Annotated in this window: 55 protein-coding genes (1 of these 55 running past the window's edge); 15 read left to right on the top strand and 40 right to left on the bottom strand. The window is 61.1% G+C overall.

The window, feature by feature from the left end:
- The 9 genes from rpoS to DBO86_RS11965 all read right to left on the bottom strand — a co-directional run.
- A protein-coding gene (gene rpoS / locus DBO86_RS12005; protein WP_004424060.1) for an RNA polymerase sigma factor RpoS crosses the window boundary here: on the bottom strand, window positions 1–113 show its 5' end (the start). It extends 895 nt beyond the left edge of the window; 113 of the gene's 1008 nt are visible here — the first part of the coding sequence; it begins with the start codon at window positions 111–113; its stop codon lies beyond the left edge, outside the window.
- Window positions 114–214: 101 nt separating this feature from the next.
- Complete coding sequence (locus DBO86_RS12000; RefSeq protein ID WP_004424059.1) at window positions 215–1093, bottom strand: peptidoglycan DD-metalloendopeptidase family protein; 879 nt, start codon at window positions 1091–1093, stop codon at window positions 215–217.
- A 48-nt stretch (window positions 1094–1141) separates the two neighbouring features.
- Window positions 1142–2080 (bottom strand): polyprenyl-phosphate transporter, encoded by a 939-nt coding sequence (locus DBO86_RS11995; protein ID WP_017674761.1) that lies wholly within the window; start codon window positions 2078–2080, stop codon window positions 1142–1144.
- Between the two features lie 25 nt (window positions 2081–2105).
- Window positions 2106–2780 carry a protein-L-isoaspartate(D-aspartate) O-methyltransferase gene (locus DBO86_RS11990; protein ID WP_017674762.1) on the bottom strand — a complete coding sequence of 225 codons (675 nt, stop codon included), beginning with the start codon at window positions 2778–2780 and terminating at the stop codon, window positions 2106–2108.
- Window positions 2780–3529: a 5'/3'-nucleotidase SurE gene (gene surE / locus DBO86_RS11985; protein ID WP_108233764.1), complete on the bottom strand. Its 750-nt coding sequence runs from the start codon at window positions 3527–3529 to the stop codon at window positions 2780–2782. The genes DBO86_RS11990 and surE overlap by 1 nt, the downstream gene beginning before the upstream one ends.
- Entirely contained in the window at window positions 3517–4575 is a 1059-nt protein-coding gene (truD, locus tag DBO86_RS11980; RefSeq protein ID WP_074855722.1) for a tRNA pseudouridine(13) synthase TruD, read from the bottom strand. The genes surE and truD overlap by 13 nt, the downstream gene beginning before the upstream one ends.
- Window positions 4572–5045, bottom strand: coding sequence for a 2-C-methyl-D-erythritol 2,4-cyclodiphosphate synthase (gene ispF / locus DBO86_RS11975; protein ID WP_004424049.1), 474 nt, complete (start codon window positions 5043–5045; stop codon window positions 4572–4574). The genes truD and ispF overlap by 4 nt, the downstream gene beginning before the upstream one ends.
- Before the next feature lie 105 nt (window positions 5046–5150).
- Window positions 5151–5993 carry an S-formylglutathione hydrolase gene (gene fghA, locus DBO86_RS11970; RefSeq protein WP_004424047.1) on the bottom strand — a complete coding sequence of 281 codons (843 nt, stop codon included), beginning with the start codon at window positions 5991–5993 and terminating at the stop codon, window positions 5151–5153.
- A 114-nt stretch (window positions 5994–6107) separates the two neighbouring features.
- Complete coding sequence (locus DBO86_RS11965) at window positions 6108–7220, bottom strand: S-(hydroxymethyl)glutathione dehydrogenase/class III alcohol dehydrogenase (protein ID WP_108233763.1); 1113 nt, start codon at window positions 7218–7220, stop codon at window positions 6108–6110.
- A gap of 187 nt (window positions 7221–7407) precedes the next feature.
- Here DBO86_RS11965 and DBO86_RS11960 point away from each other — a divergent pair, with 187 nt between their 5' ends.
- Window positions 7408–8304 carry a LysR family transcriptional regulator gene (locus DBO86_RS11960; RefSeq protein WP_004424045.1) on the top strand — a complete coding sequence of 299 codons (897 nt, stop codon included), beginning with the start codon at window positions 7408–7410 and terminating at the stop codon, window positions 8302–8304.
- A 142-nt stretch (window positions 8305–8446) separates the two neighbouring features.
- Entirely contained in the window at window positions 8447–8770 is a 324-nt protein-coding gene (locus tag DBO86_RS11955) for an HPF/RaiA family ribosome-associated protein (RefSeq protein ID WP_004424043.1), read from the top strand.
- A gap of 15 nt (window positions 8771–8785) precedes the next feature.
- Here the strand turns inward: DBO86_RS11955 and ispD are convergent, their stop codons facing one another.
- From ispD to rpsB, 23 genes are all read right to left on the bottom strand, one after another.
- Entirely contained in the window at window positions 8786–9484 is a 699-nt protein-coding gene (ispD, locus tag DBO86_RS11950; RefSeq protein WP_004424041.1) for a 2-C-methyl-D-erythritol 4-phosphate cytidylyltransferase, read from the bottom strand.
- Window positions 9481–9759: a septum formation initiator family protein gene (locus DBO86_RS11945; RefSeq protein ID WP_039964483.1), complete on the bottom strand. Its 279-nt coding sequence runs from the start codon at window positions 9757–9759 to the stop codon at window positions 9481–9483. Before DBO86_RS11945 ends, ispD begins: the two co-directional genes overlap by 4 nt.
- Before the next feature lie 476 nt (window positions 9760–10235).
- Window positions 10236–11525: a phosphopyruvate hydratase gene (gene eno, locus DBO86_RS11940; RefSeq protein ID WP_004424037.1), complete on the bottom strand. Its 1290-nt coding sequence runs from the start codon at window positions 11523–11525 to the stop codon at window positions 10236–10238.
- A 292-nt stretch (window positions 11526–11817) separates the two neighbouring features.
- Window positions 11818–12663, bottom strand: coding sequence for a 3-deoxy-8-phosphooctulonate synthase (kdsA, locus tag DBO86_RS11935; RefSeq protein WP_004424035.1), 846 nt, complete (start codon window positions 12661–12663; stop codon window positions 11818–11820).
- Window positions 12664–12666: 3 nt separating this feature from the next.
- Complete coding sequence (locus DBO86_RS11930) at window positions 12667–14298, bottom strand: CTP synthase (protein WP_004424033.1); 1632 nt, start codon at window positions 14296–14298, stop codon at window positions 12667–12669.
- 151 nt (window positions 14299–14449) lie between these two features.
- Entirely contained in the window at window positions 14450–15772 is a 1323-nt protein-coding gene (gene tilS, locus DBO86_RS11925; RefSeq protein WP_108233762.1) for a tRNA lysidine(34) synthetase TilS, read from the bottom strand.
- Between the two features lie 58 nt (window positions 15773–15830).
- On the bottom strand, window positions 15831–16781 hold the full coding sequence (locus DBO86_RS11920; protein ID WP_039964481.1) for an acetyl-CoA carboxylase carboxyltransferase subunit alpha: 951 nt from the start codon (window positions 16779–16781) through the stop codon (window positions 15831–15833).
- Between the two features lie 137 nt (window positions 16782–16918).
- Window positions 16919–20449: a DNA polymerase III subunit alpha gene (dnaE, locus tag DBO86_RS11915; protein ID WP_108233761.1), complete on the bottom strand. Its 3531-nt coding sequence runs from the start codon at window positions 20447–20449 to the stop codon at window positions 16919–16921.
- A gap of 71 nt (window positions 20450–20520) precedes the next feature.
- Window positions 20521–21147 (bottom strand): ribonuclease HII, encoded by a 627-nt coding sequence (gene rnhB / locus DBO86_RS11910; protein WP_074855707.1) that lies wholly within the window; start codon window positions 21145–21147, stop codon window positions 20521–20523.
- Complete coding sequence (lpxB, locus tag DBO86_RS11905; RefSeq protein ID WP_004424024.1) at window positions 21147–22280, bottom strand: lipid-A-disaccharide synthase; 1134 nt, start codon at window positions 22278–22280, stop codon at window positions 21147–21149. Before lpxB ends, rnhB begins: the two co-directional genes overlap by 1 nt.
- Before the next feature lie 5 nt (window positions 22281–22285).
- On the bottom strand, window positions 22286–23062 hold the full coding sequence (gene lpxA / locus DBO86_RS11900) for an acyl-ACP--UDP-N-acetylglucosamine O-acyltransferase (RefSeq protein WP_108233760.1): 777 nt from the start codon (window positions 23060–23062) through the stop codon (window positions 22286–22288).
- On the bottom strand, window positions 23059–23499 hold the full coding sequence (fabZ, locus tag DBO86_RS11895; protein ID WP_108233759.1) for a 3-hydroxyacyl-ACP dehydratase FabZ: 441 nt from the start codon (window positions 23497–23499) through the stop codon (window positions 23059–23061). The genes lpxA and fabZ overlap by 4 nt, the downstream gene beginning before the upstream one ends.
- 47 nt (window positions 23500–23546) lie before the next feature.
- A complete protein-coding gene (gene lpxD / locus DBO86_RS11890) occupies window positions 23547–24608 on the bottom strand; it encodes a UDP-3-O-(3-hydroxymyristoyl)glucosamine N-acyltransferase (protein WP_108233758.1) in 1062 nt (353 codons plus the stop codon).
- Window positions 24605–25108 (bottom strand): OmpH/Skp family outer membrane protein, encoded by a 504-nt coding sequence (locus tag DBO86_RS11885; RefSeq protein WP_074855701.1) that lies wholly within the window; start codon window positions 25106–25108, stop codon window positions 24605–24607. Before DBO86_RS11885 ends, lpxD begins: the two co-directional genes overlap by 4 nt.
- A 44-nt stretch (window positions 25109–25152) precedes the next feature.
- Complete coding sequence (gene bamA / locus DBO86_RS11880) at window positions 25153–27513, bottom strand: outer membrane protein assembly factor BamA (RefSeq protein ID WP_108233757.1); 2361 nt, start codon at window positions 27511–27513, stop codon at window positions 25153–25155.
- A gap of 86 nt (window positions 27514–27599) precedes the next feature.
- Window positions 27600–28952, bottom strand: a complete 1353-nt coding sequence (gene rseP, locus DBO86_RS11875) for a sigma E protease regulator RseP (RefSeq protein ID WP_108233756.1) — start codon at window positions 28950–28952, stop codon at window positions 27600–27602.
- Window positions 28953–29016: 64 nt separating this feature from the next.
- Window positions 29017–30201, bottom strand: coding sequence for a 1-deoxy-D-xylulose-5-phosphate reductoisomerase (gene ispC, locus DBO86_RS11870; RefSeq protein ID WP_108233755.1), 1185 nt, complete (start codon window positions 30199–30201; stop codon window positions 29017–29019).
- A complete protein-coding gene (locus tag DBO86_RS11865; protein ID WP_074855692.1) occupies window positions 30198–31013 on the bottom strand; it encodes a phosphatidate cytidylyltransferase in 816 nt (271 codons plus the stop codon). Before DBO86_RS11865 ends, ispC begins: the two co-directional genes overlap by 4 nt.
- Window positions 31013–31759, bottom strand: coding sequence for a polyprenyl diphosphate synthase (gene uppS, locus DBO86_RS11860; RefSeq protein ID WP_074855691.1), 747 nt, complete (start codon window positions 31757–31759; stop codon window positions 31013–31015). The genes DBO86_RS11865 and uppS overlap by 1 nt, the downstream gene beginning before the upstream one ends.
- A 17-nt stretch (window positions 31760–31776) precedes the next feature.
- Window positions 31777–32334, bottom strand: a complete 558-nt coding sequence (gene frr, locus DBO86_RS11855; RefSeq protein ID WP_004424013.1) for a ribosome recycling factor — start codon at window positions 32332–32334, stop codon at window positions 31777–31779.
- Window positions 32331–33074: a UMP kinase gene (pyrH, locus tag DBO86_RS11850; protein ID WP_004424012.1), complete on the bottom strand. Its 744-nt coding sequence runs from the start codon at window positions 33072–33074 to the stop codon at window positions 32331–32333. Before pyrH ends, frr begins: the two co-directional genes overlap by 4 nt.
- A gap of 188 nt (window positions 33075–33262) precedes the next feature.
- Window positions 33263–34126: a translation elongation factor Ts gene (gene tsf / locus DBO86_RS11845; protein ID WP_074855687.1), complete on the bottom strand. Its 864-nt coding sequence runs from the start codon at window positions 34124–34126 to the stop codon at window positions 33263–33265.
- A gap of 279 nt (window positions 34127–34405) precedes the next feature.
- A complete protein-coding gene (gene rpsB, locus DBO86_RS11840; RefSeq protein ID WP_004424008.1) occupies window positions 34406–35146 on the bottom strand; it encodes a 30S ribosomal protein S2 in 741 nt (246 codons plus the stop codon).
- Between the two features lie 700 nt (window positions 35147–35846).
- On the opposite strand from rpsB, the gene map reads away from it, so the two are divergent.
- The 7 genes from map (at window position 35847) to DBO86_RS11805 (ending at window position 44006) form a co-directional block, all read left to right on the top strand.
- Window positions 35847–36629 (top strand): type I methionyl aminopeptidase, encoded by a 783-nt coding sequence (map, locus tag DBO86_RS11835; RefSeq protein ID WP_074855685.1) that lies wholly within the window; start codon window positions 35847–35849, stop codon window positions 36627–36629.
- 85 nt (window positions 36630–36714) lie between these two features.
- Complete coding sequence (locus DBO86_RS11830) at window positions 36715–39408, top strand: [protein-PII] uridylyltransferase (RefSeq protein ID WP_004424004.1); 2694 nt, start codon at window positions 36715–36717, stop codon at window positions 39406–39408.
- Window positions 39409–39423: 15 nt separating this feature from the next.
- The gene (gene dapC / locus DBO86_RS11825) at window positions 39424–40620 is read left to right on the top strand and encodes a succinyldiaminopimelate transaminase (RefSeq protein ID WP_004424001.1); all 1197 of its coding nucleotides are present in this window, start codon (window positions 39424–39426) and stop codon (window positions 40618–40620) included.
- Between the two features lie 155 nt (window positions 40621–40775).
- Window positions 40776–41123, top strand: coding sequence for an ArsC family reductase (locus tag DBO86_RS11820; RefSeq protein WP_074855682.1), 348 nt, complete (start codon window positions 40776–40778; stop codon window positions 41121–41123).
- 38 nt (window positions 41124–41161) lie between these two features.
- A complete protein-coding gene (gene dapD, locus DBO86_RS11815; RefSeq protein WP_004423993.1) occupies window positions 41162–42196 on the top strand; it encodes a 2,3,4,5-tetrahydropyridine-2,6-dicarboxylate N-succinyltransferase in 1035 nt (344 codons plus the stop codon).
- 72 nt (window positions 42197–42268) lie between these two features.
- Window positions 42269–43474 carry an aminotransferase class V-fold PLP-dependent enzyme gene (locus DBO86_RS11810; RefSeq protein WP_108233754.1) on the top strand — a complete coding sequence of 402 codons (1206 nt, stop codon included), beginning with the start codon at window positions 42269–42271 and terminating at the stop codon, window positions 43472–43474.
- Window positions 43475–43592: 118 nt separating this feature from the next.
- Window positions 43593–44006 (top strand): SufE family protein, encoded by a 414-nt coding sequence (locus DBO86_RS11805; RefSeq protein ID WP_004423988.1) that lies wholly within the window; start codon window positions 43593–43595, stop codon window positions 44004–44006.
- Window positions 44007–44073: 67 nt separating this feature from the next.
- Here the strand turns inward: DBO86_RS11805 and DBO86_RS11800 are convergent, their stop codons facing one another.
- The 3 genes from DBO86_RS11800 to tcdA form a co-directional block, all read right to left on the bottom strand.
- The gene (locus DBO86_RS11800) at window positions 44074–44544 is read right to left on the bottom strand and encodes a YehS family protein (protein WP_004423985.1); all 471 of its coding nucleotides are present in this window, start codon (window positions 44542–44544) and stop codon (window positions 44074–44076) included.
- A 39-nt stretch (window positions 44545–44583) separates the two neighbouring features.
- Entirely contained in the window at window positions 44584–45378 is a 795-nt protein-coding gene (locus DBO86_RS11795) for a substrate-binding periplasmic protein (protein ID WP_074855677.1), read from the bottom strand.
- 148 nt (window positions 45379–45526) lie between these two features.
- Window positions 45527–46336 carry a tRNA cyclic N6-threonylcarbamoyladenosine(37) synthase TcdA gene (gene tcdA, locus DBO86_RS11790; protein ID WP_004423981.1) on the bottom strand — a complete coding sequence of 270 codons (810 nt, stop codon included), beginning with the start codon at window positions 46334–46336 and terminating at the stop codon, window positions 45527–45529.
- Between the two features lie 366 nt (window positions 46337–46702).
- Here tcdA and dapE point away from each other — a divergent pair, with 366 nt between their 5' ends.
- From dapE to DBO86_RS11770, 3 genes are read left to right on the top strand one after another with little or no spacing between them, the layout of a single operon-like run.
- Complete coding sequence (gene dapE / locus DBO86_RS11780) at window positions 46703–47845, top strand: succinyl-diaminopimelate desuccinylase (protein WP_084341456.1); 1143 nt, start codon at window positions 46703–46705, stop codon at window positions 47843–47845.
- Window positions 47842–48654, top strand: coding sequence for a putative RNA methyltransferase (locus DBO86_RS11775; RefSeq protein WP_004423978.1), 813 nt, complete (start codon window positions 47842–47844; stop codon window positions 48652–48654). The genes dapE and DBO86_RS11775 overlap by 4 nt, the downstream gene beginning before the upstream one ends.
- 5 nt (window positions 48655–48659) lie before the next feature.
- Window positions 48660–49031 (top strand): hypothetical protein, encoded by a 372-nt coding sequence (locus DBO86_RS11770; RefSeq protein ID WP_074855675.1) that lies wholly within the window; start codon window positions 48660–48662, stop codon window positions 49029–49031.
- Between the two features lie 712 nt (window positions 49032–49743).
- Here DBO86_RS11770 and DBO86_RS11765 read toward each other — a convergent pair.
- The 5 genes from DBO86_RS11765 to DBO86_RS11745 all read right to left on the bottom strand — a co-directional run bounded on the left by DBO86_RS11765 (window position 49744) and on the right by DBO86_RS11745 (window position 54849).
- Entirely contained in the window at window positions 49744–49953 is a 210-nt protein-coding gene (locus DBO86_RS11765) for a cold-shock protein (protein ID WP_004423973.1), read from the bottom strand.
- 229 nt (window positions 49954–50182) lie between these two features.
- Window positions 50183–51175 (bottom strand): DUF4340 domain-containing protein, encoded by a 993-nt coding sequence (locus tag DBO86_RS11760; protein WP_104727210.1) that lies wholly within the window; start codon window positions 51173–51175, stop codon window positions 50183–50185.
- A 183-nt stretch (window positions 51176–51358) separates the two neighbouring features.
- Window positions 51359–53185: a GldG family protein gene (locus DBO86_RS11755; RefSeq protein WP_108233753.1), complete on the bottom strand. Its 1827-nt coding sequence runs from the start codon at window positions 53183–53185 to the stop codon at window positions 51359–51361.
- Window positions 53186–53197: 12 nt separating this feature from the next.
- A complete protein-coding gene (locus DBO86_RS11750; RefSeq protein ID WP_003244158.1) occupies window positions 53198–53929 on the bottom strand; it encodes an ABC transporter permease subunit in 732 nt (243 codons plus the stop codon).
- Entirely contained in the window at window positions 53929–54849 is a 921-nt protein-coding gene (locus DBO86_RS11745) for an ABC transporter ATP-binding protein (RefSeq protein ID WP_108233752.1), read from the bottom strand. The genes DBO86_RS11750 and DBO86_RS11745 overlap by 1 nt, the downstream gene beginning before the upstream one ends.
- Before the next feature lie 514 nt (window positions 54850–55363).
- Between DBO86_RS11745 and DBO86_RS25850 the strand changes: the two genes are divergently transcribed.
- From DBO86_RS25850 to DBO86_RS11740, 3 genes are all read left to right on the top strand, one after another.
- The gene (locus tag DBO86_RS25850; protein WP_146173200.1) at window positions 55364–56332 is read left to right on the top strand and encodes an MvdC/MvdD family ATP grasp protein; all 969 of its coding nucleotides are present in this window, start codon (window positions 55364–55366) and stop codon (window positions 56330–56332) included.
- Complete coding sequence (locus DBO86_RS25845; RefSeq protein ID WP_146173199.1) at window positions 56329–56538, top strand: hypothetical protein; 210 nt, start codon at window positions 56329–56331, stop codon at window positions 56536–56538. The genes DBO86_RS25850 and DBO86_RS25845 overlap by 4 nt, the downstream gene beginning before the upstream one ends.
- A gap of 112 nt (window positions 56539–56650) precedes the next feature.
- A complete protein-coding gene (locus DBO86_RS11740; protein ID WP_039964472.1) occupies window positions 56651–57250 on the top strand; it encodes a hypothetical protein in 600 nt (199 codons plus the stop codon).
- Window positions 57251–57671: the final 421 nt, after the last annotated feature.

The raw sequence follows: 57671 nt of genomic DNA, 5'->3' as shown, positions 1-57671 counted from the left end.
ACCGGTGCTTCCACCTCATCGCCCTGAACCTCGCCGAAAACGATGCCTGGCTCCATGAGGAGCAGTTCATCGTCGACGTCAAACTCCGGCGCTTCTTTTTTGATGAGAGCCATTGTTGTTGTCCCTAGCTGAGTTCGACAACAGACTCTGGCGGAACCGTCCTGGCCACACCTGAGCCCGTCCCTCCTACGTGATGGAACGGGTCAGCGACGGATCAACGACGTGGCAGATATTGCAGCGGATCGACAGGTTTACCTTGGCGGCGAATCTCGAAGTGCAGCTTCACCCGGTCGGCTCCTGTGGACCCCATTTCGGCAATACTTTGCCCGGCTTTGACCTGCTGCCCCTCCCGTACCAACAACCTGCGGTTATGACCGTAAGCACTTACGTAGGTATCGCTGTGTTTGATAATGATCAACTCGCCGTAGCCCCGCAAACCACTCCCGGCGTACACCACTGATCCATCAGACGCAGCTAAAACAGGCTGGCCTAATTGCCCTGCGATATCAATGCCTTTATTCAAACTACCGTTTGAGGAAAAACGACTGATTACTGTGCCCTCGGTTGGCCAGGACCAACCACTGGCCGAGCGACTCACTGGTGTTACTGGCGTAGTCGCTGGCGTGTTGGCTACCGGCGGACGGGCGGGCTGAGTTGCAGGCGGTGCAGTCACGGCAACCGGCGGACGACTGGGCACTGGCTGAGTGACAACGGGCGAGGTGGCCGCAGGCGGTGCCGAAACGACCTGCTGACTGCTGCCCACCGGGCGGTTGTCGAAACGGATCGTCTGACCCACGCGGATCAGATAGGGATCGCGCAAACCGTTATGAGCAGCGAGTGCCTTCCAATCCCAGCCGAAACGAAAGGCGATCGAATAGAGGGTATCGCCACGCTGCACCACATAGTGGCCATCACGTACAGGCTGACGCTGAACCACCGGGGCACGCCCCTGGTTCTGGCCACGGTCGACCACCTGTACGCCACCCGGTGGCGAACTGACGCAACCGGCCAACGCGGAGGCGGCAAGCATGGCGAGCGGCAGGCGAAACGCTGCAACTGCGCGGACTAGCACGTGAAGGACGGTGAAACTCACCCAACTGCTCCCTGAATGATTCCGAGTACGGCGCCCATTGTGCCGTATTTATTCGGTGCGACCAGTATCGAGCACCTGACGACCAGCCAGCCACTCCAGGCCAAGCACCAAGGCGATACCGCCGATTGCCAATACCACGGCAAGCAAGAGCTGTGGGTCCTGGCCACTGATTTCTGCAAAATGCCCCGGTAGCAGATTGCTCTGCAGCAGCGGCACCTGCTCACCTTTACTGTCGATACGCCAGCTCAGGGTCTCCTTCCAGGGCCAGACCTTGTTCAGCGAACCCAGCATCAGGCCGACCAGAAACGCCAGACTGAGGTCACGCCAACGTGACAGCAGCCAACTGAGCAGACGCGCGAAACTGAGAATGCCAACCAGGCAGCCGCTGGCGAACACCGCCATAACCAGCAGATCGAGGTCCTTGACCGCCCCCAGCACCACCGAGTAAAGCCCGAGTAGAAGCAGGATGAAGCTGCCCGAGATACCCGGCAGAATCATCGCGCAGATGGCGATGGCACCGGCCAGGAACAGGGTTGGCAGATCACTGCCCCACTGCATCGGAGCGGCAACGGTGATCCAGTAGGCGAAAGCCAGGCCAAGCAGAAAACTCACCGCCCGGCTCCAGTTCCAGCGAATGATCTCTCGCCCGACCATATAGGTAGACACCAGAATCAGGCCGAAGAAGAACGACCATACCGGAATCGGATGGTACTCAAGCAGATAGGTGATCAGCCGCGCGAGTGTGAGAATGCTGGTCAGGATGCCGCACAGCAGCACCAGCAGGAACGTCGCGTTGGCCATCTGCCAGGCATCCTTGATGCGGCCCCGCAGCAGCAGCAGGAACGCTTCGGGAATACTGGCGATGGAGCGCAGCAGCTCGTCATAGATGCCACTGATAAAAGCGATGGTGCCGCCGGAAACGCCGGGCACGACATCTGCAGCGCCCATCGCCAAGCCCTTGGCATAGAGCAGAAAATATTTCTTCATGGATCCTTCCGCTGCGAAAAAGCGATCAAGCCAGCGGCCCGTTGAGTAGCGGCACGAAGCGCACCGCATCGAGCACGTGACGGGAAAAACCACCCTCTTCACGCACGATCAGCAGCAGTTGCTGCACATCGCCACTGCCGACCGGAATGACCAGACGTCCGCCTGGAGCCAGTTGATCGAGCAAGGCCTGCGGCACTTGCGCGGCGGCGGCGGTGACAATGATGCCGTTGTACGGACCGAGCGCGTTCCAACCTTCCCAGCCATCACCCCAGCGAAAGACCACGTTGCGCAGCTTGAGTTCGGCCAAACGCTCCTTGGCGCGATCCTGCAGCACCTGAATACGCTCGACCGAAAACACTCGCTCCACCAGTTGTGCCAGCACGGCCGTCTGGTATCCGGAGCCGGTGCCAATTTCCAGCACCTTGTCCAGCGGGCCCGCGGCCAACAACAGCTCGGTCATGCGCCCAACCATATAAGGCTGGGAAATGGTCTGGTTATGGCCGATGGGCAGCGCGGTGTCTTCATAGGCGCGGTGCGCCAGGGCTTCGTCGACGAACAGATGGCGCGGCGTACGGCGGATCACTTCCAGTACCCGCGCGTTGGACAGCCCTTCCTCATAGAGACGCTGGATCAATCGTTCGCGGGTGCGCTGCGAGGTCATGCCGATCCCGCTGCGCTGCATCTCGTCCTGTCCGCGCATCAGAAGATGCCCTCCAGCCAGCCATCCATAGTTTCAAGGGCCTCATTGAACGTGCGGTCGAGCCGTAGCGGCGTGATCGATACATAACCTTGCATCACGGCATGAAAATCGGTGCCCTGACTGCCATCCTCGACATCACCGGCGGCGGCAATCCAGTAACCTTCCTTGCCACGCGGGTTGACCACCTTGACCGGCGCCGCCGCACGCGCGCGATGACCGAGTCGGGTCAGCTGCACACCACGGATATGTTCCAGCGGCAGGTTCGGCACGTTGACGTTGAGTACGGTACGCGGCGGCAGTTCAAGGCGCTCATGCGCCTCCACCAGCTTGCGGGCGAAGTAGGCCGCAGTCGGCAGATTGTCGGGCAGGCGCGACAACAGCGAAAAGGCGAACGCCGGCTTGCTCAGGAAACGTCCTTCGAGCGCGGCGGCGACGGTACCGGAATAGAGCACGTCATCGCCCAGGTTGGCGCCCAGGTTGATGCCGGAGACGACCATATCCGGCGTCTGCTCGAGCAGACCATTGAGCCCCAGGTGCACGCAATCGGTCGGCGTGCCATTGAGGCTGATGTAGCCATTGGCCAGGGCCATGGGATGTAGCGGACGGTCGAGCGTCAGCGCACTGCTGGCACCGCTCCTGTCTTCGCCAGGGGCGATCACCACGCACTCGGCATAGTCGGCCAGCGCTTGGTGCAACGCAGCGATACCGGGCGTGTTCACCCCGTCGTCGTTGGAAATCAGAATTCGCATGGAGTATCCGTCTGCCCTGCTGGCACCAGATCGAGCAATTCGCGCACCACCACGGTGGCGAAACACCCGGCCGGCAGGACGAATGCAAGTTGCAGAATATCGGGTTCGGGATAATGCCATGACAGGCCGCCGATGGGGAGGCGCAGAATTCGCCGTTCGTGCGCCATGTCCGCCTTGATCAGCCATTGCACCAGTTGCGCAGCCTCATCGGCTACTTCCTGCTCCAGCTGCCGGGTCACACCAGCGCTCGGCAAAGGCCCGTCGCCCCACAGCGGCCCGGTCGGATGCAGGTCAAGAATGGCCAGGCGCGGGTCAATGCACTCAGTCTCGCCAGCCATGAAGAAACTGCGACTGGCAGTGAAGGCCAGCAAGTCACCGATCTGTGCCTGGTTCCAGGTGCCTGCCGCCACGCGCTTGGCCAGCACCTGATTGAACAAATAGCTGCGCGCCGAAGAGAGCAGGCGCGAGCGCAGGTTGCGCTGCACCGGCAACTCCAGGCGCGCGGCAAAATCGCACGCCTGCAGCACGTTACCGCCATCGAAGCCGAAACGCTGCAAGCCGAAGTAATTGGGCACGCCTTGCTCGGCGATACGCTGCAGGCGCTGCTCCAGCGCATCGCGATCAGCTTCGAGGGCTGTCAGGCGCAAGGTGAAACCATTGGCGGTATGGGCGCCACGCTGCAATTTGCGGTTATGCCGCTGACTGCGCAGGATGACCAGATCATCACCCTGCGCGGTCGCCAGATCGGGATCGGCCTTGCCCGGCAGGTGCAGGCTGAACCACTGGCGAGTCAGCGCCTGACGATCCTTGAGTCCAGCGTAACTGACCGCCTTGAGCGGCAGGCCGGCAGCGCGGGCGATACGCCGAGCGGCCTCCTCGGTATTCAGGCCGCGTTTTTCAACCCATAGCCAGAGGTGCTCACCCTGCCCAGTGAGCGGGATGTCGAGCACCTCGTCGACCTGGAAGTCCTCGGCCGTGGCCTTGAGCACCGCGCGCCCACAGGCCTCGCCGTGGGCACGCGGCCCGAGCAGTTGCAACTCGTTCATGCCTTGACCAGCAGGGCCACGGCGTGCACCGCGATACCTTCCTCACGTCCGGTGAAACCCAGCTTCTCGGTGGTGGTGGCCTTGACGTTGACCTGATCCAGCTCGATGCCCAGATCCTCGGCAATGCGCTCGCGCATGCTCTGAATGTGCGGAGCCATCTTCGGCGCCTGGGCGATGATGGTGGCGTCGACGTTACCCACCGCGTAACCCTTGCCCCGCACCAGGCCCATCACATGGCGCAGCAGGGCGCGACTGTCGGCACCCTTGAAGGTCGGATCGGTATCGGGGAAGTGCTTGCCGATGTCGCCAAGCGCCACGGCGCCAAGCAGCGCATCACTCAGCGCGTGCAGCAGCACGTCACCGTCGGAGTGAGCGACAAGACCGAATTTATGGGGAATCCGTACGCCGCCGAGGGTGATGAAATCGCCTTCGCCGAAGCGGTGTACGTCATAGCCATGGCCGATACGCATAAAGAACAACGCCCTGAAAAAGTCAGGGCGTGATTCTAACCGCATTGCCCCGTAGCCTGGATGAAATCAGAGAAGCGAATTTCGCGGATTTCATCCGGGCCACGACTACCGCAAAGCGGCAGCGTGATGACGCAGGTGATCGTCGATGAAGCTGGCGATGAAGTAGTAGCTGTGGTCATAGCCAGGCTGCATGCGCAGCGTCAGCGGATGAGCGGCCGCCTTGGCCGCAGCCTGCAACACCTGCGGCTTGAGCTGGCCTTCGAGAAAATCGTCACGATCGCCCTGATCGACCAGGATCGGCAACTTCTCCTCGGCCTCGGCGATCAGCACGCTGGCATCCCACTCACGCCAGCGCGAACGCTCCTCACCCAGATAAAGGGAAAAGGCCTTCTCGCCCCATGGACAGTTCATCGGATTGCTGATCGGTGAGAACGCCGATACCGACTGGTAACGCCCCGGATTCTTCAACGCACAGATCAGCGCACCGTGACCGCCCATGGAATGGCCGGCGATGCCACGCTTATCCGAGACGGGGAAGTTGGCCTCGATCAGCGCCGGCAACTCCTGCACCACGTAGTCGTACATGCGGTAGTGCGACGCGAAGGGCTCCTGGGTGGCATTGACATAGAAGCCTGCACCAAGACCGAAGTCATAGGCGCCATTGGCGTCATCGGCCACCCCCTCGCCACGCGGGCTGGTGTCCGGCGCGATGATGATCAACCCCAGTTCGGCTGCCATCCGCTGAGCGCCAGCCTTCTGCATGAAGTTCTCGTCGGTGCAGGTCAACCCGCTCAGCCAGTACAGCACCGGCAGCTTGGCGCCCTGCTCGGCCTGCGGCGGCAGATAGACGGCGAACACCATGTCGCAGTTGAGGCTGCTGGAGCGATGGCGGTAGCGCTTGTGCCAGCCGCCGAAGCTCTTGTTGCTTGAAACGATTTCGAGGGTCATGGCCACTCCGTAGGGTGCGCCACGCGCACCAAGGATTAGCGGTGCGCGCAGCCTAGGGAGGCCCCACGCACCCTACGAAAGAATCCGCACGACCATCAGCCGTGCGGCACGCCATCAGAAATGGATGACAGTACGAATGCTCTTGCCCTCGTGCATCAGCTCGAATGCTTCGTTGATCTGATCCAGCCCCATGTTGTGCGTGATGAAGGTATCCAGCGGGATTTCGCCTTTCTGCGACTTCTCGACATAGCTCGGCAGCTCGCTGCGACCCTTGACGCCACCGAAGGCACTGCCGCGCCAGACGCGACCGGTCACCAGCTGGAATGGGCGGGTGCTGATCTCGGCACCGGCCGGCGCCACGCCGACGATGGTCGACTCGCCCCAGCCCTTGTGGCAGCACTCCAGCGCGGCGCGCATCAGTTGCACGTTGCCGATGCACTCGAAGCTGTAGTCGACGCCACCGTCGGTCATCTCGACGATGACCTCCTGAATCGGCTTGCTGTAATCCTTCGGATTAACGAAGTCGGTGATGCCCAGCTCACGTGCCACGGCTTCCTTGGCCGGATTGATATCGATTCCGATGATGCGCGAAGCTTTGGCCATCTTGGCGCCGATGATCGCCGCCAGACCAATGCCACCCAAACCGAAGATGGCCACGGTGGAGCCCTCGGTCACCTTAGCGGTGTTGAGCACGGCGCCAATTCCGGTGGTCACGCCACAGCCAAGCAGGCAGACCTTCTCCAGCGGCGCCTCCTTGGGGATCTTGGCCAGGGAGACTTCCGGCAGCACGGTGTACTCAGAGAAGGTCGAGCAGCCCATGTAGTGATAGATCGGCTCGCCGTTGTAGGAGAAGCGGCTGGTACCGTCAGGCATCACACCCCTGCCCTGGGTGGCGCGCACCGAGCTGCACAGGTTGGTCTTGTTGGATTTGCAGAATTTGCACTCGCCGCACTCGGCGGTGTACAGCGGGATCACGTGGTCGCCGACCGCCAGCGAAGTGACGCCCTCGCCCACCGCCTCGACGATGCCACCACCTTCGTGACCGAGAATGCAGGGGAACACGCCCTCGCTGTCCTGGCCGGACAGGGTGTAGGCGTCGGTGTGACAGACGCCGGTCGCGACGATGCGCACCAGCACCTCGCCGGCCTTGGGCGGCGCCACATCGACTTCGACGATTTTCAGGGGTTCATTCGGGGCGAAGGCGACGGCGGCACGAGACTTGATCATGACAGTTCTCTCAGGGGGGGAATGGACAGTGGCCGGCAGTCTAGTTCATGTCCAATACGAGATAATCAGCAGAAGAGCAAAACATTATTGCTGTACAGGGATAATATTCGGCCTCCTTACATCGCCCGCAAGCGGGCTCCTACAGGGGCAGCCGGATGCAATCGGCAGCACAGGAGAAGAAGCATCGATGAATCGCTGGGAAGGACTCGACGAATTCGTTGCCGTCGCCGAATGCGGGCAATTCAGTGCCGCCGCCGAGCGCCTGGGATTGTCCACCTCGCAGGTCAGTCGCCAGGTCGCACGCCTGGAAGAGCGCCTGCAGAGCCGTCTGTTCTACCGCAGCACCAGGCGAGTAGCCCTGACCGAGGCCGGCCAGTTGTTTCTGCAACACTGCCAGCGCCTGCAGGATGCCCGCGAAGAAGCGTTGCGTGCAGTCGGCGATCTTGGCGCCGAACCCAAAGGGCTGCTACGCATGACCTGCGCCGTGGCGTATGGCGAGCGCTTCATCGTGCCACTGGTCAATGACTTCATGGCGCGACATCCACAGTTACGCGTCGAGATAGAACTGTCTAACCGCCCTCTCGACCTGCTTCACGATGGCTTGGACCTGGCCATCCGCCTGGGGCGCCTGCAGGACTCACGACTCATGGCCGCACGCCTGGCCCCCCGCGAGATGTACCTGTGCGCGGCACCCGAGTATCTGCAGCGCTACGGGCGTCCGCACTCGTTATCAGAGCTAGCCCGACACAACTGCCTGGTTGGTAGCAGCGACCACTGGAACTTTGCCCAGAACGACCGTGAAACCCAGGTGCGCATACAGGGTAACTGGCGTTGCAATAGCGGCCAGGCCGTGCTCGACGCAGCGCTGCGCGGATTTGGGCTGTGTCAGTTGCCGGACTATTACGTATTGGAACACCTGCGCAGCGGACGGCTGATCTCTCTGCTGGAGCAGCATCGCCCACCCAATACCGCAGTTTGGGCGCTTTACCCGCAGCAACGTCACCTTTCGCCCAAGGTACGCCAGTTGATCGACTCGCTGCGCCAGGGACTTGGCCAACGCGCCGAATACCTCGATCACTCCTGAGACTCTGTAACAACCTTGTGACCCAGCTGAACGGTCATGGAATGTCACAAGCCGGGCGAAACTTGAGCGAGACGACCGCGTCACAACCCATGCACCCCGCCCAAGCGGGCTCTCACGAACTCAGCTACATGAGGACATGGTTATGCAGGTTCTGGTCAACAGTGGTAAGCACGTCTCCTCCTCGATGGACTTCAAGGACGACATTCGCAGTCGCATCCGGGACAAGCTCCAGCGCTACGAGGACCACCTCACCCGGATTGAAATTCATCTCTCCGACGAGAACGCGCTCAAGAGTGGCCCACAGGACAAGCGCTGCAAGATCGAGGCGCGGATAAAGGGACGCGATCCGCTGACGGTCTCCCACGATGCCAGCGAACTGCACCAAGCCCTCGATGGCGCCATGAACAAGCTGACCAACGCGCTGGATCGCAACCTGGGCAAAGATGCCAAACGCTGGACACACTGATGCGACTGTTCTAGTTCAACGGCCTTGCGGCCATATGGACTGTAGATAATGCAGATCTTCCGGGCGGGTGACCTTGAGGTTGTCCGCCCGGCCTTCGATGAGCCGGGGCGACTGCCCTGCCCACTCCATGGCCGAGGCCTCATCGGTCACTGCCACACCTTCTTCCAGCGCTTGCGCCAGTGCCTCGCGTAACGCCCCCAGGCGGAACATCTGCGGTGTGTAGGCCTGCCAGATCACGCTACGATCCACGGTCTCCAACACTCGGCCATCGCTGCCGATACGCTTGAGCGTATCGCGCACCGGCACCGCCAGCAGGCCGCCGACCGGATCATCGGTCAGACTCTCCAGCAGACGAGCCAGGTCCGCCGGGGTGAGGTTAGGACGCGCGGCGTCGTGCACCAGCACCCAGTCATCGCTATCGGCACCACCGACCAGTAACGAGTCCAGCCCGGCCAGCACCGAGTCGGCGCGCTCACGCCCGCCAGGCGCACGGCGGATGCGCGGATCACGCGCCAGTGACAGCTGCGGCCAGAACGGGTCATCCACGGCAAGGCATACCACCGCGGCCAACAGGCCGGGATGATCGAGAAAACAATGCAGGGTATGTTCGAGAATGCAGCGGCCGGCGATCTGCAGGTACTGCTTGGGGCGGTCGGCGGCCATCCGCGCGCCGACGCCGGCGGCCGGGATCACCAGCCAGAATTTCGTGGTCATTCGGTCAACAGATAGAGGGTTTCACCCTCTTTGAGCATGCCCAACTCGTGACGCGCGCGTTCTTCCACGGTTTCCATGCCGCGCTTGAGCTCCATCACTTCGGCCTCGAGGATACGATTGCGCTCCAGCAAACGCTCGTTCTCGCCCTGCTGTTCGGCGATCTGCTGTTGCAGACGGCTGGCAGCAGCCAGGCTGCCGTCGCCGACCCACAATCGATATTGCAGACCGCCCAGCAACAGAACCAGCACGATAAACAGCCAATACGGACTACGCATGGAGCGGCTCGCAGATTGAGTCATCGGCATGGTAGGGGCTACGTTCATGCTTGAAAAGAAGCCGTCTGATGAGTGACATGGGGTTTCGGTACCTGCATCCGTGCATTGGTTCCCAGAGATCGACGAAGCGTCCACGAAAAAGGCCATGCCCGCAATGACGCAGCCTTTGTAGGAGCGGCTTCAGCCGCGAAAAATCGTGGATAAATCCGCTCCTACAGCATGCAGCGCAAACGCTGGAATAACCACGAAAAAGGGCGACTTGCGTCGCCCATTTTCAGGCTAGAACGATCTCGCGAGCTAGAGACCTGCAAGGCACAACGACCAACGGGAGTAATAGCCGAAGGCTGGCCCGAAGGGTGAACGCCAGCGAATCAAACAGGCAAGGAACGGTCGGGGTCGCGCTCGACTTTACTGAAGTAAATGAGCATTACTCATCTGTTTTTAACGCAGTAGGGCCGACGCGCAGCAGATCGTGATCAGCCGCGGAACTCGGCACGGCCCTTGTAGGGGGCTTTGCCGCCCAACTGCTCTTCGATACGCAGCAGCTGGTTGTACTTGGAAACGCGGTCGGAACGGCACAGCGAACCAGTCTTGATCTGACCGGCGGCAGTACCCACGGCCAGGTCGGCGATGGTGCTGTCCTCGGTTTCGCCACTGCGGTGCGAGATCACGGCGGTGAAGCCTGCAGCCTTGGCCATCTGGATGGCTTCCAGGGTCTCGGTCAGCGAGCCGATCTGGTTGAACTTGATCAGGATCGAGTTACCGATCTTCTCGTCGATGCCACGCTTGAGAATTTTGGTATTCGTTACAAACAAGTCGTCGCCGACCAACTGAACTTTTTGACCAATTTTGTCGGTCAGGACTTTCCAGCCAGCCCAGTCGGACTCGTCCATGCCGTCTTCGATGGAGATGATCGGGTAACGCTCGGTCAGGCCAGCCAGGTAGTCGGCGAAACCTTCGGCGCTGAATACCTTGCCTTCGCCAGACAGATCGTACTGACCGTCCTTGAAGAACTCGGAGGAAGCGCAGTCCAAGGCCAGGGTCACGTCATCGCCCAGCTTGTAACCGGCGTTGGCAACGGCTTCGGCGATGGCGGCCAGAGCGTCTTCATTGGAGGCCAGGTTCGGCGCGAAGCCGCCTTCGTCACCCACAGCGGTGTTCAGGCCACGGGCCTTCAGTACGGCCTTGAGGTGATGGAAGATCTCGGCGCCCATGCGCAGGGCATCGGCAAAGTTCTTGGCGCCAACCGGCTGCACCATGAACTCCTGGATGTCGACGTTGTTATCGGCGTGCTCGCCGCCGTTGATGATGTTCATCATCGGTACCGGCATGGAGTAGACGCCCGGAGTACCGTTCAGATCGGCGATGTGCGCGTACAGCGGCACGCCCTTGGCCTGGGCAGCAGCCTTGGCGGCAGCCAGGGACACGGCGAGGATGGCGTTGGCGCCCAGCTTGGCCTTGTTCTCGGTACCGTCGAGTTCGATCATCGCGCGGTCCAGGGCCTGTTGATCGGTCGCGTCCTTGCCCAGCAGCAGGTCACGGATAGGGCCGTTGATGTTGGCCACGGCTTTCAGCACGCCCTTGCCCAAGTAACGGCTCTTGTCGCCGTCACGCAGTTCCAGCGCTTCGCGCGAGCCGGTGGAGGCGCCGGACGGAGCACACGCGCTGCCGACGATACCGCCTTCCAGAATTACATCCGCTTCCACGGTGGGGTTGCCGCGGGAGTCGAGAACCTCACGACCCTTGATGTCGACGATCTTTGCCATTGTTGTTAACGCTCCAAAGGTTGACGATTAAGAACCAGCTCAAAGTCTGCTGCGCGTCGGGCCTGCTGCGTTAAAAACAGGCTCAGAATGCTCATTTACAACTCGTAAACTCCGCTTCTTCGCCTGTTTCTGCCTTGCATACCTCTAGCTCGCCAGCCTTTGAGCCGATTCTCTACGGCAGCAGCAGGCTGCGCGAGAGACCGCCGCTGCCCATTGGACAGACCGGCGGCACACTCTGACTCACGGGTCAGGGAGAATTTCTGGGGCGGCACTTTACCGGATTACGACCGGCTCAGGCAGTCTCGATCGGCGGAAAACTCTTGATCAGGTCATCCAGCTGCTTGAGCTGGGTGAGGAACGGTTCCAGCTTGTTCAGACGCAGGGCACAGGGGCCGTCGCACTTGGCGTTTTCCGGATCCGGATGGGCTTCGAGGAACAGACCTGCCAGGCCCTGGCTCATGCCGGCCTTGGCCAGGTCGGTGACCTGGGCGCGGCGGCCACCGGCCGAATCGGCACGACCACCCGGCATCTGCAGGGCGTGGGTCACGTCGAAAAACACCGGGTACTCAAACTGCTTCATGATGCCGAAGCCGAGCATGTCCACCACCAGATTGTTGTAACCGAAGGAGCTGCCGCGCTCGCAAAGGATCAACTGATCGTTACCGGCCTCTTCACACTTAGTCAGGATGTGCTTCATTTCCTGCGGGGCGAGGAACTGCGCTTTCTTGATGTTGATCACCGCTCCAGTCTTGGCCATGGCCACCACCAGATCGGTTTGCCGCGAAAGGAAGGCCGGCAGTTGGATGATGTCGCACACTTCGGCCACGGCAGCGGCCTGGTGCGGCTCGTGAACGTCGGTGATCACCGGCACGCCGAAGGTCTTCTTCACTTCCTCGAAGATCTTCATGCCCTCTTCCAGGCCAGGGCCGCGGAAGGAGGTGATGGAAGAGCGATTAGCCTTGTCGAAGCTGGCCTTGAACACGTAAGGGATGCCGAGCTTCTCGGTCACCCGCACGTATTCCTCGCAAGCCTGCATGGCCAGGTCGCGCGACTCAAGCACGTTGATGCCACCGAACAGCACGAACGGCTTGTCGTTGGCGATCTCAATGCCGCGAACCTTGATGATCTTCTGTGCCATTCGTTAAGCCTTCTTCGCTTTCTGCGCCAGAGCAGCGTTGACGAAACCGCTGAACAGCGGGTGACCGTCACGCGGCGTGGAGGTGAATTCCGGGTGGAACTGGCAAGCGACGAACCACGGATGATCCGGCGCCTCGACCACTTCGACCAGCGCGCCGTCGCCGGAACGACCGGTGACCTTGAGGCCAGCCTCGGTCAGTTTCGGCAGCAGGTTGTTGTTCACTTCGTAACGGTGACGATGACGCTCGACGATCACGTCCTTGCCATAGCAGTCGTGAACCTTGGAGCCGGCCTGCAGTTGGCAATCCTGGGCGCCCAGGCGCATGGTGCCGCCCAGGTCGGAGGTTTCGCTGCGCTGTTCGGTGGCCCCGGTCGCATCCTGCCACTCGGTGATCAGGCCGACTACCGGATGCTGGCTGGCCATGTCGAACTCGGTGGAGTTGGCGTCGGTCCAGCCCACCACATTGCGGGCGTACTCGATCACCGCGACCTGCATGCCGAGGCAGATACCCAGGTAAGGAATCTTGTTCTCGCGAGCGTACTGCACGGTCTTGATCTTGCCTTCCACGCCACGCAGACCGAAACCGCCCGGCACCAGGATGGCGTCGACACCTTCGAGCAGCGAGGTGCCCTGGTTCTCGATGTCTTCGGAGTCGATATAACGCAGGTTGACCTTGGTACGGTTCTGGATGCCTGCATGACTCATCGCCTCGATCAGCGACTTGTATGCATCGAGCAACTCCATGTACTTGCCGACCATAGCGATGGTGACTTCTTTTTCCGGATTGAGCTTGGCATCGACCACTCGATCCCACTCGGACAGGTCGGCACCGCCACACTCCAGGCCGAAACGCTCGACGACGAAGTCGTCCAGACCCTGGGCATGCAGCACGCCCGGAATCTTGTAGATGGTGTCGACGTCTTCCAGGCTGATCACCGCACGCTCTTCGACGTTGGTGAACAGGGCGATCTTGCGGCGCGAGGAGACATCGATCGGATGGTCGGAGCGGCACACCAGCACGTCAGGCTGTAAGCCGATGGAGCGCAGCTCCTTGACCGAGTGCTGAGTCGGCTTGGTCTTGGTCTCACCAGCGGTGGCGATGTACGGCACCAGGGTCAGGTGCATCAGCATGGCGCGCTTGGCGCCCACTTCCACACGCAACTGGCGAATGGCTTCGAGGAACGGCTGCGACTCGATGTCACCGACGGTGCCGCCGATTTCCACCAGGGCCACGTCGGCATCGCCGGCGCCCTTGATGATGCGACGCTTGATCTCGTCGGTGATGTGCGGGATGACCTGGATGGTGGCACCCAGGTAGTCACCACGGCGCTCCTTGCGCAGTACGTCTTCGTACACGCGACCGGTGGTGAAGTTGTTGCTCTTGCTCATCGTGGTGCGGATGAAGCGCTCGTAGTGACCCAGGTCGAGGTCGGTCTCGGCGCCGTCGTGGGTGACGAACACCTCACCGTGCTGGAACGGGCTCATGGTGCCCGGATCGACGTTGATGTAAGGGTCCAGCTTGAGCATGGTGACCTTCAGGCCCCGCGCCTCCAGGATGGCCGCCAGTGAAGCCGAGGCGATGCCTTTCCCCAATGAAGAAACAACACCACCCGTGACGAAGATGTAGCGCGTCATGAAAAACCCTAGAAGTCTGCGTTTAAGCGGTCAGTGCCGCCGGGGAAAGCAAAGGATCGCCATCAGTACGAACAATGGCATGCCCGCCAAGCTCCCTGAGGGAGTCGGCAAAAGCTGTATTAAGACGGGAGCGTAGTCTACCCGAAAGGCCTTACCAGCTCAAACCTTGCGCGCCGATAGGCGGCGACCAGTGCAGAGTCGCCCCGCCAGCCTGGATTTCTGACGATTGCGACAGGTTCGCCACCGCCATCAGTTCATCGCCATCGAACAGCAGCGGCAGACGTGGACGCACGAATCCCGGCACGCGCAGTTCGTTGAGCAGACGCTTGAGATCACGCCTGCCGCGCCCCGGCAGCTGCAGCGACTCACCACCCTGGCGGTAACGCAAATACCAGCGACCTAGCGGCAACTCGCCCTGTAGATGCACATGACCATTGCCGGGAAGTTCAACCGATTCGGAAAACGAGTCGCAGGCTAGATCGAGGGGATCGAGCGACCGCAGCCACTCACCACTGAGCCACCAAAGCCGACCATCGGCACGGTGCAACTCGCCATCGGTCAGTTTCCAGATCGGCGCCGCATCCGTGGCGGCATCACGCAGGTCACACCAGCCGGCCCAGTGATCGCTATCGGGCAGGCGCGTCAGTGGCGCCAACCAATGGCGCAGCAGATTTCGCTGACGAGCATCGCTCAGCGCGCTCACTGCCGACAGGTCCAGAGACGGTAGAGTCAACCATGGGCATGCCGAAACGCCATGAACAGTCGCCAGGTCCATCGCGGCCAACTCATCCAGCAATTGCTGAGCCTCGCCCACGTGCCTGGCGCTACGCGCGATATTTGCCGTGACCTGCGGCCAGCGCTCGGCCAGCAGCGGCATCACCTGTCTGCGCAGGAAATTGCGGCTGAAACGCTCGTCGGCATTGCTCGGGTCCTCGATCCAGACCATGCCATGAGTCTGCGCATAGGCCTGCAATTTCGCACGGGAACAGTCGAGCAGTGGTCGCACCAGGCTGCCCCGCCCCAACGGCCGACTGGCCGGCATCGCCGCCAGCCCGCGCACGCCGGCACCGCGCAACAGACGCAACAGCAGGGTTTCGGCCTGGTCATCACGATGCTGGGCGCCAAGCAATACCTCGCCAGAGCCCAGTCGCTCAGCGAACGCCGCATAACGCACCCGCCGCGCGGCCTGCTCCAGACTTGCCCCGGGCGCCACCTGCACCCTGACGACCTCCAAGGGAATATCCAGGCGGGCACAAAACTGCGCGCAATGCTCCGGCCAGGCATCGGCCGCCGGCTGCAGGCCATGATGGACATGAATGGCGGACAGCGGCGGCAGCTCCTCGTGCCGCGCCCAGTCGGCTAGCAGATGCAGCAACACGCTGGAATCCAGGCCACCGGAGAAGGCAATACGCCAGGCAGGGGCCGTACGCCAGGGCTGCAGAGCCTGGCGCAGGCGAAGTTCGAGAGCAGTCATCATTCAAGCTTAAACAACAACGAGCCCGAAGGCCCGTTGATATATGCGCAGAAAAGACTCAGGCGATGCCGTAGCTCATCAGACGGTCATAACGACGCTTGAGCAGCGTTTCGGTGTCATACTTCTGCAGGCTGGCCAGTTGCTTGGTCAGCTCCTGGCGGATCGACTCGGAAGCCGCAGCCGGATCGCGGTGTGCGCCGCCCAGTGGCTCGGCGATGACCTGATCGACGATACCCAGATCCTTCAGGCGCTCGGCGGTGATGCCCATGGCTTCAGCGGCATCCGGCGCCTTCTCGGCGGTACGCCACAGGATCGAGGCGCAGCCTTCCGGCGAGATCACCGAATAGGTGGAGTACTGCAACATGTTGAGCTGGTCGCAAACACCGATGGCCAGTGCACCACCGGAACCACCCTCACCGATAACGGTGGCGATGATCGGGGTTTTCAGGCGCGCCATCACCCGCAGGTTCCAGGCGATGGCCTCGCTCTGGCCGCGCTCCTCGGCATCGATACCCGGGTAGGCACCGGGGGTGTCGATGAAGGTGAGAATCGGCATCTTGAAGCGTTCGGCCATTTCCATCAGGCGGCAGGCTTTGCGATAGCCTTCCGGGCGCGGCATGCCAAAATTACGGCGCACCTTCTCGCGCACCTCACGGCCTTTCTGGTGGCCGATGATCATCACCGGCTGATCACCCAGACGGGCAATGCCACCGACGATGGCGGCATCGTCGGAGAAGTGCCGGTCGCCGTGCAGTTCATCGAACTCGGTGAAGATGTGCTGGATGTAATCCAGGGTATACGGGCGGCGCGGATGGCGTGCCAACTGGGCGATCTGCCAACTGGTCAGGTTGCCGAAGATGCTTTCGGTCAGTGCGCTGCTCTTGTCCTGCAGGCGGGCAATCTCGTCGCCGATGTTCAGCGAATTGTCATTACCAACCAGGCGTAGCTCTTCGATCTTGGCTTGCAGGTCGGCGATCGGCTGTTCGAAATCGAGGAAATTCGGGTTCATAGTCATCCGTCTTGCGTCGACGGCCAAGTGGCCGGGGAGCTGTATCCATTAGGCGCCATACCTTAAGGGATAGGGCGCAGCGGGTCGACACCCTCGGGTGCCTTTGCTGTCACGAAGAGGAAATTCCCTCTCGTATATCAGCGGTAGTGCAAAAAGACGTTGTCGCGCCCGAACTGGTCACGCAATGCCTGAATCAAAGTGTCGGCCGGATCGATTCGCCAGGCGTCGCCAAATTGAAGCAAGGCGCGCGCCTGCTCGCCACTGTAGTCGACGGTCACCGGGCAGGCACCCTTGTGCTTGCTGCACAGTTCGGCCAGCCATCGCAGACGATCCCCCTTCAATGCCTCACCGGCGACTTTCAGCCGCAGGCTGTCGGCCAGGCCGGTACGTGCTTCTTCCAGACTCATCACGCGCTTGGCACGCAGACGCAGGCCACCGGAGAAGTCGTCATTACTGACTTCGCCCTCGACTACCACCAGCGCATCATTCTGCAGCAGCGCCTGGTTGCTGGCGAAGGCATCGGCGAAGAGCGAAGCCTCGATGCGCCCGGAGCGGTCGTCGAGGGTGATGAAGCCCATCTTGTCGCCCTTCTTGTTCTTCATCACCCGCAGGTTGACGATCATCCCGGCGATGGTCTGAGTATCGCGCGCCGCCTTCAGTTCGACGATGCGCTGGCGGGCGAAACGGCGAATCTCGCCTTCGTACTCGTCGATGGGGTGGCCGGACAGGTAAATGCCCAGGGTGTCCTTCTCACCTTTCAGGCGCTCCTTGATCGGCAGTTCGCGGGCCTTGCGGTGATTGGCGTAGACGTCGGCCTCGGGCTCGGCGAACAGACCGCCGAACAGGTCCATATGGCCGCTCTCGGCGCTGCGCGCGGTCTGCTCGGCGGACTGCACGGCCTCTTCCATGGACGCCAGTAGCACGGCGCGGTTCTTGTCCACGCTGGCCTGGTAGGCCTTGAGCTCGTCCTGATAGTACGGGCCAAGGCGATCCAGCGCGCCGCTGCGGATCAAGGCTTCGAGGGTGCGCTTGTTGATGCGCTTGAGGTCGACGCGATTGCAAAAGTCGAACAGATCCTTGAACGGACCACCTTCGGCGCGGCATTCGACGATGGCCTCCACCGGCCCCTCGCCCACACCTTTGACCGCACCGAGGCCGTAGACGATACGGCCGTCGTCGTTGACGCTGAACTTGAACTCGGAGACGTTCACGTCCGGCGGATCGATGCGCAACTTCATGTTGCGGCACTCTTCGACCAGGATCACCACCTTGTCGGTGTTGTGCATATCCGCTGACAACACGGCGGCCATGAACGGCGCCGGGTAATGCGCCTTGAGCCAGGCAGTCTGGTAGGAGACCAGGCCGTAGGCAGCCGAGTGCGACTTGTTGAAGCCGTAGCCGGCGAATTTTTCCACCAGGTCGAAAATGTTGCCGGCCAACTCGGCATCGATTCCATTCTTCGCACAGCCTTCGATAAAGCCACCGCGCTGCTTGGCCATCTCCTCGGGTTTCTTCTTACCCATGGCACGACGCAGCATGTCCGCGCCACCGAGGGTGTAGCCGGCCATCACCTGAGCGATCTGCATCACCTGCTCCTGGTACAGGATGATGCCGTAGGTGGGCTTGAGCACCGGCTCCAGACCGGCGTACTGGTAGTCCGGGTGCGGATAGGAGAGCTCGGCGCGACCGTGCTTGCGGTTGATGAAGTCATCCACCATGCCGGACTGCAGCGGGCCCGGACGGAACAGCGCCACCAGTGCGATCATGTCTTCCAGGCAGTCGGGCTTGAGCTTCTTGATCAGCTCCTTCATACCGCGCGATTCGAGCTGGAAGACCGCGGTGGTCTCGGCCTTCTGCAGCATGTCGTAGGTTTTCTTGTCATCCAGCGGGATGAAATCGATGTTGACCAGGTCCTCGTCCGAGGCACCATCACGCTTCTGGATGCGGTGGATGGTCTCCATCGCCCATTTGATGATGGTCAGCGTACGCAGACCGAGGAAGTCGAATTTGACCAGGCCGGCCTGCTCGACGTCGTCCTTGTCGAACTGGGTCACCAGGCCACCGCCCTCCTCGTCACAGGCGATCGGCGAGAAATCGGTGAGCTTGGTCGGCGCGATCACCACACCACCAGCGTGCTTACCAGTGCCGCGCACCACACCTTCGAGCTTGAGCGACATGTCCCAGATTTCCTGGGCCTCTTCGTCGTTCTTGAGGAACTCGCGTAGCGGCTCCTCCATCTCGTAGGCCTTCTCCAGGGTCATGCCCACTTCAAAGGGGATCATCTTCGACAGACGGTCGGCCAGGCCGTAGGACTTACCCTGCGCCCGGGCCACGTCGCGCACCACCGCCTTGGCCGCCATCGAGCCGAAGGTGATGATCTGGCTCACCGCGTTGCGCCCGTATTTCTCAGCTACGTAGTCGATCACCCGGTCGCGACCATCCATGCAGAAGTCGACGTCGAAGTCGGGCATGGAAACCCGCTCGGGATTGAGGAAGCGTTCGAACAGCAGGTCATAGGCCAGCGGATCGAGGTCGGTGATCTTCAGCACATAGGCGACCAGCGAACCGGCACCCGAGCCCCGGCCAGGGCCGACCGGTACGCCGTTGTTCTTGGCCCACTGGATGAAGTCCATCACAATCAGGAAGTATCCGGGGAAACCCATCTGAATGATGATGTCGAGTTCGAAGTTAAGGCGGTCGATATAGACCTGCCTCTTGGCCTCGTAATCCGGCGTATCCTTGGGCAGCAATACCTGGAGACGCTCTTCCAGCCCCTCGAAGGAGGCGTGGCGCAGGTAGTCGTCGATGCCCATGCCATTGGGCGTGGGGAAGTCCGGCAGAAAGTATTTGCCGAGTTGCACGTCGATATTGCAGCGTTTGGCGATCTCCACGGTGTTTTCCAGCGCTTCCGGCAGATCGGAGAACAGCTCCCACATTTCCTCGGCGCTTTTCAGGTACTGCTGATCGGAGTAATTGCGCGGCCGGCGCGGATCGTCCAGGGTGCGGCCTTCACCGATGCAGACGCGGGTTTCGTGGGCCTCGAAATCACCCTGCTTGATGAAGCGCACGTCGTTGGTCGCCACCAGCGGCGCCTCGACGCGGTCGGCCAGGGCCACGGCGGCGTGCAGGTACTCTTCGTCACCGACACGACTGGTGCGCTGCACTTCCAGATAGAAACGGTCCGGAAACACCGCCATCCACTCGCGCAAGCGCGTTTCGGCCAGCGCCTCATCACCGGCCAGCAGCGCCTGGCCGACTTCGCCTTCACGCGCGCCGGACAAGGCAATCAGGCCTTCGGCGGCCTCCTTGACCCAGTCACGCTGAATGATCACCAGGTCGTTGCTCTGCCCTTCGGCCCAGCCGCGGGAAATCAGCTCGGTGAGATTGCGGTAGCCCTTGGCGTTCATCGCCAGCAGGGTCAGGCGCGTCAGCGGGCCGTCCTCCTCGGCGCTGGCCAGCCAGATGTCGGCGCCGCAGATCGGCTTGATCCCGGCGCCCATGGCCGCCTTGTAGAACTTCACCAGCGAGCACATGTTGCTCATATCGGTGACGGCCACCGCCGGCATGCCGGCCCCGGCCACGGCCTTGATCAGCGGTTTGACCCGCACCAGACCATCGACCAGGGAGTATTCGGTGTGCAGACGCAGGTGGACGAAAGCTTGGGTCATGGGCGGCCTTGCAGGTGAAAACGACAAAGCGCGGATTGTAGCCTAAGAGGGTCTGGCTTAGGGCCAGAGGTTCAGATCGGGGCTGCGATGCAATCGACAGCTACAGGCTCGAGCAACGCACGCACCGGTGCGAAGGAACGCCGATGAATAGGCGTCGGCCCCAGGCGCTGCAGGGCTTCTAGGTGAACGGGCGTGGGATAGCCCTTGTGGCCAGCGATGCCGTAACCGGGATAGAGGCGATCCATCTCCACCATCTCGCGGTCGCGACTGACCTTGGCCAGAATAGATGCCGCAGCGATGGCCGGCACCCGACTGTCGCCCTTGACCACCGGGGCACTGGGCACCGCCAGTTTCGGGCAACGGTTGCCGTCGATCAGCGCCAACTTGGGCGTCACGCTCAAGCCTTCGACGGCACGCTGCATCGCCAGCATGGTGGCATGCAGGATATTCAGCTGGTCGATCTCCTCCACCTCGGCGCGGGCGATGCACCAGGCCAGGGCCTTCTCGCGAATCTCATCGAACAACACCGCGCGACGCGCCTCGGAAAGCTTCTTCGAGTCATTCAGGCCAAGAATCGGCCGCGCCGGGTCGAGGATCACCGCCGCCGTGACCACCGCACCGCAGAGCGGGCCACGACCGACCTCGTCAACCCCCGCGACCAGTTCCTCAACCAGCGTGAAGTCGAGCCCCAGCTGCATCAGTCGCGCTCGGCCAGCTTGAGCACCGCGTCAGCCGCCGATACCGAGGCATCACGGCGCAGCGCGCGATGGATCAGATCAAAGCCCTCGGTCTGCACCTGACCACCGTCGATCAACGGCGCAACGGCCTGGGCCAAAGCCTCGGGAGTCGCCGCATCCTGAATCAGCTCAGGTACCAGCAGGCGCTCGGCCAGCAGATTGGGCAGCGAGATATAGGGGCTCTTCACCAGGCGTTTGAGGACGCGATAGGTCAGTGGCGCTACGCGGTACGCCACCACCATCGGCCGCTTGTACAGCAGCGCTTCCAGGGTCGCGGTACCCGAAGCGATCAACACCGCATCGCAGGCAGCCAGCGCTTCATGGGAGCGGCCATTGAGCAGCGTCAGCGGCAAATCACGCCCGGCCAGCATCTGTTCCAACTGCTCGCGGCGCTCGGGCGTGGCGCAAGGCAGCAGGAAATGAATCCCCGGACGCAGTGCGCGCAGACGAATCGCCGCATCGAGAAACAGCTCACCGAGACGCGCGACTTCACCACCACGACTGCCGGGCATCAGGGCCACTACCGGCTCGTCCTGTGGTAGATCCAGCGCCTCGCGCGCAGCAGCACGATCAGCTTGCTGCGGAATCGCATCGGCCAGCGGATGACCAACGAAGCGCACCGGCACCTGATGCTCGTCGTAAAACTGCGCCTCGAACGGGAACAGGGTCAGCATCAGGTCGCAGGCTTCGCGAATCTTCAGCACGCGCTTCTGCCGCCAGGCCCAGACCGAGGGGCTGACGTAGTGCACGGTCTTGATTCCGGCACGGCGCAGCTTGAGCTCCAGGCCCAGGTTGAAATCGGGTGCATCGATGCCGATGAACACGTCCGGTTTGGCAGCAATCAGCTCGCGAGCCAGTTGACGACGGCGGCGGAGCAACTCGAACAGACGGCCAAGCACCTCGACCAAGCCCATCACGGCCAGGCGCTCCATCGGGAAAAAGGATTTAAGGCCTTCGGCCTCCATGCGCGCGCCGCCAACACCAATGAACTCGGCATCCGGATGGCGCTGTTTGATGGCCTGCATCAGGCCGCAGCCGAGGATGTCACCGGACGCCTCACCGGCGACCAGTGCGACGCGAATAGGTCTGCTCATAGGTATCAGCGCGTGATACCGCGCGTGGAAGCCTGAATCGAATCACGGAAAATCGCCACTTCCGGGAACTGCGCAGCGGACTCGGCCAGCTCGGCCAGTGCCTGCTCGACGGTCAGCCCCTGGCGATAGACCAGCTTGTAGCCCTTGCGCAGGGCAGCGATGGCCTCGGCGGAGAAACCACGCCGGCGCATGCCCTCGAAGTTCATGCTGCGCGCCTCGGCCGGGTTACCGAACACGGTAACGAAAGCCGGAACATCCTTGCCAATCGCGGTGCCCATGCCCGAGAAGCTGTGTGCGCCAATGCGGCAGAACTGATGCACCAGGGTATAACCGGACAGAATCGCCCAGTCATCGACCCAGACATGCCCAGCCAGTGCCGTGTTGTTGACCAGAATGCAGTGGTTACCGATCACACTGTCATGGCCGATATGGGCATAGGCCATGATCAGGTTATGGTTGCCAATGGTGGTTTCGCTGCGATCCTGCACGGTGCCACGGTGAATGGTGACACCCTCACGAATCGTGTTGTGATCACCGATCACCAGACGCGTCGCTTCGCCCTTGTACTTCAGATCGGGCGTATCTTCACCCACCGAGGAAAACTGGTAGATGCGGTTGTGCTTGCCAATGACGGTCGGCCCCTTGAGCACCACGTGCGGGCCGATGACTGTACCCTCGCCGATTTCCACATCGGGCCCGACAATGCTCCACGGGCCGACGACGACGTCGTCGGCCAGTCTGGCACTGGGGTCGATGATGGCGCGAGGGTCAATCGAAATCATAGCTTGCGTTCCGCACAGATGATTTCGGCAGAGCAGACTTCCTTGCCGTCGACGGTGGCGCGGCACTCGAATTTCCAGATGCTGCGACGGTCGCTCAGGTACTTGGCCTCCAGCACAAGCTGGTCGCCCGGCAGCACCGGAGAGCGGAAACGCAGTTTGTCAGAACCGACGAAGTAGTACAGGGTACCGTCAGCCGGCTTCACACCCATCATCTTGAAGCCGAGGATCCCAGCGGCCTGCGCCATGGCCTCGATGATCAGCACGCCTGGCATGATCGGATGCTCGGGGAAGTGACCGTTGAAGAACGGCTCATTGATGCTGACATTCTTGTAGGCGCGAACAGTCTTGCCTTCGACGTCCAGGTCCACCACACGATCCACCAGCAGGAAAGGATAGCGGTGCGGCAAATATTCACGAATTTCGTTGATGTCCATCATGTCCGGTTAAGCCTGTAAGAAAAGAAAAGAGCACGGTCATGCCGTGCTCAGGCATCAGATGAGACGTTTGCCTTCTGGGTCACGGCGGCCAGCTGTTTTTCCAGCTCGCGCAGGCGCTTGGCCATCTCGTCCAACTGACGAATGCGGGCAGCGCTCTTCTTCCACTCGCCCGCTGGTTGCATGGCAGTGCCGGAAGAATAGGCGCCCGGCTCGGTGATCGAGCGGGTCACCATGGTCATACCGGTGACGAAGACGTTGTCGCACACCTCGATGTGCCCAACCATGCCGACGCCACCTGCGATCATGCAGTTCTTGCCGATCTTGGTGCTGCCGGAAATCCCGCAACAGCCGGCCATGGCGGTGTTGTCGCCGATCTGTACGTTGTGCGCGATCATGATCTGGTTATCCAGCTTGACGCCATTGCCGATCAGCGTATCGGACAACGCACCGCGATCCACCGTGGTGTTGGCGCCGATCTCGACGTCATCACCGATGGTCACCCCACCGATCTGCGCGATCTTCTGCCAGACGCCCTTCTCGTTGGCGAAACCGAAGCCCTCGCCACCGATCACGGCACCGGACTGGATCACCACACGCTTGCCGATTTTCACGTCGTGATACAGCGTCACACGTGGTGCCAGCCACCCGCCCTCACCGATCTCGCTACGCGCACCGACCACGCAATGGGCGCCGATACTGACATCGGCAGCAATACGGGCACCGCTCTCGATCACTGCATAAGGACCGATGCTGGCACTCGGATCGACCTGAGCATCAGCGGCGACCTGAGCGGTCGCATGGATGCCGGCAGCAGCCCTGGGTTTGGGATCGAACAGGTGCGAAAGCTGAGCGTAAGCCAGATAGGGATTGGCCACGATCAGGGCATCACCGGCGTAGCCTTCAGCATCGTCGGCAGTCAGCAACACGGCACCGGCCTGAGTCTGCGCCAGGTACTTGCGGTACTGGGCATTGGCCAGAAAGCTCAACTGTTCGGGCCTGGCCTCCTGCAAGGTGGCCAGGCCCGTGATGACCTTGCCTTCGGCGCCACGCAGGGTAGCGCCGAGGCGCTCGGCCAACTGGCCGAGGGTAACTATCAGTGTCATGCTCAGCGCATCTGATTCATGCGTTCGATGACCTGGCGAGTGATGTCGAACTGAGGTTTGACATCAATCACCGCACCGCGCTCGAGCACCAGGTCGAAGTTACCGTTCTTGATCACTTCTTCGACGGCCTTGTCCAGGTTCGGCTTGAGCTTGGCGAGCATCTCACGATCAGCGATGGCCTTGGCTTCGTTCAGCTCCTTGGACTGGAACTGGAAATCACGGGCTTTCTGCTTGAATTCGAGTTCGAGGCGCTCGCGCTCGGCCTGCTGCATCTTCTCGCCATCCTTGACCATACGATCCTGAATGCGCTTGGCGTCGCTTTCCAGGGTCTTGAGCTTGTTCAGCTGCGGGCCGAACTTTTTCTCGGCATCCACGGCGTAACGCTTGGCGGCATCGGATTCGAGCAGCGCCATCTGATAGTTCAGCACCGCGATCTTCATCTCGGCGAACGCCGGAGTGGCGATCAGGGCGGCGGTGAACAGAACCAGTTGAGTCAACTTACGCACAATGCACTCCTGCAACAAAACTGTTGGCTTTCTGTGAAACGAACTTAGAAGGTTTGACCCAGGGAGAACTGGAATACCTGGGTATCGGCATCATCCGGCTTCTTGATCGGCATGGCCAGACTGAAGCTCAGCGGGCCCAGTGCGGTGATCCAGGTCAGGCCGACACCCACGGAGCTGGCCATGCTGCTGAAGTCGATATTGCAGCTGTCGCTCAGCCTCTTCTGGCTGGAGCTGCAGTTGGTATCGAAGACGTTACCCACGTCCCAGAACAATGCGGTACGCAGCGAGCGCTGATCCTTGACGAATGGCAGCGGGAAGAGCATCTCGACGCCGCCCTGCACCAGCACGTTACCACCGAACGGCAGCGGGTCCTGATCCGGGTCGCGCAGGGTGCCCGGTTTGGCACCGCTACTCGGCGTACTGCGTGGCCCAAGGCTGCTGTCTTCGAAACCACGTACCGAGTTGAAACCACCCGCGTAGTAGTGCTCGTAGAACGGCAGCTCAGCCGTGGAACCGTAGCTGTCGCCATAACCCAGCTGGGTATGGAAGCGCAGGGTGTAGTTGTCGCTGATCGGGGTGAAGACCTGACCACGGTAGTCGAGCTTGTAGAACGACAGATCGCTACCTGGCAGCGTGGTTTCCAGCACCAGGCTCTGCGAATGACCACGGTTGGCCAGTACACCACGGTTCAGGGTCGACTCGGACCAGCCGATGGAACCCTTGAAGTTCAGGTAGTTATCGCCCTCAGAGTCGATGAAATCGAAGATCTCGTCGACGGTATAACGACCGGTATCGATGGTGTCCTGCTGCACGGTCAGACCGTAGGTCAGACGCGCGGTTTCGCTGATCGGATAGCCGATATTGACACCTGCACCCAGGCTGTCGACCGAGTAGCTGGATACGTCGACATCGAGCTCATCGTAGTCGGTGGTGCGGTAGAAGGCGTTGTAACCCAGGCTGACACCGTCGACGGTCCAGTAGGGGTCAACGAAGCCAAAGCTGTATCGAGTCTGGTATTCACTGCGGGTCAGGCCGATGCTGACGCGGTTACCGGTACCCAGGAAGTTGTTCTGGCTGATCGAGCCACCGAGGATCAGACCGGCGTTCTGGGCGAAACCGACGCTGGCGGTGATGGAGCCGGACGGCTGCTCTTCGACGCTGTAATTGACGTCGATCTGGTCGTCGGTACCCGGTACCTGCGGGGTTTCGACGTTGACCTCCTTGAAGAAGCCCAGACGCTCGAGGCGGGTCTTGGACTGATCGATCAGGTAGGTCGAGGCCCAGCCACCTTCCATCTGACGCATTTCGCGGCGCAGCACTTCGTCTTCGGATTTGGTATTGCCACGGAAGTTGATGCGGTTGACGTAGGCACGCTTGCCCGGATCGACGAAGAAGGTGATCGAAACGGTGTTGTCTTCGTCGTGCGCTTCCGGCACGCCGTTGACGTTGGCGAAGGTGTAGCCCTCATTGCCCAGGCGACGGGTGATCAGCTCGCTGGTGGTGGTCATGATCTTGCGCGAGAAGACCTGCCCTTCCTTGACCAGCAGCAGTGCACGCACGTCTTCTTCCGGCACCTTAAGGTCACCGGAAAGCTTCACGTCACGGACACTGTACTTCTCGCCCTCTTCGACGTTGACGGTGATGTAGACGTGCTTCTTGTCCGGGGTAATGGATACCTGGGTGGAGCTGATATCCATGTTGATGTAGCCGCGATCCAGGTAGTAGGAACGCAGACGTTCGAGGTCACCGGACAGCTTTTCGCGGGCGTACTTGTCGTCGTTGCGGAAGAAGGACAGCCAGTTGGTGGTCTTCAACTCGAACAGATCGGAGAGTTCTTCATCCGTGAAAACCGTGTTGCCAACCACGTTGATGTGGGAGATAGCGGCGACGGTGCCTTCGTTGATGGTGATCTTCAGCGCCACGCGGTTACGCGGCTGCGGAATCACTTCGGCTTCGATCTCGGCCGAATAGCGGCCCTGAGCCACGTATTGGCGCTGCAGTTCGTTACGCACACCTTCGAGGGTGGCGCGCTGGAAGATCTCGCCTTCGGCCAGGCCGGACTGGTTCAGCCCCTTGAGCAGATCTTCGGTGCTGATGGCCTTGTTGCCTTCGATCTCGATACCGGAGATGGAGGGACGCTCGACCACGGTGACCACCAGCACGTCGCCATCGCGGCCGAGCTGAATATCCTGGAAGAAGCCGGTACGGAACAGGGAGCGGGTGGCATCGACCAGTTGGCGATCATCTACCTGCTCGCCCACGTTGAGCGGCAGCGCGCCGAACACGCTGCCGGCGGAAACCCGCTGCAGGCCATTGACGCGTATATCGGAGATGGTGAAGGACTCGGCGTGAACTTCGGCGATCATCAATGCGGACAGTACCGCAGGTAGCAGCAGACGTTTCATGAAGTCCTTTCTTATTCCAACTGACGATAAAAACTGCCGCTAAGGCAACACTTCTTTTAAAACTCAAGAACGTGGTTCAGCAATGCTCACAGGCGGCTGAGGTCGTTGACCAGGGCCAGTAGCATGACCCCGATGACCAGACTGATGCCGATCTGCATCCCCCAACCCTGAACCCGCTCAGACAAGGGGCGACCACGCACCCACTCAACCAGATAAAACAGCAGATGCCCACCATCCAGTACGGGAATGGGCAGCAGATTGAGAACCCCCAGACTAATACTCAGATATGCAAGGAATTTCAGGAAATCCCCCAGCCCTGACTCAGCTGAAGCGCCCGCCACTTTAGCAATGGTTATCGGCCCACTCAAGTTTTTTACCGAGAGCTCACCGAACAGCATTTTCTTCAGCGAATCGAGGGTCAGCAGGCTCATGGACCAGGTTTGACGCACGCCTTCGACTACGCCATCGAGCGGACCGTAGCGCACCTCGCGGAGCATCTCCGGCGGCCATTCGACGCCCTGAACGCCCGCGCCCAGGTAGCCGCTGCGAGCCTCACCCTCGCCACGCGACGCCAGGGTCAGCCTTACATCCTGCGCCTGCCCGTCGCGCTCGAAACGCAGCGTGATCGTCTCGCCCGGCAACGCACGCACACGATCGACCAGGTCTTGCCAGTCGGCCAGGGGCTCGCCATCGAGCGCCAGCAATCTGTCCCCTGCCTGCAGCCCTGCGGCGTGGGCAGGCCCCTTGGAGTCGACTTCAGCCAGAACCGGCTCCAGCACCGGACGCCATGGACGAATGCCCAGCGAACCAATCGGGTCCGGCTCGTCGACGCCGCGCAGCCAGTTGTCCAACTGCACCTGTTTTGGCATTTCGACGGTGGAGCCCGGCTCCAGCACGCGCAGATCGAGCGTGCCGCTCTCGCCCAGACGCCTGACCAGTTGCAGATTGACCGCTGCCCAGTCACTGGTGGCCTCGCCGTTGACCGCAACAATTTCCTGCCCCGTACGTAGTCCGGCCGCTTCCGCCAGGCTGTCCGGCTGCACCGCACCAATGACAGGCCGCACCTGCTGACTGCCGAGCATGGCCACGAACCAGAAGAACAGCAGCGCCAGCAGGAAATTGGCCAGCGGGCCCGCAGCCACGATGGCGATGCGCTGACGCACGCTCTTGCGATTGAAGGACTGCTCGACCAGCTCAGGCGGAACATCGCCCTCGCGCTCATCGAGCATCTTGACGTAGCCCCCCAGAGGAATGGCTGCAACCGCGAATTCGGTGCCCTGGCGATCATGCCAGCGCACCAATGGCGTGCCGAAGCCTACGGAAAAACGCAGAACCTTGACGCCGCAGCGCCGGGCCACCCAGAAGTGCCCATACTCGTGAAAGGTCACCAGGACACCCAATGCGATCAGGGTGCCAACCAGCATGTACAACCCACTCATTTGACTTCTCCAGCCCTACGGGGCCGCTCAAGTTCCGACACGCGCCAGCGCAACAGCGGTTTCATCAGCGCACAGCTAGCCATTGAGCAGCCAGCTCTCGCGCCTGGGCGTCCGCTTCGAATACCGCGTCGAGCGCTTCGACAGCCCTTACCGGCCGCGCGTTCAGCACGGACTCAATCATACGCGCGATATCGGTGAAACGGATGCGCCGCTGCAGGAAAGCCTCGACCGCCACCTCGTTGGCCGCATTGAGCATCGCTGGCGCACTACCACCGGCCTGCGCTGCCTCGCGCGCCAGACGCAAACAGGGAAAACGCTGTTCGTCAGGGCGCTCGAAATCCAGGCGACCGACAGTAAACAGATCCAGCGCAGACACTCCCGAATCGATACGCTCCGGCCATGCCAGAGCGTGAGCGATAGGTGTGCGCATGTCCGGGTTACCCAACTGGGCCAGGACTGAACCGTCAACGTAGTCGACCAGCGAATGAATCACGCTCTGTCGGTGGATGACCACCTCGATCTGATCGGGGCTCGCATCGAACAACCAGCAGGCCTCGATCATCTCCAGGCCCTTGTTCATCATGCTGGCCGAATCGACCGAAATCTTGCGCCCCATCGACCAGTTCGGATGCGCGCAAGCCTGCTCCGGCGTGACGCGCTCCAGCTCAGCCAATGGTGTTTCGCGGAACGGCCCGCCAGAGGCGGTCAACAGAACCCTGCGCACACCAATAGCCTGCAGACCGCGCGCATAGTCGCCAGGTAGGCATTGGAAAATGGCGTTGTGTTCGCTGTCGATGGGCAGAAGAACCGCCCCGCTATGCTTGACGGCCTGCATGAACAGGACGCCGGACATAACCAGCGCTTCCTTGTTGGCCAGCAGAACTTTCTTGCCGGCCTGCACCGCGGCAAGCGTCGGCTTGAGCCCGGCAGCACCGACGATGGCGGCCATCACGTAGTCGACGGCCGCATCCGCCGCAACCGCGCACAACCCCTCTTCGCCGACGAGCACCTCGGTCGCCAGCCCGGCGGCGCGCAGCCTGCCCTGCAGATCGAGCGCTGAACGGTCATCGGGCACTACCGCGTAGCGCGGACGATGCTGAACACATAACACCTGCAGCTCTGCCAGGCGGGAAAAACCGGTCAGGGCGAATACCTGATAGCGCTCAGGATGGCGCGCAATCACATCCAGCGTACTGAGGCCGATGGACCCCGTCGCCCCCAGCACGGTTACATGCTGCACCGCGCTCACAGCGCGCCCCAGCCGGCGAGCCACAGCAATGTGGCAAACACGGGAATGGCCGCGGTAAGGCTGTCGATACGGTCCAGTACGCCACCATGACCCGGCAGCAGGTTACTGCTGTCCTTGATCCCGGATTGGCGCTTGAACATGCTCTCGGTCAGATCGCCAACCACGGAAATCAGTACGACCACAGCCGCACCCGCCATAGCCAGCAACAATTCCGTGACGGACCACTCCTGCTGCAGACCAACCAGAAAAGTGATCAGCAGACTGGCAGCAAGGCCGCCATACAGCCCTTCCCAGCTCTTGCCCGGGCTGACCTTGGGCGCCAGCTTGCGCTTGCCAAAGGTCTTGCCGGAAAAATAGGCGCCGATATCCGCCCCCCAGACCAGCACCATCACCGCGATGATCAGCGCATTGGCCTGCGGCCACTGCTTGAGCAGGATCAGCCCTTGCCAGGCCGGTAGCAGAATCAGCAAACCAATCAGCAAACGTCCCGGCACACCGCCCCAGAGACGACTGCTATCGGGATAGGTCATTACCAGAAAGGTCGCGACCAACCACCACAGCACAGCCACCACCAGCAGCAGCGGGGCAACGACCGGCACCATGTACAGCAAGCCGAGCAACACGGCCACTGCAGCTGCATAGGCCACACGCAGCGACTGCGCCTCGAAACCTGCCAGACGGGCCCATTCCCAGCCCCCCAGCGTGACCACCGCACCGATGAACAGGGCAAAGGCACCGCCATCGAGCAGAAAAAAACCGCCCAGGGCGATGGGCAACAGCACCAGCGCCGTGATGATTCGTTGTTTGAGCATTAGGAGCGCGCCTTAGCTTCCACCTGCTCGCTGGTCTTGCCGAAGCGACGCTGGCGGGTAGCGAAATCGGCCAGCGCCTTGCGCATGGCCTCGTGCTTGAAGTCCGGCCAATAGAGGTCGGAGAAGTACAGTTCGCTATAAGCCAACTGCCACAGAAGGAAGTTACTGATGCGGCGCTCGCCACCCGTACGGATGCACAGGTCGGGCAAAGGCAGGTCACCGGTAGCCAGACAACCCTGAAGCAATTGCGGGGTAATGTCTTCGGGCTGCAAATGACCTGCTTGCACCTCACGCGCCAGACGCTGAGCGGCCTGGGCGATATCCCACTGACCACCGTAGTTGGCTGCGATCTGCAAGGTGAAACGCCGGTTGCCGGCAGTCAGTTGCTCGGCTTCGCGCATGGCTGCCTGCAACTCGGGATGAAAGCGCGAGCGGTCCCCGATGATGCGCAGGCTAATGTCATTATCCAGCAGACGCTTGGCCTCACGACGCAGCGCACCGAGGAACAACTCCATCAGCGCGCCGACCTCTTCGGCCGGGCGCTGCCAGTTTTCACTAGAAAAGGCGAACAGGGTTAGCACCTCGACACCCGACTCGGCACAGACTTCGATTACCGCGCGAACCGCATCGACCCCGGCCTTGTGCCCTGCCACACCAGGCAACAGGCGCTTCTTCGCCCAGCGGTTGTTGCCATCCATAATGATGGCGACATGCCGCGGCACCGCCCCCTGCTTGTTCTTGTCCATGTATGGGCGCCGAGCCGTCAAACGGCCATCAGGTCCGCTTCTTTGACCTCGAGCGCCTTGTCTATGTCACCGATGAACTTGTCGGTGATTTTCTGCAGCTCGTCAGCGGCACGACGCTCTTCGTCCTCGCTGATTTCCTTGGCCTTGGACAGTTTCTTCAGCTCGGCCAGGGCATCACGACGCACATTGCGCACCGCGACCTTGGCATCTTCAGCAACCCCACGCGCCTGCTTGGTGTAGCCCTTGCGGGTTTCCTCGGTCAGGGCTGGCATCGGTACGCGAATGGTAGTGCCGGCGCTGCTCGGGTTCAGGCCCAGGTCGGAAGTCAGAATGGCCTTCTCGATGGCGGCGCTGAGGCTCTTGTCGTGAGCGACGATCTTCAGGGTGCGCGCATCTTCGACGGTGATCGCGGCTACCTGATTGAGCGGCATGTCGCTGCCCCAGGCCGGGACCTTGATGCTATCGAGAATGCTCGGATGGGCACGACCGGTACGAATGGAAGCAAGGTTGCGACCCAGCGCCTCCAGGGACTTGCTCATGCGTTCCTGAGCGTCTTTCTTGATATCGTTGATCATTGTGCATCCTCCTCGATCAGAGTTCCTTCGGCGCCACCCACTACAACGTTCAGCAGGGCGCCGGGCTTGTTCATGTTGAAGACCCGCAGCGGCATGTTGTGATCGCGGCACAGGCAGATGGCGGTCAGATCCATCACCCCCAGCTTGCGATCGAGCACTTCGTCATAGGTCAGGCGCTCGAACTTTTCGGCATGCGGGTCTTTGAACGGGTCGGCAGTGTACACGCCATCGACCTTGGTCGCCTTCAGTACCACGTCCGCATCGATCTCGATGGCACGCAGACAGGCGGCCGAATCGGTGGTGAAGAAGGGGTTGCCGGTACCCGCTGCGAAGATCACCACCTCACCGGTTTTCAGGTGGCGCATGGCCTTGCGGCGATCGTAATGATCGGTCACGCCGACCATGGAAATCGCCGACATAACGATGGCCGGGATGTTCGAGCGTTCCAGCGCATCACGCATGGCCAGCGCGTTCATCACGGTCGCCAGCATGCCCATGTGGTCACCGGTAACGCGATCCATGCCGGCAGCGGACAGTGCTGCGCCGCGGAACAGGTTGCCACCACCGATCACCAGTCCGACCTGCACGCCGATGCCGACCAGTTGACCGACTTCCAGCGCCATGCGATCGAGCACCTTGGGATCGATGCCGAAATCTTCCGAGCCCATCAGGGCTTCGCCGCTAAGTTTGAGCAGAATGCGTTTGTAGCGAGGTTGGCGACCAGTCGTCTGCTGAGCCATTGCAAGTCTCTCCTGCGGCGATATGAAATTCTTCTGTAACACGCTTGCGCGCTGCAATTATCCGGCACTTCGAACGTGCCGACGACCGTAGGTTGCACGGCCGCTTGTATATTTGTCGCCCCTTATTCGGCAAAGAGGCCGCACGCGCAAGCGGGCAGCCTCTCTGGGACAACTGGCCGAACCGCCGATTACTGCTTGCTGGCAGCAACCTGAGCGGCAACTTCGGCAGCGAAGTCGGTCTCGGCCTTCTCGATACCCTCGCCCACTTCGTAACGAACGAAGGAAACGACTTCGGCACCGGCCTTCTTCACCAGGTCACCGACCTTGACTTCCGGATCCATGATGAAGGCTTGCTCGACCAGACTGGCTTCGGCCAGGAACTTGGCGATACGGCCTTTGACCATGTTCTCTACGATGTTTTCCGGCTTGCCGGCGATCTTCTCGGCGTTCAGCTGCAGGAAGATTTCCTTTTCCTTGGCAACCAGCTCTTCGGAAACCTGGTCCGGCGACACGACAGCCGGGTTGGAGGCAGCGATGTGCATGGCAACGTGCTTGGCCAGTTCGTCGTTGCCGCCTTTCAGGACAACCAGAACACCGATGCGGTGGCCGTGCAGGTAGGCACCAACGGTTTCGCCGGAAACAGCGGTCAGGCGACGGATGTTGACGTTCTCGCCGCACTTGGCAACCAGAGCTTCACGAGCCGATTCGCGGGAAGCGATCAGCGGAGCAGCGTCGGTCAGGTTCTTCTCGAAGGCTTCGTCGATGCTCTCTTTGACGAAAGCCTTGAAGTCGTCCTGCAGGGCCAGGAAGTCGGTCTGCGAGTTGACTTCGATGATCACACCACGACCACCTTCAACGCGAACGGCGATGGAGCCTTCAGCGGCGATGTTGCCGGCCTTCTTGGCAGCCTTGATGGCACCGGAAGCGCGCATGTCATCAATGGCTTTCTCGATGTCACCACCAGCAGCAACCAGGGCCTTCTTGCATTCCATCATGCCTTGGCCGGTACGCTCGCGCAGTTCTTTAACCAGGGCTGCAGTAATCTCTGCCATCTTGAAAATCCTCTCGGTAGGTCTTCAACCAAATCAAATCTTTGAGTGGCAAAAAGGGGGCCTAGCACTAATGCCAGTCAGTTAAGCCGTTGCACTCGATCTTTGTAGGAGCCGGCTTGCCGGCGATCCGCCATAAAAAGCATCGCCAGCAAGCTGGCTCCTACGAAAAGCGCCCCCTCTACTGCAAGTAGGAGGGGGTGGTGACGAACTTATCTGATCAGCATTAGGCCTAGCCCCCTTCTTGCACAGCGCATAACGCTAAATGCTTGGCGTTAACGCTTAGCCTTCGGCGCTCTCGGCAGCAGCTTCTTCGACGAACTCTTCAGTCGCGCCGCCAGCGTTGCTGCGACCACGGATCACAGCGTCGGCCATGGCACCCATGTACAGCTGGATGGCGCGGATGGCGTCGTCGTTACCCGGGATGATGTAGTCAACGCCTTCCGGGCTGCTGTTGGTATCGACAACGCCGATAACCGGGATGCCCAGCTTGTTGGCTTCGGTGATAGCAATGCGCTCGTGGTCAACGTCGATCACGAACAGAGCGTCCGGCAGACCGCCCATGTCCTTGATACCACCCAGGCTGCGATCCAGCTTTTCCAGATCCCGGGTACGCATCAGGGCTTCTTTCTTGGTCAGCTTGGCGAAGGTGCCGTCCTGGGACTGGGCTTCCAGCTCGCGCAGGCGCTTGATCGAAGCACGGATGGTCTTGTAGTTGGTCAGCATGCCGCCCAACCAGCGGTGGTCGACGAACGGCGAGCCGCAACGAGTGGCTTCTTCGCGAACGATTTTGCCTGCGGAACGCTTGGTGCCAACGAACAGAATCTTGTTCTTGCCAGCAGCCAGCTTCTCAACGAACGACAGGGCGTCGTTGAACATCGGCAGGGTTTTCTCGAGGTTGATGATGTGAATCTTATTGCGCGCGCCGAAAATGTACTTGCCCATTTTCGGGTTCCAGTAACGGGTCTGGTGGCCGAAGTGCACACCGGCCTTCAGCATATCGCGCATAGTGACTTGGGACATGATAGTTCCTTGATAAGTCGGGTTAGGCCTCCACGCATCCCAGTTTCCAACCCTCGAACTTGTCGAAGGCACCCAGGAAACCGTGTCGATACGTGTGTGGGTTTAGGCTTTCGGGCGCAGTGCCCGTAAAGCGGCGCGTTTTATACCACAGAAAGCAGCGACAAGCTACAAGGCAAACGCCGTAAACAGGGGCGAAGCCTAGGGTCTGTTGCCGTTTCGCGCACGGCCGCGACGGAGCCAGTTTTTGCGTGGGACCAGGCGCGAGACGCGAAGTTTGGTCGCCCAAATGAGCCGTCGAGTAACGACGTACCACGCAAAAACTGGCCCGTCCCTTCGGGTTGCGTGGCGCAATTTGGCGCAGCAACGCGGCTCGCGTCGAAACGGCAACAGCCCCTAATGCCGATCAGATAAGGTTTTTTGCTCTTGCAGGGTGGGCTTCAGCCCACCAACGGCGGCCGGCGTGGGCTGAAACGGAGCGCCGCCCGACCCACCCTACAAATCGAACCGACTGGCAACAGTTAAATTCCTTCCTATACGATTGCAGCGCCCGTAAACCAAGTGTCTAGGCGCTTAACTGACTGACATTAGGGCAAAGCCCGCTCATTAACACATGCGACTCGATGCTTGCAGCTGCCTTTGGGGCTTGCACCACGTAGCTGCTAATATATGCCCCTTTTCTGCGTACACTCGAGAGCCCGATATGACCGTCACCATCAAATCCGCCGAAGAAATCGAGAAAATGCGCGTGGCTGGCCGCCTGGCCGCCGAAGTGCTGGAGATGATCGGCGAGCACGTCAAGCCGGGCGTCACCACCGAAGAGCTGGATCGCATCTGCCATGACTACATCGTCAACGTGCAGCAGGCCATCCCCGCCCCGCTCAACTACAAGGGCTTTCCCAAGTCGATCTGCACCTCGGTCAACCATGTGGTGTGCCACGGCATCCCCAGCGACAAGCCACTGAAAGACGGCGACGTGCTGAACATCGACGTCACCGTGATCAAGGACGGTTACCACGGCGATACCAGCAAGATGTTCATGGTCGGCAAGGTTGCCGAATGGGCTGAGCGCCTGGCCAAGGTCACCCAGGAGTGCATGTATAAAGGCATCGAACTGGTCAAGCCGGGCACCCGCCTGGGCGACATCGGCGAAGTGATCCAGAAGCATGCGGAGAAGAACGGCTTCTCCGTGGTTCGCGAGTACTGTGGGCACGGCATCGGCGCCGTGTTCCATGAAGAGCCGCAGGTGCTGCACTACGGCAAGGCCGGCACCGGCATGGAGCTCAAGGAAGGCATGACCTTCACCATCGAGCCGATGATCAACCAGGGCCGCCCGGAAACCCGCCTGCTCGGCGACGGCTGGACCGCCATCACCAAGGACCGCAAGCTTTCCGCGCAATGGGAGCACACTGTGCTGGTCACCGCAGACGGCTATGAGATCCTGACCCTGCGCAGCGACGACACCCTGCCGCGCACCTCGGCCTGACCGCGATCCGTAGGGTGCGCCGTGCGCACCATTGAAGCTTGTGGTGCGCATAGCGCGCCCCACCTTATATAAGGAAGGCAACTGCATGCCGCAGATGGACCCCGAACTGTTTGACCGCGGTCAGTTCCAGGCCGAGCTGGCCCTGAAATCCAGCCCCATCGCCGCATTCAAGAAGGCCATCCGCGGCGCGCATGAAGTGCTCGATGCGCGCTTTCGTGCCGGCCGTGACATTCGCCGCCTGGTCGAGGATCGCGCCTGGTTCGTCGATCAGATCCTGCAGGAAGCCTGGAAGCGCTTCACCTGGAGCGAGGATGCCGACATCGCCCTGCTCGCCGTTGGCGGCTACGGCCGTGGCGAGCTGCACCCTTACTCGGACATCGACCTGCTGATCCTGCTGGGCAGCAATGATCACGAAATCTTCCGCGAGCCGATCGAAGGCTTTCTCACCCTGCTCTGGGACATCGGCCTGGAAGTCGGCCAGAGCGTGCGCTCGGTCGACGAATGCGCCGAAGAGGCGCGCGCCGACCTGACGGTGATCACCAACCTGATGGAAAGCCGCACCATCGCCGGCCCCGAACACCTGCGCCAGCGCATGCAGCAGGTGACCAGCACCGATCAGATGTGGCCGAGCAAGCACTTCTACCTGGCCAAGCGCGACGAACGCAGAGCGCGTCATGCCAAGTACAACGACACCGAGTACAACCTCGAACCCAACATCAAGGGCTCGCCCGGCGGCCTGCGCGACATCCAGACCGTGCTCTGGGTGGCGCGCCGCCAGTTCGGCACGCTGAACCTGCAAGCCCTGGTCGGCCACGGCTTCCTGCTGGAAAGCGAATACACCCTGCTGTCCTCCAGCCAGGAATTTTTGTGGAAGGTGCGCTACGCCCTGCACATGCTCGCCGGGCGCGCCGAAGACCGCCTGCTGTTCGATCACCAGGCCAAGATCGCCGCCCTGTTCGGCTATCAGGACGGCGACGGCAAGCGCAGCATCGAACACTTCATGCAGAAGTACTACCGCGTAGTGATGGGGATTTCCGAGCTGTCGGACCTGATCAACCAGCACTTCGAGGAAGTGATCCTGCGCGCCGGCGAAAGCGGCCCGGCCACGCCCCTGAACAGCCGGTTCCAGGTGCGCGACGGCTATATCGAAGTCACCCACCCGAACGTGTTCAAGCGCACGCCCTTCGCCATCATCGAAATCTTTGTGCTGATGGCGCAGCACCCGGAAATCAAGGGTGTACGTGCCGACAGCATCCGCCTGCTGCGTGACAGCCGCCACCTGATCGACGACGAGTTCCGCAAGGACATCCGCAACACCAGCCTGTTCATCGAGCTGTTCAAGTGCAAGGAAGGCATCCATCGCAACCTGCGGCGGATGAACCGCTACGGCATTCTCGGCCGTTATTTGCCGGAGTTCGGCCATATCATCGGGCAGATGCAGCACGACCTGTTCCACATCTATACGGTCGATGCGCACACGCTCAACCTGATCAAGCACCTGCGCAAGTTTCGCTGGCCGGAGCTGGCAGAGAAATTCCCTCTGGCCAGCAAGCTCATCGACAAGCTGCCCAAGCCGGAGCTGATCTACCTCGCCGGCCTGTATCACGATATCGGCAAGGGCCGTGGCGGTGATCATTCGGAGCTGGGCGCGGTGGACGCCGAAGCCTTCGCCCGCCGCCACCACCTGCCGGCCTGGGACAGCGCGCTGATCGTCTGGCTGGTGCAGCACCACCTGGTGATGTCCACCACCGCGCAGCGCAAGGACCTTTCCGACCCGCAGGTGATTCACGATTTCGCCCAGTTCGTCGGCGACCAGACGCACCTGGATTATCTCTACGTGCTGACCGTGGCCGACATCAACGCCACCAACCCCAGCCTGTGGAATTCCTGGCGTGCCAGCCTGCTGCGCCAGCTCTATACCGAGACCAAGCGCGCCCTGCGCCGCGGCCTGGAAAACCCGCTGGATCGCGAAGAGCAGATTCGCCAGACCCAGAGCGCCGCCCTCGACATCCTGGTGCGCGGCGGCACCGACCCGGACGATGCCGAACAACTGTGGAGCCAGCTGGGCGACGACTACTTCCTGCGCCACACGGCCAACGACGTGGCCTGGCACACCGATGCCATTCTCCAGCATCCCAACGATGGCGGTCCGCTGGTGCTGATGAAGGAAACCACCCAGCGCGAGTTCGAGGGCGGCACGCAGATCTTCATCTATGCGCCGGACCAGCATGACTTCTTCGCCGTGACCGTAGCCGCGATGAGCCAGCTCAACCTGAACATTCACGACGCACGGATCATCACCTCCACCAGCCAGTTCACCCTCGATACCTACGTGGTGCTGGATGCCGACGGCGGCTCGATCGGCAACAACCCGGCACGCATCCAGCAGATTCGCGAAGGCCTGATCGAAGCACTGAAGAACCCGGACGACTACCCGACCATCATCCAGCGCCGCGTACCGCGCCAGCTCAAGCACTTCGCCTTCGCGCCGCAGGTAACCATTCACAATGATGCGCAGCGCCCGGTGACCATCCTCGAACTGACCGCACCGGACCGCCCCGGCCTGTTGGCGCGGATCGGGCGAATCTTCCTCGAATACGACCTGTCGTTGCAGAACGCCAAGATCGCCACCCTCGGCGAACGGGTCGAGGACGTATTCTTCATTACCGACGACAAGGGCCAGCCGCTGTCCGATCCCGAACTCTGCGCACGCCTGCAGGAAACCATCGTCCGTCGTCTGTCCGAGCCCAGTATCCAGCCGGCCCAATTTTCCATCTGATTTGCGGAAGTATAGATGAACCCAGCTCTCGACCAGCTCCAGCCCTACCCCTTCGAGAAACTGCGCGCCCTGCTCGGCAGCGTGCAGCCACCGGCCGACAAGCGTGCCATCGCCCTGTCCATCGGCGAACCCAAGCATCGCTCGCCTGACTTCGTCGGCCAGGCGCTGACCGCCAATCTCGACAAGCTCGCCGTCTACCCGACCACGCTCGGCTTGCCGGAGCTGCGCCAGAGCATTGCCAACTGGTGCGAACGTCGCTTCGGCGTGCCGACTGGCTGGCTGGATGCCGCACGCCACGTGTTGCCGGTCAATGGTACCCGCGAAGCGCTGTTCGCCTTCACCCAGGCGGTGGTCGACCGCAACGCCAAGGGCCTGGTGGTCAGCCCCAACCCCTTCTATCAGATCTATGAAGGTGCTGCGTTCCTTGCCGGTGCCGAACCACACTACCTGCCGTGCCTGGAAGCCCACGGCTTCAACCCGGACTTCGATGCCGTGCCGACAGAGATCTGGCAGCGCTGCCAGATTCTCTTCCTCTGCTCGCCAGGCAACCCCACCGGCGCCCTGATCCCGGTCGAGACGCTGAAGAAACTGATCGTCCTGGCCGACGTGCACGACTTCGTCATCGCCGCCGACGAGTGCTACAGCGAGCTGTATTTCGATGAGGACGCACCACCGCCCGGCCTGCTCAGCGCCTGCGCCGAACTGGGCCGCAGCGACTTCAAACGCTGCGTGGTGTTCCACAGCCTGTCCAAGCGCTCCAACCTGCCGGGTCTGCGCTCGGGCTTCGTCGCTGGCGACGCCGACATCCTCAAGCACTTCCTGCTCTATCGCACCTACCACGGCTGCGCCATGCCGGTACAAACCCAGCTGGCCAGCGTTGCCGCCTGGAATGACGAAGCACATGTACGCGCCAACCGTGACCTGTACCGCGAGAAGTTCGCTGCCGTGCTGGACATCCTCGCCCCGGTGATGGACGTACAGCGCCCCGATGGCGGCTTCTACCTGTGGGCACGTACTCCGGGTGACGACACCCTGTTCACCCATGACCTGTTCGCCACCGAGCACGTCACCGTGGTGCCCGGCTCGTACCTGTCGCGCGAAGTGAACGGCGTCAACCCGGGTGCCGGCCGTGTGCGCATGGCACTGGTAGCACCACTGGCCGAGTGCATCGAGGCCGCCGAGCGTATTGCCCGTTTCATTCGCAGCGCCTGAGCCTCTGCAGAGCCTGTGGGCGGGGCTTTAGCCGCTAGTCTCCGACTCCGTAACACATCGCAGCGACAGCCGCCGCCACGTCTGGACGCGACGTGGCATAATGGCCCGCCGTATTTCCCGGACCTTCCGGCACGCCACTCATCAGAGGAAGATCAATGAGTTACGTCCTGTATGGCATCAAGGCCTGCGACACGATGAAAAAGGCCAGAACCTGGCTCGATGAACACCAGGTCGACTATGCCTTTCACGACTACAAGAGCGTCGGAATCGACCGTGCAAACCTGGAAAAGTGGTGCAACGAGCATGGCTGGCAGACCATCCTGAACCGTGCCGGCACCACCTTCCGCAAGCTGGACGACGCGCAGAAAGCCGATCTCGACCAGGCCAAGGCCATCGAACTGATGCTGGCCCAACCCTCGATGATCAAGCGCCCGATACTCGACCTGGGCGACAAGACCCTGGTCGGCTTCAAGCCGGATAACTACCAAGCCGCGCTGGCCTGATCAACCTCACCCGATTTCGTTGCAAGGAACCCCATCTAATGAGCACCTCCCTTTACAGCATCGCCTTTGGTGTTGGCACCCAGAACCGCCAGGGCAACTGGCTGGAAGTCTTCTACGCCCTGCCGCTGCTCAATCCGGCCAGCGAGCTGGTAGCCAAGGCCGCCGAGAAGCTCGGCTACCAGGGCGGCAACCAGGCCATCGCCTTCACCACCACACAGGCCGCTGACCTGGCCGAAGCCCTGAAAGGCGTGGACGCCGCTCAAGCGGCTCTGCTGACCCGTCTGGCCGAAAGCCACAACCCGCTGGTCGCCACCTTCCTGGCTGAAGATGCCGCGCTGACCAGCACCCCGGAGGCCTACCTCAAGCTGCACCTGCTGTCGCATCGTCTGGTCAAGCCGCACGGCCTGAGCCTGGCCGGCATTTTCCCGCTGCTGCCCAACGTGGCCTGGACCAGCCAGGGCGCCGTCGATCTCAGCGAGCTGGCCGAGCGCCAGCTGGAAGCACGCCTGAAGGGCAAGCTGCTGGAAGTCTTCTCGGTGGACAAGTTCCCGAAAATGACCGACTACGTGGTGCCGGCCGGTGTGCGTATCGCCGACAGCGCCCGTGTGCGCCTGGGCGCCTATATCGGCGAAGGCACCACCGTGATGCACGAAGGCTTCGTCAACTTCAACGGCGGCACCGAAGGCCCGGGCATGATCGAAGGCCGCGTTTCCGCTGGCGTCTTCGTCGGCAAGGGTTCCGACCTGGGCGGCGGCTGCTCGACCATGGGCACCCTGTCCGGCGGCGGCAACATCATCATCAGCGTCGGCGAAGGCTGCCTGATCGGTGCCAACGCCGGCATCGGCATCCCGCTGGGCGACCGCAACACCGTCGAAGCCGGCCTATACATCACCGCAGGCACCAAGGTGAACCTGCTCGACGAGGGCAACGCCCTGGTCAAGGTGGTCAAGGCACGCGACCTGGCTGGCCAGCCGGATCTGCTGTTCCGTCGCAACTCGCTGACCGGCGCCGTGGAGTGCAAGACCCACAAGTCGGCCGTCGAGCTGAACGAAGCCCTGCACGCCCACAATTGATCGTCATACCTCCCCTCTCCCTCCGGGAGAGGGGCCGGGGGTGAGGGCAAAACCACGCGGATCTGACAAACCATGTCACTGACCTCCCCCTGGCGTGCCGACTTCCCCGGCATACTCGCCCTCGAAGCCGAAGGCCAGACCTATCTGGACAGCGCCGCCACTGCGCAGAAACCGCAGGCGGTGCTGGACGCCCTGCTCGGCTACCTGGGCAGCGGCGTGGCCAATGTGCATCGTGCCCAGCACGTGCCAGGCGAACGTGCCACACGCGCATTCGAGGCCACACGCAGCCAGGCGGCACAATGGCTGAATGCGGCCGGCAGCGATGAGATCATCTTTACCCGCGGCAGCACCGAATCACTCAATCTGCTGGCCTATGGCCTGGAGCATCTGCTGCAGCCGGGCGAGCAAGTCGTCATCAGCGCGCTGGAGCATCACGCCAATCTGCTGCCCTGGCAGCAACTGGCCAAGCGCCGCAATCTCGAGTTGGTGGTATTGCCGCTGGATCACACCGGCAGTATCGATCTGCAGCAAGCGGCTCGGCTGATCGGCCCGCGCACCCGACTGTTGGCGGTCTCGCAGCTGTCCAACGTGCTTGGCCGCTGGCAACCGCTTGCCGAGCTGCTGGCCCTGGCACGCGCGCAAGGCGCATTCAGCGTGGTCGACGGCGCGCAGGGTGCGGTGCATGGTCGCCACGATCTGCAGGCGCTGGGCTGTGATTTCTACGTGTGCTCGTCACATAAGCTCTACGGCCCGGATGGCATCGGCCTGCTGTATGGCCGCCGCGAAGCGTTGGGCAAATTGCAGCACTGGCAATTCGGCGGTGAGATGGTGCTCGATGCCGACTACCAGAGCGCGCGCTTTCGCCCTGCTCCATTGGGTTTCGAGGCCGGTACACCAGCGGTTTCAGCGGTCATAGCCCTGGGCGCAGCACTGGACTGGCTAAACGGGCTGGATCACACCGCCGTGGCACGTCATGAAGCGGCCCTGCATGCCGAACTGCTGGCCGGCCTGCAAAGCCGCAACGGCGTGCGTCTGCTCGGCGAGCCGCAACTGGCGCTGGCCAGTTTCTGCGTCGACGGCGTACATAACGCCGACCTGGCTCACCTGCTCAGCGAACAGGGCATCGCCGTGCGCGCCGGGCATCACTGCGCCATGCCGCTGATGAAAAGCCTGGGGCTGAGTGGTGCGATTCGCGTCTCGCTGGGTCTGTACAACGACAGCGAGGACCTGCAGCGATTTTTCAGCGCTCTGGATAACGCCCTGGAGTTGCTGCGTTGAAGCGCGGCCAATGGTTCGTCGTAGGAGCGGCGTCAGCCGCGAATATTGGCACCCGGAGCATCGCAGCTGAAACGGAATGCCGCCCAGCCGCTCCTACATGCTACGGGAGTCTCTCGCCATGAGCCTGTCAGTCGCCGCTCAGGAAGCACTGGAAGCCTTTGCCGCCTGCCACGGCTGGGAACAGCGCGCGCGCCTGCTGATGCAATGGGGCGAACGTCTGGAGCCATTGAGCGAAACCGAACGCCTCGACGAGCACCGCGTGCATGGCTGCGAGAGCCCGGTCTGGCTGATCGCCGAACAACGCGACGAGCACCTGCACTTTCGCGCCAGCAGCGACGCCCGCCTGCTGCGTGGCTTGCTGGCGGTGCTGCTGGCGCGTGTCGAAGGTCTGCCTCGCGCCGAGCTGGCCAGTGTCGATCTGGTCGACTGGTTCAACCAGTTGGGGCTGCAGCGGCAGCTATCGCCCTCGCGCAGCAATGGTCTCAACGCGGTGCTGCAGCGTATGCGCGAGTTGGCGGGGCGCTCCGCCTAAAAACCATTCGTCGCGGGGCGCTTGCCGCCACTCCATCGCGTAGGAGCCCCGCCCCGGGGCGAAGCTTTCAGTCGCTCTTGCCCCGCTCGCGCAACGTCAGCCCCCGCAGAAAATTGCGCAGGATCTGATCGCCGCACTCGCGAAAGTGCTTGTGACCCGGCGCGCGAAACAGGGCGCCAAGCTCGGCCTTGGTCATCGGCAGGTCGACCGCTTGCAAAAGCGCCTGGATATCGTCGTCGCGCAGCTCGAAGGCCACGCGCAGCTTCTTCAGGATCAGGTTGTTACTCAGGCGTTTTTCCACCGGCAGGCGCGGCCGGCTAACGTCCTTGCCACGCTTGTAAAACACCAGGCCTTCAAGCACGTGCGCCAGCAGCACATCGCTGCAGGAACGATACCCAGGCTCGTCCTCACGCAGCAGACAGGCCGAGATCAGGCCCGGTTCGACGGGATAATCCGCCAACCGGCATAGCTCTTCCAGCTTGCCATCGCTGACATCCAGCAAATAGCGCAAGCTGCGCAGTACATCGTTATTGAGCATGCAGAAAACTCTTGGAGGAAGGGGGTAGGCAGGTGCGCTTCAGTCCCGCACGGCCTGGGCCGAGGTGCTGGGTTTCCAGTCATCGGCGTTACCGGAATTAAGCGCCTGCTGTAGACGCTGCAGGTCACCACGCTGGGCAAAGTCACGCAGCCTGGCATTGAACACGCGCAACAGCTTGACACTCTCAGGATCGTCCTTGCGAAACAGCAAGCGCAGCGGCTCGGTATTCAACTGCCGCGGATGATGCACGATTTTACCGCCATCTTCCGGAAACAAACGATTCAACATGGCATAGCCGACAGCGCGGTCCTGTGGATGCAGGTCGATACGCCCCAACTCCAGAAGACGAAAGCTGGTGTCCTCCTTGCCATTCTGCTCGACGCTCAGGCGGCCAGCCTGCAGCGCATCGTCGAACGCCGGGCCGTAGGAGTAACCCAGCGTCGTGCCGATGTGATACTTCAACAAGTCCTCGACCGAGGTCCAGTCGAACGCCTGATCGCGACGATGGAACAGAACGATCTCCCCGCGCACCAGCGGGTCGCTACAAATGCCGTAATTGAGCCGACTGGGGCTGCAGCTATAGGGCATGATCGCGTGCAACTGCCCCTGCTGCAGCATCAGTACGTTGCGGTCCCAGGGATGGAAGATGAATTCGACCTGGTAACCCGCTTCAGCGAACACTGCGCTGATCAGTCGCGCCAGAGCGCCACCATCACTGCGCTCCTGGTCGACATAGGGCGCCCAGTCGCCGGTGCCGATACGCAGCTTCTGCGGCTCGGCCTGAACGGGCCCAAGGGCTACCAGCAAAACAGGTAGCGTCAGGGAGGCGAGCATCCGTGCCCAGCGTCTTCTCAGCGAGACGCTACAAAACAGGTACGACACAAATCACCTCTGATACGGATCATGTTCGACGTCTCCCTGTCGGCTACTGCAACCTCTCCCTTCGCCCAGCATAGTCAAACGCAGCGCGCACGGAAGTTTCTCAGGTTTTCGATTGGCGCTCTGCCGGACGACGGGCGCCAGCCACCAGTTTGTCTACCAGCTTGGCCGCAGCGGCCATGCCGAAGCTGGCGGTGACCATCATCACCGCGCCGAAACCGCCCGCGCAGTCGAGCTTCACCCCTTCACCGACGAAGCCCTTGGCCTGACAGACCGTGCCATCCGGCTTGGGGTAACGCAGTTGCTCGGTGGAGAACACGCAAGGGACGCTGTAGGTGCGGCCCGGCGTACGCGAGAAGCCATAGTCGCGGCGCAACAGGCTGCGTACCTTGGCCGCCAGCGGGTCGTTGAAGGTCTTGTTCAGGTCGGTGACCTGAATCTGCGTCGGGTCGACCTGCCCGCCCGCGCCGCCGGTGGTGACGATCTGGATCTTGCGCCGCTTGCACCAGGCGATCAGCGCCGCCTTGGCCGGCACGCTGTCGATGCAGTCGATCACACCGTCGAGCTGTTCGGTGATGTACTCGGCCATGGTCTCGCGGGTAACGAAATCCGCCACCGCGTGCACCACGCAAGCCGGGTTGATGGCGCGGATGCGCGCGGCCATCTCGTCGACCTTGGCCTTGCCCACCGCGCCTTCGACGGCGTGCACCTGGCGATTGGTGTTGGTGATGCAGACATCGTCCAGGTCGAACAGGGAAATCTCGCCGACGCCCGAACGCGCCAGCGCCTCGGCCGCCCAGGAACCGACGCCGCCGATGCCGACTACCGCCACGTGCGCCGCTGCCAGTCGTTGATAGCCCTCCTGGCCGTAAAGCCGGGCTATGCCGCCGAATCGCTGATCGTCAGTACCCATCACACCCCCTGCAGGAAGGCGCGCATTATAGAGATAGCACCCTGCCCACCCAAGCCTGTCGAACAGGTCAGCCGTCGGCCTAATGCCAGTCAGTTAAGCGTCGACGTTGCCAATGCGTAGGAGCGGCGCCCCGCCGCGAACCAGGGCGATGCGCAATTGAAAAGCTTCGCCCCGGGGCGGAGCTCCTACGAAAGGCCGCTTTGGCAGCCTTATCTGATCGGCATTAGCCGTCGTCAAGCAGTACGCCGCATCCGGCGCTTCGCGCCACCTTCTCCCAGAGGGAGAAGGGCATCAAGGATGGCGTCGCTGCGCGACTTTCACGGTAATATGGCCAGCCTTCACGCTAGCCGCCGTACCGGAGCCGCAATGACCGCCACCCTCACCCCGACCCTGGAACTCGCCTTCGACCTCATCCGCCGTCCGTCCGTGACTCCGGTCGACGAAGGTTGCCAGGAGCTGATGATGCGCCGTCTGGCCGCGTGCGGCTTCGAGGTTGAGCGCATGCGCATCGAAGAGGTGGAGAACTTCTGGGCCAAACGTGGTGGCGACGGCCCGGTGCTGTGCTTCGCCGGCCACACCGATGTGGTGCCCACCGGCCCGCTGGACGCCTGGCAGTACCAGCCGTTCGACGTGCGCGTCGATGAAGACGGCATGCTCTGCGGCCGTGGCGCAGCGGACATGAAAGGCAGCCTGGCGAGCATGATCATTGCCGTGGAGCGCTTCGTCGCCGACTACCCGAACCACAAGGGCGCCATCACCTTCCTGATCACCAGCGACGAGGAAGGCCCGGCTCAGCATGGCACCAAGGCGGTGGTCGAGCGCCTGCGCGAGCGTAACGAGCGCCTGGACTGGTGCATCGTCGGCGAACCGTCGAGCACCACTCTGCTCGGTGACGTGGTGAAGAACGGCCGCCGTGGCTCCCTCGGCTGCACCCTCACCGTGTACGGCAAACAGGGCCACGTCGCCTACCCGCACCTGGCGAAGAATCCGATTCATCTGGCCGCCCCGGCGCTGGCCGAACTGGCCGCCGAACATTGGGATCATGGCAACGACTACTTCCCGCCGACCAGCTTCCAGGTGTCCAATCTCAACTCCGGCACTGGCGCGACCAACGTCATCCCCGGCGAACTGAAGGCGGTGTTCAACTTCCGCTTCTCCACCGAATCCACCGTCGAGGAGCTGCAGCAGCGCGTCACCACCATTCTCGACAAGCACGGTCTGGACTACCACCTGGAATGGGCGCTGTCCGGTCTGCCGTTCCTCACTCAGCCGGGCGAATTGCTCGACGCCGTGGCCGCCAGCATCAAGAACGTCACCGGTCGCGAGACCACGCCGTCCACCAGCGGCGGCACCTCCGACGGTCGCTTCATCGCCACCCTGGGCACTCAGGTGGTCGAGCTCGGCCCGGTCAACGCCACCATCCACCAGATCAACGAGCGCGTACTGGCCAGCGACCTCGATCTGCTCACCGAGATTTACTATCAGACGCTGGTAAAACTCCTCGCATGAGCCTGATCTGCCCCATCTGCCAGACGCCGCTGGAGCCGAGCGCCAGCGGCCTGGCCTGTGCAAACCGCCACAGCTTCGATCGCGCCCGGCAGGGTTACTACAACCTCCTGCCGGTGCAACACAAAAACAGCCGCGCCCCCGGCGACAACGCCGCCATGGTCGAGGCGCGCCGGCGTTTTCTCGAGGGTGGCCACTACGCACCGCTGGCCGCACGCCTGGCCACACTGGCTGCCGACTACAAGCCGGCGCGCTGGCTGGATATCGGTTGTGGCGAGGGTTACTACACCGAACAGATCGCCCGTGGCCTGCCCGCCGCCGACGGTTATGCCCTGGATATCTCCCGCGAGGCGGTGAAACGCGCATGCAAACGTGCTGCGCAGCTGAGCTGGCTGGTGGCGAGCATGGCCCGTGTGCCATTGGCCGATGCCAGTTGCGACCTACTGGCCAGCGTCTTCAGCCCGCTCGACTGGGCCGAAGCCAAACGCCTGCTCGCACCCGGCGGCGGCCTGCTGCGCATGGGCCCAACCCGCGTGCACCTGATGGAACTGCGCCAGAAGCTGTACGACGAAGTACGCGACTACGACGACGAAAAGCACCTGGCGCTGATCCCTGCGGGTATGCACCTGGCCCACAGTGAGACGCTGCTGTTCCCGCTGCACCTGGCCGACACCCAGGCCCGCGCCGACCTGCTGGCCATGACGCCACACGGCTGGCGCGCCAGTGCCGAACGCCGTGAAGCAGTGATCGCCGAGCCCTTCGAAGTTACCGTCGCCATCCGCTACGATTGGATCGTCAAAACTCAGGAATGAACCTAATGCGCCAACCGGACATCGAGATCTACCTCAAAGACGCCGAACGTGATGCCGTGGCGCAATGGCTGGGTGAAGCACTTGGCCCATGCAGCGACTGGCAGCAGAAAGGCCAGACCTTCAAGTGCAAGGCCGGTGACGTGCCGGTGACCTGGTTGCCGAAAGCCGTGGGCAAATGGCACAGCCTGTACCTGGAAAGCGACGCCACGCCCTGGGCCGACGACCTGGCTTGCGCCCGCGCCGCCCATGCCGCGCTCGGCGTACAGATTCGCTGCGCACCCGGCACCTGGGTCGAGGATGAAAGCGACGAGCAAGCCGACCGCTGGATCAAGGTCGACGCCGATGGTGAAACCGAAATCGTCTGGCGTACTGAATAAAAGCGGCCGCTTGGCTAATGCTGATCAGATAAGTTCGTCACCACCCCCTCCTACTTGCAGTAGAGGGGGCGCTTTTCGTAGGAGCCAGCTTGCTGGCGATGCTTTTTATGGCGGATCGCCGGCAAGCCGGCTCCTACAAAGATCGAGTGCAACGGCTTAACTGACTGGCATTAGCCGCTTGGCGGCCATCTGATGACCCTCTCCCGCTTGCGGGAGAGGGTGCCCGAAGGGCGGGAGAGGGTCAGGGGTCTCACGCTACGAGATTTTTGAATCGACAGCGAATCAGGACGACAAAGCTTCGCCCCGGGGCGGGGCTCCTACGCAAAGCTGCGTGGGGTGATTAGCTTCGCCCGTAGCCCAATGAAATCCGCGGATCAGCGCATTTTCCGGATTTCATCCGTACAGTGTTCTTCACCTTCGCGGCCCAAACAGACCACAAACAACAAGGCCGATCATCGACGGTAACGCTGTTCACTTAAGCGACGGTCGGACGCGTTCAGTGCCCTCTCCCCTCTGGGGAGAGGGTTAGGGCGGGCCGCGTTCGGAGAGGTTGGAGCCAGCAGGCAGTTTCGCGGTGTTCTCGGCCCTCTCCCCCAGCCCCTCTCCCATGAATGGGAGAGGGGAGCTACCCGCGAAACCCGCCCTACGAATACAGCGCCCACAAACAACAAGGCCCGTCATCGACGGGCCTTGTTGTATTTCGAGCTGGAGCTCAGACCGCGGAGACGTCTTCCGCCTGCAGGCCTTTCTGGCCCTGGGTCACACCGAACTCGACCTTCTGGCCTTCGACCAGGGTGCGGTGGCCGTCGCCACGAATGGCGCGGTAGTGAACGAATACGTCCGGGCCGCTTTCGCGCTGAATAAACCCGTAACCCTTGGAATCATTGAACCATTTGACGGTTCCCGTCTCACGATCTGCCATTACCAACTTCTCCAAACTCGCTATGTTTTTATTGTCCCGAAGGCGCTTTGACGGCTCGGTAAAAACGCTCTTCTCAGCGTTCGCCACCCCCGGCAATCGAGCATGGAGCAGGTCAAGCGATTCGCGTTCTTGCTGCAGTCGAAGGCCGAGTATAAAGCATGGATTGTGACTGAAAAGCACTTTTTCAAAACCGCCACGAACCCAGAAGATATGCGGGTTACAGCTCGTTTTATGGGCTTTTGACTAACAGATCGCGCAACTTCTTCGCCAGCCGCTGCACCTGATCAGGCTCCAGTCGATATGCCCAGTCACTGCGCGCACTCACCTCTGCGGCGTTGAAACCTTCACGCTCGCCAAGCACCAACCAATACTGCTCACCCTGCTTGTACAACGCTCCTTCGAGCTTTTCCTCGGCAAAACCACTGAGGCTGAACTGCAGCACCGGCGCCTGCTTGAAACCTATCTGCGCCAGCGGCGCGGCATCAGCGAACTGCAGGTTGGAGAAGACCAGTGCGACACCATTGGCCGCACCCTCGAAGCTGAGTTTCTGCTCCTTGCGCAGCTCTGCGACAGCGAAGTTGTACTGCTGGGCATCGGCACGCGTCAGGGTAAGTTTCTCGCCATCGGCGTAGCGCAGCTCAAGGCGCGCGATGCGCGTGAAGGGAATGTCGGTGACACGCCGATCCAGCCAGTCCAGCTCACGCGTCGGCACCTGCAACTGCTGATCGATCAGCCAGACCTGATTCTCGCCGGCACGACGCACCAGTTGCCCACTGCCTTGCTGAGACGGATTACCCAAGCGCAGCCCCAGGTCGGGATGGCCGTCGAAGTGCAGCTTCAGACGCAGCGCCTGCTCATCAGCCGCCCCCTCCTCGGCCAGTCCCAAACGAGCATGCCACTGCGGGTTGGCGGTCTTGGCCTCCTGCGTGCGCGCCTCACGCAATGCCCGCAGCAGTTCGGCCAGCGCTTGCGGCGCCGCCGGATAGTCGGCCTTCGCCGGCACCACCCAACCATCTTCACGCCGCTCGATGCGTACCGAGGGCTGCCCCGGCGCCTCGATCTCCAGCGCCTGCAGCGTATTCAGATAGCCCTGTTCGGCTGCCAGCCAGGGCGCCGACTCGACTTGCGCCGTGCTCTGCTGCTGGCCGCGCTGCACGGCCAGGTAACCCAGCACGCAAAGCAGCACGATGATGATCAATGCGATCAGACCTTTACGTCCCATGATCTCCTCACAAGTGAATGACTATGCGCGTGGATATCGCGTTTTACATCCACCGCAGCGGTGGATCGGTAAAGCGTGATCCACCCTGCGCACGCTCTTTGTGGGAGGGGCTTTAGCCGCGACTGTCGCCGCTGAAGCGCCTCCCACAGGTGGAGCCCTCAGCCCCACCAACTGGTATCGGCCTCACGCGCGACGACGGCGCCGCCACAGCCACAACGCCAACACGCCCAGGGTCAGCAGCGCCGGCACCAGGGCGATATTAATGATCTTCAGCGTGCGGCCCAGCGCCTCGATATCGGCATTGAGCTGGTAGCGCACCTCGCGCAGCTCCTTGCGAATCTCCAGCTTCTGTTGGATGAAGCGCTGCAACGCGCCCTGCTGCTCAGGCGTGAGCTCCAGGTTTGGATCGTCGCTTTGCTGTAGCGCCGCCAGTTGCTGCTCGGTTTCGGCCAGGCGTGCCTGCAGTGCCTGCTCCTTGTCACGGAAACGCTGTTCGGCGGCGCGCTGCAGCTCCTCGACCACCACGAACGGACGGCTGAAGCGACCACGCGAACGTACGCTGATCAGCGCCTCAGAGCCGGTCAGGTTGTCCAGCGCGTTGATGGTGAAGCTGCCGTTATCCGCCCAGGGTTGCGGCATGCGCTGGCCGAAGAAGTCCTGCACCTGCACCCACATGCGATCACTGAGGATGTCGGTATCGGCCACGGCGATGACGTTGATGTTGTCTGCCTGCCTGAGACCGTCCTTGCGCCCCTCGATGCCATCGGGGAAGGCGCTCTGCGCCGGACCGTCGATACGCGCAGCGATGGTGTAGCGCTCGCCGGTCGGCTCCAGTTCGCGGATCAGCTCCTCGGGGTTGCTGAGCATGGCGAAGCGCTGGGCGTCGAAGGGCATGGCGTATTCGGAGCTTTGCATCAGCGGGGTAAAGCGCGTCTTCGCCCCTTCCACCGGCTCGAGAATGCCGGCGGTGGCGACGGTGACGTTCTCCAGCCCAGCCGTGGCGATATCGGTCTGATCCAGCGCCTTGCGCGGCAGGCTCAGCCAGGCAGCGTGACGAACCGGACGCTGGCCCTGACCACGGTTGACCGACATGGCGTAGGAGCCGTCACCGAGCACCTTGTCCGGCACCATGCGCAGCCCCCAGGCCTTGAACAGCGACTCGATATTCGACGCCCGGTCCACCGCCACTTCACCCGGCATATCACCGGTATCGGCCTCGGCATAGGGATCGACGAACACCATCAGCTTGCCGCCGCGCAGCACGAACTGATCGATGGCGTACAGGGTCTGCTCGGGCAGGTTCTTCGGATGCACCAGCCAGAGCACCGAGACCTTGTCGGGAATCTGGTCGACATCGCTCTGGAGCTGCTCGATCTGGAACAACTGGCGCACCTGCTCCAGCACCATCCACGGCGGCGTCGGCTGCCGCGCCATCATGTCGAAGCCACCGGTCATCGGCAGCCCGGAGAGCACGCCAACCACCGGCAGCTCCGGCTTGGCCAGGGTCTGCACCAGGCGGCTCAGCTCGTACTCCAGATGCTCCTCCTGATCCAGGGCGAAGAACGGGATCACCTGGGTGTTGTCCAGGCCGTTGGTGCCAGCCAGGCCGAAGTAGATCGAGTCACCGCCCTGCTGCAGCGGGATGCCCTGCAGACCGAACTGCGCGGCCTTGTCCTCGTCCTCGGAGAACGGCTCAGGGTCGATGATATGCAGGCGGATCTTGCCGCCAGCCTGGGCCTGGTAAGCCTTGAGCATCTCCTCCACGCGCTGGGCGTAGGTGCGCAGCGCCGGCAGGTTCTTGGCCACCTTGTCCGAATAGAAGAAGTACAGGTTGATCGGCTCGTCCAGCTCGGCAAGGATCTGCTTGGTGCCGTCGGAGATGGTGTAGAGCTTCTGCTCGGTCAGGTCCAGGCGCGCACCGCCCAGGCCCAGGCCGGCCAGCAGGTTGAAGGCGAGAAAGGCCACCGCGATCAGCAGCAACCCGGCGCCGGAATAGATCAGCTTTTTCATGGGCGCGTTCCTTCAGTCGGCTTTCTTCAGGTCGATGACCACAGCGGTGGCAGTCAGCCAGGCGGCGATCAGCGAGAGGAAATACAAAAGGTCGCGCAAATCGATCACGCCCTTGCTGATGGCGTCGAAACGCACCAGAAAGCTCAGCGAGGCGATGGCGTCCACCAGCCACTGCGGCGCCCAGGCGAAGGCGTCGAGCACCATGGGAAAACCGCTGACGATAAACAGGAAGCAGGCACTGACCGCGAGGATGAAGGCGATCACCTGGTTCTTGCTCAGCGCCGACATGCACGAGCCGATGGCCAGATAGGCGCCGGCCAGCAGCCAGCTGCCGATATAGCCGGTGACGATGGCGCCGTTGTCCGGCTCGCCCAGGTAGTTGACCGTGATGATCATCGGGAAGGTCAGCAGCAACGCAATGCCGGCGAACACCCAGGCCGCCAGGAACTTGCCGGTGACCGCCTCGAAGCGGGTGATCGGCAGGGTCATCAGCAGCTCGATGGAGCCGGACTTGCGCTCCTCCGCCCACAGGCGCATGGCAATCGCCGGCACCAGGAACAGATAGAGCCAGGGGTGGAAATTGAAGAAGGCCGAGAGATTGGCCTGGCCGCCTTCGAAGAAACCGCCCAGATAAAAGGTGAACACCCCGGACAGTACCAGGAAGATGACGATGAACACATAAGCCAGCGGCGTGGCGAAGTAGCTCGCCAGCTCGCGTTTGAAGATCACGGGCAACTGGGTCATCACTGCTCTCCCCGGGTCAGCGTGCGGAACACTTCATCGAGCCGGCCGCGTTCCACATTGAGTTCCTTGACCTTCCAGCCGCGTTCGGCAATCAGCGCATTGACCTGCGGGAAGATCACCTCGCCCGGCTGCGCCAGCACGCTCAGGCTGTGCTCGCGGGCGTTCTCCTCGACACCGGCAACGCCCGGCAGCGCCGCAAGAGCTGCCTGGTCCAGCGCCTCATCGGCCACCAGCGTCACCGCCTGGTGATAGCGCGAGCGGCTTTCCAACTCCAGCGGCGTGCCATCGGCCAGCAGGCGGCCCTGGGCGATCACCACCGCGCGGGTACACAGCGCCGTGACCTCTTCGAGAATATGGGTGGAAATGATCACGATCTTGTCTTGCGCCAGGCCCTGGATCAGTTGGCGCACCTGATGTTTCTGGTTGGGGTCGAGGCCGTCGGTGGGCTCGTCGAGAATCAGCACACGCGGATCATGCAGAATCGCCTGGGCCAGGCCAACGCGGCGCTTGAAGCCCTTGGACAGCGTCTCGATGCTCTGCTCCAGCACCTTCTCCAACTCCACCTGCTGCACCGCGCGCTGCACGCGCTGCTTCTTCTCGGCACCGCGAAAGCCACGTACCTCGGCGATAAATTCAAGAAAACCACGCACCGTCATGTCGCCGTAGCACGGCGCACCCTCCGGCAGATAACCGATCTGCCGCTGGGCCTCGAGGGTCTGGGTCTGAATATCGCAGCCGAGGATGCTCGCCGTGCCGGAGGTCGGCGCGAGAAAGCCGGTAAGCATCTTCATGGTGGTGGATTTGCCGGCCCCGTTGGGGCCGAGAAAGCCCAGCACTTCCCCTGGCTGGACCTGGAACGACAAGTCATCGACTGCCGTGTGCTGCGCAAAACGCTTGGTCAGGTTTCTTATATCGATCATGGCCTCTCACCGTCGCGAAGGGCCTGCGCTCAGCGAAACCATCGCTAAAGCGCAGGCCGCAAGAACGCCGGGCGCAAACAAAAGCCTGCTCCCGGACGAGGGCAAGACCGTAGCAAAATCAAAAAGTTCAGTCAGCAAGTTGCAACAAGCAGTAAAAGGAATATAGCTTCAGCAAACGGACAGCTTCATGACGAAGCTCAACGCCTCATGGCGAAGCGCCATTTGCCGATGGATACATGGCCTGGGCGTTCAAGGCTTAGCGCGCGGAACACAAACAGGGTGTTCTGGCTGTTTTTTGAGCAACTGTAAGCAATGAGGCAAAAGAGGAAGTCAAGCGAATACGCCCAAGGATCAGGAGCTGGCTGGTAATGCCATGATTTTAAAAAGAATTTCCCAGGGTAACCATGATGATGGTGCGGAGTTAGATGGAAGGCTCTACTATCGCGTTAGTACCGCCTTCCGTCTAATCACTGTTAGCTTTGCCAGAAATTCGATCAGAGGAGAATGATAGACAATGATATTGGTATTAAGTGATAAGTTTGACAAGCACGCTGATGTCGTATGCGGAAAGCTGAATAGAAGCAATGAAAAATACTTTAGATTTGATTTGGATACAGATTCACTGAAGTCTTCAAGGATTACATTTTTTGAGGAGAAATGGAGTATTCAACAGAATGATCTTTCGATTAACTCAGATCAGATAGATAAGGTTTGGGTGCGCCGACCTTTTGTTGAAGTCTCCTTAGAGGAGGCTAATATAAACGATCCAGGATTTAAAATATGGCGTGGGGAATGGAATAAAACATTGCTTGGGCTGTACAATACATTAAAGACCGTAAAATGGCTAAATCCATTAGCAAAGTCATATCAAGCAGAAAATAAATATCTACAGATGGATATGGCAAGAAATATTGGATTCACATTGCCACCATTAATTGTAAGCAATGACAAGAAGGAGCTTTGCAATTTTATCGATATTTATGGTGATGTGGTTTTGAAGCTCATGAATCAAGAGTTTTATCAGGACTCCGACGGAAGCTTCAAAGGCTTATATGTAAACAAAGTTTCAGAGGCTGAAATCTGTGACTTCGGCGACATCAATGAAAATCCAATTGTTCTTCAGGCGTATGTAGAAAAAGACTATGAGGTTAGGTACACAGTGGTCGGTCAAGATCATCATGTGTGCCAAATTCAATCTCAAAAATCAAAATTAGCAAGTATTGACTGGAGGAGGTATGACATTCCAAATACACCGCATCATCCAATAGAGCCTCCTAGCGAAATTCGAGAGAAGGTCAATAAATTCATGACGTCTCTAGATCTTGAATTTGGTGCTTTAGACTTTATTGTTACGCCATCTGGCGAGTGGCATTTTTTAGAAATCAACACAATGGGGCAATGGCTATGGATTGAAGACTTAACTGGCTTAGGTATATCGGATTCAATTGTAAGTTTTTTATCAAAAAAGAAGGGTGAAAAATGAAAGTATTCGCTATGAAATTTCTAGAAGCTCCAAGTAACGATGAGATTGTTCAAGATGAATGGAGTTGGACTCCTGCAAATCCTGATGCTCAGAAAATTTATGGCTCAGGCGCGTCAACAAGCACAGCTCAATCAACTTATGCAGCTGAGAAAGATGACCGCTCTGATTCTGATCGCCCGAATGAGGGGATGCTTGTAGCTGCGTAAAAGCTAACAAAAGCATCAACTCGGACTCCGCAAGCTGTTGCGATTTTTGTGTGCAAAAACCGCAGCAGCTTGCTTCACCGGTTATGCTGGCGTTATGCATGCAGGAGCAAAAATGCAGAAGCCTGATATAGCGCTAATATATGAAGACAGTTTGCCGAGCGAGATTTTTGAAGAATTTAGGACATCGTTTGATAACGAAGAGCTAAATATATTAGTTGATTCCAGACCGCCGAGCGGGCCGCAAGCATGCATAGAGTGGTTTATTCCAACTTTAGTGATGATCTTCATAGCCAAATCATACTTCGGTGGCTTTTTCAATGAGCTGGGTAAGGCTCATGGCCTCGCACTCAATGCAAAACTCTCTGGCCTAGCTACAAAAATAATGTCAACCCCACGAATTGAACCGATACTTTCTGGCTCATCCGGAAAATTAAGCACTGGAAATCCATACTCGTTAGCATTCTCAATATTTGCCGAAGCAAACGATGGAAAAAAGTTCAAATTGCTGATTCCCAAACCTTCTGAAGAAAACAACTACAACGAAATAATTAATATTTTCCTAGAGTTTTTATCTGAGTATCACTCAGGCATAAAAAACCTAGAAGACACCGGTTTTGATTCATGCGCAAAACTAACGAGTGGTACGATTTTTGTTCAGGTCAATCAAAAGACCAAATGCGTCGAGTGGCTCGATCAAAGAAATTACCACTAAAGCATAACAACTGGTTCAAACCGTTCGCTTCGCTCACTCGGGACGGGCTAAAGCCCAATGTCATCAACCTAAGCTGCAGCCCTGCCCAAGGCAACCCCCCCGAAGCAGCCAGCCGCCATGGCCGTCGGGCGATGACCAGGCCTCTGCCGCTCAATCAGGCGGTCTAGCTGGGCTGGCGGTGATGTGAGCATCGTCTGTTCCGGCTGTCTAGGCGAGATTTCTCGTTCTCCGGACGAGCCTATGCTGACCGCTTGTGGCCAGCTTTTTTGCACGGAGGTTGGGCGGTGGTGTTTCTTCAGCGCGTCGGTTTGTAGCCCTCACAACCTCGGCTGGCTGCGCGTTTGCGTTGGCGCGCAAAGCTACGGCCTGAGCGTACGGCACTGAGGCTTTTAGCCATCAAGGCCAGCACATTGCTCAGCCC

It is taken from the genome of Ectopseudomonas oleovorans (genome assembly GCF_003052605.1).
GTDB lineage: Bacteria > Pseudomonadota > Gammaproteobacteria > Pseudomonadales > Pseudomonadaceae > Aquipseudomonas > Aquipseudomonas oleovorans_A.
The sequence above is the reverse complement of the archived record's forward strand: the minus strand, read 5'-3'. Positions and strand labels throughout refer to the sequence as shown.

Coding starts and splice junctions, on each gene's coding strand:
- DBO86_RS11995 (WP_017674761.1), bottom strand. CDS start 2,080: ATGAAGAAATATTTTCTGCTCTATGCCAAGGGCTTGGCGATGGGCGCT.
- DBO86_RS11990 (WP_017674762.1), bottom strand. CDS start 2,780: ATGCGCGGACAGGACGAGATGCAGCGCAGCGGGATCGGCATGACCTCG.
- surE (WP_108233764.1), bottom strand. CDS start 3,529: ATGCGAATTCTGATTTCCAACGACGACGGGGTGAACACGCCCGGTATC.
- truD (WP_074855722.1), bottom strand. CDS start 4,575: ATGAACGAGTTGCAACTGCTCGGGCCGCGTGCCCACGGCGAGGCCTGT.
- ispF (WP_004424049.1), bottom strand. CDS start 5,045: ATGCGTATCGGCCATGGCTATGACGTACACCGCTTCGGCGAAGGCGAT.
- fghA (WP_004424047.1), bottom strand. CDS start 5,993: ATGACCCTCGAAATCGTTTCAAGCAACAAGAGCTTCGGCGGCTGGCAC.
- DBO86_RS11965 (WP_108233763.1), bottom strand. CDS start 7,220: ATGATCAAGTCTCGTGCCGCCGTCGCCTTCGCCCCGAATGAACCCCTG.
- DBO86_RS11960 (WP_004424045.1), top strand. CDS start 7,408: ATGAATCGCTGGGAAGGACTCGACGAATTCGTTGCCGTCGCCGAATGC.
- DBO86_RS11955 (WP_004424043.1), top strand. CDS start 8,447: ATGCAGGTTCTGGTCAACAGTGGTAAGCACGTCTCCTCCTCGATGGAC.
- ispD (WP_004424041.1), bottom strand. CDS start 9,484: ATGACCACGAAATTCTGGCTGGTGATCCCGGCCGCCGGCGTCGGCGCG.
- DBO86_RS11945 (WP_039964483.1), bottom strand. CDS start 9,759: ATGCGTAGTCCGTATTGGCTGTTTATCGTGCTGGTTCTGTTGCTGGGC.
- eno (WP_004424037.1), bottom strand. CDS start 11,525: ATGGCAAAGATCGTCGACATCAAGGGTCGTGAGGTTCTCGACTCCCGC.
- kdsA (WP_004424035.1), bottom strand. CDS start 12,663: ATGGCACAGAAGATCATCAAGGTTCGCGGCATTGAGATCGCCAACGAC.
- DBO86_RS11930 (WP_004424033.1), bottom strand. CDS start 14,298: ATGACGCGCTACATCTTCGTCACGGGTGGTGTTGTTTCTTCATTGGGG.
- tilS (WP_108233762.1), bottom strand. CDS start 15,772: ATGACTGCTCTCGAACTTCGCCTGCGCCAGGCTCTGCAGCCCTGGCGT.
- DBO86_RS11920 (WP_039964481.1), bottom strand. CDS start 16,781: ATGAACCCGAATTTCCTCGATTTCGAACAGCCGATCGCCGACCTGCAA.
- dnaE (WP_108233761.1), bottom strand. CDS start 20,449: ATGACCCAAGCTTTCGTCCACCTGCGTCTGCACACCGAATACTCCCTG.
- rnhB (WP_074855707.1), bottom strand. CDS start 21,147: ATGCAGCTGGGGCTCGACTTCACGCTGGTTGAGGAACTGGTCGCGGGG.
- lpxB (WP_004424024.1), bottom strand. CDS start 22,280: ATGAGCAGACCTATTCGCGTCGCACTGGTCGCCGGTGAGGCGTCCGGT.
- lpxA (WP_108233760.1), bottom strand. CDS start 23,062: ATGATTTCGATTGACCCTCGCGCCATCATCGACCCCAGTGCCAGACTG.
- fabZ (WP_108233759.1), bottom strand. CDS start 23,499: ATGATGGACATCAACGAAATTCGTGAATATTTGCCGCACCGCTATCCT.
- bamA (WP_108233757.1), bottom strand. CDS start 27,513: ATGAAACGTCTGCTGCTACCTGCGGTACTGTCCGCATTGATGATCGCC.
- rseP (WP_108233756.1), bottom strand. CDS start 28,952: ATGAGTGGGTTGTACATGCTGGTTGGCACCCTGATCGCATTGGGTGTC.
- DBO86_RS11865 (WP_074855692.1), bottom strand. CDS start 31,013: ATGCTCAAACAACGAATCATCACGGCGCTGGTGCTGTTGCCCATCGCC.
- uppS (WP_074855691.1), bottom strand. CDS start 31,759: ATGGACAAGAACAAGCAGGGGGCGGTGCCGCGGCATGTCGCCATCATT.
- frr (WP_004424013.1), bottom strand. CDS start 32,334: ATGATCAACGATATCAAGAAAGACGCTCAGGAACGCATGAGCAAGTCC.
- pyrH (WP_004424012.1), bottom strand. CDS start 33,074: ATGGCTCAGCAGACGACTGGTCGCCAACCTCGCTACAAACGCATTCTG.
- tsf (WP_074855687.1), bottom strand. CDS start 34,126: ATGGCAGAGATTACTGCAGCCCTGGTTAAAGAACTGCGCGAGCGTACC.
- rpsB (WP_004424008.1), bottom strand. CDS start 35,146: ATGTCCCAAGTCACTATGCGCGATATGCTGAAGGCCGGTGTGCACTTC.
- map (WP_074855685.1), top strand. CDS start 35,847: ATGACCGTCACCATCAAATCCGCCGAAGAAATCGAGAAAATGCGCGTG.
- DBO86_RS11830 (WP_004424004.1), top strand. CDS start 36,715: ATGCCGCAGATGGACCCCGAACTGTTTGACCGCGGTCAGTTCCAGGCC.
- dapC (WP_004424001.1), top strand. CDS start 39,424: ATGAACCCAGCTCTCGACCAGCTCCAGCCCTACCCCTTCGAGAAACTG.
- DBO86_RS11820 (WP_074855682.1), top strand. CDS start 40,776: ATGAGTTACGTCCTGTATGGCATCAAGGCCTGCGACACGATGAAAAAG.
- dapD (WP_004423993.1), top strand. CDS start 41,162: ATGAGCACCTCCCTTTACAGCATCGCCTTTGGTGTTGGCACCCAGAAC.
- DBO86_RS11810 (WP_108233754.1), top strand. CDS start 42,269: ATGTCACTGACCTCCCCCTGGCGTGCCGACTTCCCCGGCATACTCGCC.
- DBO86_RS11805 (WP_004423988.1), top strand. CDS start 43,593: ATGAGCCTGTCAGTCGCCGCTCAGGAAGCACTGGAAGCCTTTGCCGCC.
- DBO86_RS11800 (WP_004423985.1), bottom strand. CDS start 44,544: ATGCTCAATAACGATGTACTGCGCAGCTTGCGCTATTTGCTGGATGTC.
- DBO86_RS11795 (WP_074855677.1), bottom strand. CDS start 45,378: ATGCTCGCCTCCCTGACGCTACCTGTTTTGCTGGTAGCCCTTGGGCCC.
- tcdA (WP_004423981.1), bottom strand. CDS start 46,336: ATGGGTACTGACGATCAGCGATTCGGCGGCATAGCCCGGCTTTACGGC.
- dapE (WP_084341456.1), top strand. CDS start 46,703: ATGACCGCCACCCTCACCCCGACCCTGGAACTCGCCTTCGACCTCATC.
- DBO86_RS11775 (WP_004423978.1), top strand. CDS start 47,842: ATGAGCCTGATCTGCCCCATCTGCCAGACGCCGCTGGAGCCGAGCGCC.
- DBO86_RS11770 (WP_074855675.1), top strand. CDS start 48,660: ATGCGCCAACCGGACATCGAGATCTACCTCAAAGACGCCGAACGTGAT.
- DBO86_RS11765 (WP_004423973.1), bottom strand. CDS start 49,953: ATGGCAGATCGTGAGACGGGAACCGTCAAATGGTTCAATGATTCCAAG.
- DBO86_RS11760 (WP_104727210.1), bottom strand. CDS start 51,175: ATGGGACGTAAAGGTCTGATCGCATTGATCATCATCGTGCTGCTTTGC.
- DBO86_RS11755 (WP_108233753.1), bottom strand. CDS start 53,185: ATGAAAAAGCTGATCTATTCCGGCGCCGGGTTGCTGCTGATCGCGGTG.
- DBO86_RS11750 (WP_003244158.1), bottom strand. CDS start 53,929: ATGACCCAGTTGCCCGTGATCTTCAAACGCGAGCTGGCGAGCTACTTC.
- DBO86_RS11745 (WP_108233752.1), bottom strand. CDS start 54,849: ATGATCGATATAAGAAACCTGACCAAGCGTTTTGCGCAGCACACGGCA.
- DBO86_RS25850 (WP_146173200.1), top strand. CDS start 55,364: ATGATATTGGTATTAAGTGATAAGTTTGACAAGCACGCTGATGTCGTA.
- DBO86_RS25845 (WP_146173199.1), top strand. CDS start 56,329: ATGAAAGTATTCGCTATGAAATTTCTAGAAGCTCCAAGTAACGATGAG.
- DBO86_RS11740 (WP_039964472.1), top strand. CDS start 56,651: ATGCAGAAGCCTGATATAGCGCTAATATATGAAGACAGTTTGCCGAGC.